Annotated in this window: 52 protein-coding genes, 1 other RNA gene and 16 pseudogenes (1 of these 69 running past the window's edge); 50 read left to right on the top strand and 19 right to left on the bottom strand. The window is 36.8% G+C overall.

All coding sequences use genetic code 11. From position 1 onward, the window contains the following. Positions 1-250: 250 nt before the first annotated feature. The 13 genes and pseudogenes from P3G65_RS08025 to P3G65_RS07965 form a co-directional block, all read left to right on the top strand. Positions 251-421 (top strand): hypothetical protein, encoded by a 171-nt coding sequence (locus P3G65_RS08025; protein ID WP_000713595.1) that lies wholly within the window; start codon positions 251-253, stop codon positions 419-421. A gap of 13 nt (positions 422-434) precedes the next feature. Beyond that, entirely contained in the window at positions 435-1,052 is a 618-nt protein-coding gene (locus P3G65_RS08020; RefSeq protein WP_284071151.1) for a recombinase family protein, read from the top strand. Beyond that, positions 1,052-3,196 (top strand): type IA DNA topoisomerase, encoded by a 2,145-nt coding sequence (locus P3G65_RS08015; protein ID WP_002343776.1) that lies wholly within the window; start codon positions 1,052-1,054, stop codon positions 3,194-3,196. Before P3G65_RS08020 ends, P3G65_RS08015 begins: the two co-directional genes overlap by 1 nt. A gap of 125 nt (positions 3,197-3,321) precedes the next feature. Next, positions 3,322-3,585 carry a peptide-binding protein gene (locus P3G65_RS08010; protein WP_002311901.1) on the top strand — a complete coding sequence of 88 codons (264 nt, stop codon included), beginning with the start codon at positions 3,322-3,324 and terminating at the stop codon, positions 3,583-3,585. Between the two features lie 20 nt (positions 3,586-3,605). Beyond that, positions 3,606-3,689, top strand: coding sequence for a 23S rRNA methyltransferase attenuator leader peptide ErmL (locus tag P3G65_RS08005; protein WP_032501549.1), 84 nt, complete (start codon positions 3,606-3,608; stop codon positions 3,687-3,689). A 124-nt stretch (positions 3,690-3,813) separates the two neighbouring features. After that, positions 3,814-4,551, top strand: coding sequence for a 23S rRNA (adenine(2058)-N(6))-methyltransferase Erm(B) (erm(B), locus tag P3G65_RS08000; RefSeq protein WP_001038790.1), 738 nt, complete (start codon positions 3,814-3,816; stop codon positions 4,549-4,551). Between the two features lie 169 nt (positions 4,552-4,720). Then, positions 4,721-4,837 (top strand): annotated as a pseudogene (locus P3G65_RS07995) (topoisomerase DNA-binding C4 zinc finger domain-containing protein); the annotation flags it as partial. A gap of 18 nt (positions 4,838-4,855) precedes the next feature. After that, on the top strand, positions 4,856-5,719 hold the full coding sequence (locus P3G65_RS07990) for an aminoglycoside nucleotidyltransferase ANT(6)-Ia (RefSeq protein WP_002294505.1): 864 nt from the start codon (positions 4,856-4,858) through the stop codon (positions 5,717-5,719). Between the two features lie 43 nt (positions 5,720-5,762). Beyond that, a pseudogene (locus P3G65_RS07985) lies at positions 5,763-5,873 on the top strand (adenine phosphoribosyltransferase); the annotation flags it as partial. A 112-nt stretch (positions 5,874-5,985) separates the two neighbouring features. Beyond that, positions 5,986-6,216 (top strand): annotated as a pseudogene (locus P3G65_RS07980) (GNAT family N-acetyltransferase); the annotation flags it as partial. Then, positions 6,217-7,656 carry an aminoglycoside O-phosphotransferase APH(2'')-Ia gene (gene aph(2'')-Ia / locus P3G65_RS07975; protein ID WP_001028144.1) on the top strand — a complete coding sequence of 480 codons (1,440 nt, stop codon included), beginning with the start codon at positions 6,217-6,219 and terminating at the stop codon, positions 7,654-7,656. Positions 7,657-7,729: 73 nt separating this feature from the next. Beyond that, positions 7,730-7,903: pseudogene (locus tag P3G65_RS07970) on the top strand (transposase); the annotation flags it as partial. 151 nt (positions 7,904-8,054) lie between these two features. Further along, positions 8,055-9,065, top strand: a pseudogene (locus P3G65_RS07965) (DNA topoisomerase); the annotation flags it as partial. Here P3G65_RS07965 and P3G65_RS07960 read toward each other — a convergent pair. From P3G65_RS07960 to P3G65_RS07945, 5 genes and pseudogenes are all read right to left on the bottom strand, one after another. Further along, positions 9,064-9,597 (bottom strand): annotated as a pseudogene (locus P3G65_RS07960) (protein rep); the annotation flags it as partial. The pseudogenes P3G65_RS07965 and P3G65_RS07960 overlap by 2 nt on opposite strands. Before the next feature lie 244 nt (positions 9,598-9,841). Next, positions 9,842-11,104 carry a MobV family relaxase gene (mobV, locus tag P3G65_RS07955; RefSeq protein WP_000119405.1) on the bottom strand — a complete coding sequence of 421 codons (1,263 nt, stop codon included), beginning with the start codon at positions 11,102-11,104 and terminating at the stop codon, positions 9,842-9,844. A 563-nt stretch (positions 11,105-11,667) separates the two neighbouring features. Continuing rightward, positions 11,668-13,044: a tetracycline efflux MFS transporter Tet(L) gene (gene tet(L) / locus P3G65_RS07950; RefSeq protein WP_002294500.1), complete on the bottom strand. Its 1,377-nt coding sequence runs from the start codon at positions 13,042-13,044 to the stop codon at positions 11,668-11,670. A 32-nt stretch (positions 13,045-13,076) separates the two neighbouring features. Beyond that, a pseudogene (locus tag P3G65_RS11880) lies at positions 13,077-13,124 on the bottom strand (tetracycline resistance efflux system leader peptide); the annotation flags it as partial. A gap of 118 nt (positions 13,125-13,242) precedes the next feature. Continuing rightward, positions 13,243-13,644: a protein rep gene (locus P3G65_RS07945; protein ID WP_160160814.1), complete on the bottom strand. Its 402-nt coding sequence runs from the start codon at positions 13,642-13,644 to the stop codon at positions 13,243-13,245. A gap of 47 nt (positions 13,645-13,691) precedes the next feature. Between P3G65_RS07945 and P3G65_RS07940 the strand changes: the two are divergent. The 9 genes and pseudogenes from P3G65_RS07940 to P3G65_RS07900 form a co-directional block, all read left to right on the top strand. Beyond that, positions 13,692-14,210, top strand: a pseudogene (locus P3G65_RS07940) (topoisomerase DNA-binding C4 zinc finger domain-containing protein); the annotation flags it as partial. Positions 14,211-14,354: 144 nt separating this feature from the next. Further along, positions 14,355-15,251: a ParA family protein gene (locus tag P3G65_RS07935; RefSeq protein WP_002387620.1), complete on the top strand. Its 897-nt coding sequence runs from the start codon at positions 14,355-14,357 to the stop codon at positions 15,249-15,251. A 105-nt stretch (positions 15,252-15,356) separates the two neighbouring features. Then, positions 15,357-15,572 carry a peptide-binding protein gene (locus tag P3G65_RS07930; RefSeq protein ID WP_002295735.1) on the top strand — a complete coding sequence of 72 codons (216 nt, stop codon included), beginning with the start codon at positions 15,357-15,359 and terminating at the stop codon, positions 15,570-15,572. A gap of 16 nt (positions 15,573-15,588) precedes the next feature. Then, complete coding sequence (locus P3G65_RS07925; protein ID WP_000301765.1) at positions 15,589-15,861, top strand: antitoxin; 273 nt, start codon at positions 15,589-15,591, stop codon at positions 15,859-15,861. A gap of 1 nt (position 15,862) precedes the next feature. Continuing rightward, a pseudogene (locus tag P3G65_RS07920) lies at positions 15,863-16,081 on the top strand (zeta toxin family protein); the annotation flags it as partial. A 74-nt stretch (positions 16,082-16,155) separates the two neighbouring features. Next, positions 16,156-16,836 carry an IS6-like element IS1216 family transposase gene (locus P3G65_RS07915; protein WP_001015311.1) on the top strand — a complete coding sequence of 227 codons (681 nt, stop codon included), beginning with the start codon at positions 16,156-16,158 and terminating at the stop codon, positions 16,834-16,836. Positions 16,837-16,885: 49 nt separating this feature from the next. Next, positions 16,886-17,143, top strand: a pseudogene (locus P3G65_RS07910) (GNAT family N-acetyltransferase); the annotation flags it as partial. Positions 17,144-17,467: 324 nt separating this feature from the next. Continuing rightward, positions 17,468-18,202: a hypothetical protein gene (locus P3G65_RS07905; RefSeq protein ID WP_019291864.1), complete on the top strand. Its 735-nt coding sequence runs from the start codon at positions 17,468-17,470 to the stop codon at positions 18,200-18,202. A 7-nt stretch (positions 18,203-18,209) separates the two neighbouring features. After that, on the top strand, positions 18,210-18,431 hold the full coding sequence (locus tag P3G65_RS07900; protein WP_019291863.1) for a hypothetical protein: 222 nt from the start codon (positions 18,210-18,212) through the stop codon (positions 18,429-18,431). 224 nt (positions 18,432-18,655) lie between these two features. Here P3G65_RS07900 and P3G65_RS07895 read toward each other — a convergent pair whose 3' ends face one another. From P3G65_RS07895 to P3G65_RS07885, 3 genes are read right to left on the bottom strand one after another with little or no spacing between them, the layout of a single operon-like run. Beyond that, positions 18,656-19,339 carry an LUD domain-containing protein gene (locus P3G65_RS07895; RefSeq protein WP_019291861.1) on the bottom strand — a complete coding sequence of 228 codons (684 nt, stop codon included), beginning with the start codon at positions 19,337-19,339 and terminating at the stop codon, positions 18,656-18,658. A gap of 2 nt (positions 19,340-19,341) precedes the next feature. Continuing rightward, positions 19,342-20,814, bottom strand: coding sequence for a LutB/LldF family L-lactate oxidation iron-sulfur protein (locus P3G65_RS07890; RefSeq protein WP_019291860.1), 1,473 nt, complete (start codon positions 20,812-20,814; stop codon positions 19,342-19,344). Positions 20,815-20,827: 13 nt separating this feature from the next. Then, complete coding sequence (locus P3G65_RS07885) at positions 20,828-21,595, bottom strand: (Fe-S)-binding protein (RefSeq protein ID WP_019291859.1); 768 nt, start codon at positions 21,593-21,595, stop codon at positions 20,828-20,830. Between the two features lie 236 nt (positions 21,596-21,831). Between P3G65_RS07885 and P3G65_RS07880 the strand changes: the two genes are divergently transcribed. The 9 genes and pseudogenes from P3G65_RS07880 to rhaM all read left to right on the top strand — a co-directional run bounded on the left by P3G65_RS07880 (position 21,832) and on the right by rhaM (position 28,384). Then, positions 21,832-22,503 carry a YoaK family protein gene (locus P3G65_RS07880; RefSeq protein WP_019291858.1) on the top strand — a complete coding sequence of 224 codons (672 nt, stop codon included), beginning with the start codon at positions 21,832-21,834 and terminating at the stop codon, positions 22,501-22,503. After that, the gene (locus P3G65_RS07875; protein ID WP_019291857.1) at positions 22,500-23,234 is read left to right on the top strand and encodes an MBL fold metallo-hydrolase; all 735 of its coding nucleotides are present in this window, start codon (positions 22,500-22,502) and stop codon (positions 23,232-23,234) included. The genes P3G65_RS07880 and P3G65_RS07875 overlap by 4 nt, the downstream gene beginning before the upstream one ends. Continuing rightward, positions 23,234-23,725 carry a tRNA adenosine(34) deaminase TadA gene (gene tadA / locus P3G65_RS07870; RefSeq protein ID WP_019291856.1) on the top strand — a complete coding sequence of 164 codons (492 nt, stop codon included), beginning with the start codon at positions 23,234-23,236 and terminating at the stop codon, positions 23,723-23,725. The genes P3G65_RS07875 and tadA overlap by 1 nt, the downstream gene beginning before the upstream one ends. A 78-nt stretch (positions 23,726-23,803) precedes the next feature. Then, complete coding sequence (locus tag P3G65_RS07865; RefSeq protein ID WP_019291855.1) at positions 23,804-24,265, top strand: hypothetical protein; 462 nt, start codon at positions 23,804-23,806, stop codon at positions 24,263-24,265. A gap of 53 nt (positions 24,266-24,318) precedes the next feature. Beyond that, positions 24,319-24,416: signal recognition particle sRNA small type (ffs, locus tag P3G65_RS07860), an RNA gene on the top strand. Between the two features lie 429 nt (positions 24,417-24,845). Next, complete coding sequence (locus tag P3G65_RS07855; RefSeq protein WP_019291854.1) at positions 24,846-26,822, top strand: VWA domain-containing protein; 1,977 nt, start codon at positions 24,846-24,848, stop codon at positions 26,820-26,822. A gap of 188 nt (positions 26,823-27,010) precedes the next feature. Beyond that, positions 27,011-27,220, top strand: a pseudogene (locus tag P3G65_RS07850) (L-rhamnose isomerase); the annotation flags it as partial. A gap of 12 nt (positions 27,221-27,232) precedes the next feature. After that, the gene (gene rhaD, locus P3G65_RS07845; protein ID WP_019291852.1) at positions 27,233-28,057 is read left to right on the top strand and encodes a rhamnulose-1-phosphate aldolase; all 825 of its coding nucleotides are present in this window, start codon (positions 27,233-27,235) and stop codon (positions 28,055-28,057) included. A gap of 30 nt (positions 28,058-28,087) precedes the next feature. Beyond that, positions 28,088-28,384, top strand: a complete 297-nt coding sequence (rhaM, locus tag P3G65_RS07840) for an L-rhamnose mutarotase (protein ID WP_019291851.1) — start codon at positions 28,088-28,090, stop codon at positions 28,382-28,384. Positions 28,385-28,807: 423 nt separating this feature from the next. On the opposite strand, the gene P3G65_RS07835 is transcribed toward rhaM, so the two are convergent. From P3G65_RS07835 to P3G65_RS07800, 8 genes are read right to left on the bottom strand one after another with little or no spacing between them, the layout of a single operon-like run. Then, the gene (locus P3G65_RS07835) at positions 28,808-29,458 is read right to left on the bottom strand and encodes a GNAT family N-acetyltransferase (protein WP_019291850.1); all 651 of its coding nucleotides are present in this window, start codon (positions 29,456-29,458) and stop codon (positions 28,808-28,810) included. Continuing rightward, positions 29,451-29,828: a PaaI family thioesterase gene (locus P3G65_RS07830; protein ID WP_019291849.1), complete on the bottom strand. Its 378-nt coding sequence runs from the start codon at positions 29,826-29,828 to the stop codon at positions 29,451-29,453. The genes P3G65_RS07835 and P3G65_RS07830 overlap by 8 nt, the downstream gene beginning before the upstream one ends. Next, positions 29,825-30,928, bottom strand: coding sequence for an o-succinylbenzoate synthase (gene menC / locus P3G65_RS07825; RefSeq protein ID WP_019291848.1), 1,104 nt, complete (start codon positions 30,926-30,928; stop codon positions 29,825-29,827). The genes P3G65_RS07830 and menC overlap by 4 nt, the downstream gene beginning before the upstream one ends. Then, positions 30,918-32,270: an o-succinylbenzoate--CoA ligase gene (menE, locus tag P3G65_RS07820; protein ID WP_019291847.1), complete on the bottom strand. Its 1,353-nt coding sequence runs from the start codon at positions 32,268-32,270 to the stop codon at positions 30,918-30,920. The genes menC and menE overlap by 11 nt, the downstream gene beginning before the upstream one ends. Positions 32,271-32,273: 3 nt before the next feature. Then, a complete protein-coding gene (gene menB, locus P3G65_RS07815; protein WP_019291846.1) occupies positions 32,274-33,116 on the bottom strand; it encodes a 1,4-dihydroxy-2-naphthoyl-CoA synthase in 843 nt (280 codons plus the stop codon). A gap of 31 nt (positions 33,117-33,147) precedes the next feature. Beyond that, complete coding sequence (gene menH / locus P3G65_RS07810; RefSeq protein WP_019291845.1) at positions 33,148-33,975, bottom strand: 2-succinyl-6-hydroxy-2,4-cyclohexadiene-1-carboxylate synthase; 828 nt, start codon at positions 33,973-33,975, stop codon at positions 33,148-33,150. Then, positions 33,965-35,611, bottom strand: coding sequence for a 2-succinyl-5-enolpyruvyl-6-hydroxy-3-cyclohexene-1-carboxylic-acid synthase (gene menD, locus P3G65_RS07805; RefSeq protein ID WP_019291844.1), 1,647 nt, complete (start codon positions 35,609-35,611; stop codon positions 33,965-33,967). The genes menH and menD overlap by 11 nt, the downstream gene beginning before the upstream one ends. A gap of 2 nt (positions 35,612-35,613) precedes the next feature. Continuing rightward, the gene (locus P3G65_RS07800) at positions 35,614-36,750 is read right to left on the bottom strand and encodes an isochorismate synthase (RefSeq protein WP_019291843.1); all 1,137 of its coding nucleotides are present in this window, start codon (positions 36,748-36,750) and stop codon (positions 35,614-35,616) included. A gap of 80 nt (positions 36,751-36,830) precedes the next feature. Here P3G65_RS07800 and P3G65_RS07795 point away from each other — a divergent pair, with 80 nt between their 5' ends. The 5 genes and pseudogenes from P3G65_RS07795 to P3G65_RS07775 form a co-directional block, all read left to right on the top strand. Further along, complete coding sequence (locus P3G65_RS07795; RefSeq protein WP_284071150.1) at positions 36,831-37,400, top strand: GNAT family N-acetyltransferase; 570 nt, start codon at positions 36,831-36,833, stop codon at positions 37,398-37,400. Beyond that, complete coding sequence (locus P3G65_RS07790; protein WP_019291841.1) at positions 37,393-38,673, top strand: DRTGG domain-containing protein; 1,281 nt, start codon at positions 37,393-37,395, stop codon at positions 38,671-38,673. Before P3G65_RS07795 ends, P3G65_RS07790 begins: the two co-directional genes overlap by 8 nt. Before the next feature lie 10 nt (positions 38,674-38,683). Then, positions 38,684-39,613: a bifunctional oligoribonuclease/PAP phosphatase NrnA gene (locus P3G65_RS07785; RefSeq protein ID WP_019291840.1), complete on the top strand. Its 930-nt coding sequence runs from the start codon at positions 38,684-38,686 to the stop codon at positions 39,611-39,613. 104 nt (positions 39,614-39,717) lie between these two features. Beyond that, positions 39,718-40,670, top strand: a pseudogene (locus P3G65_RS07780) (IS30 family transposase). A gap of 59 nt (positions 40,671-40,729) precedes the next feature. Further along, a pseudogene (locus P3G65_RS07775) lies at positions 40,730-40,960 on the top strand (transposase); the annotation flags it as partial. 236 nt (positions 40,961-41,196) lie between these two features. Here the strand turns inward: P3G65_RS07775 and P3G65_RS07770 are convergent. Continuing rightward, positions 41,197-42,399, bottom strand: a complete 1,203-nt coding sequence (locus P3G65_RS07770) for an IS110 family transposase (RefSeq protein WP_019291837.1) — start codon at positions 42,397-42,399, stop codon at positions 41,197-41,199. 298 nt (positions 42,400-42,697) lie between these two features. Here P3G65_RS07770 and P3G65_RS07765 point away from each other — a divergent pair. Next, positions 42,698-44,053: pseudogene (locus P3G65_RS07765) on the top strand (DEAD/DEAH box helicase family protein); the annotation flags it as partial. 393 nt (positions 44,054-44,446) lie between these two features. Here P3G65_RS07765 and P3G65_RS07760 read toward each other — a convergent pair. Continuing rightward, a pseudogene (locus P3G65_RS07760) lies at positions 44,447-45,010 on the bottom strand (restriction endonuclease subunit S); the annotation flags it as partial. A gap of 23 nt (positions 45,011-45,033) precedes the next feature. Here P3G65_RS07760 and P3G65_RS07755 point away from each other — a divergent pair. Further along, a pseudogene (locus P3G65_RS07755) lies at positions 45,034-45,750 on the top strand (ZinT/AdcA family metal-binding protein); the annotation flags it as partial. Positions 45,751-45,819: 69 nt separating this feature from the next. Here the strand turns inward: P3G65_RS07755 and P3G65_RS07750 are convergent. Further along, positions 45,820-46,785 carry an asparaginase gene (locus P3G65_RS07750; RefSeq protein WP_107106083.1) on the bottom strand — a complete coding sequence of 322 codons (966 nt, stop codon included), beginning with the start codon at positions 46,783-46,785 and terminating at the stop codon, positions 45,820-45,822. A gap of 261 nt (positions 46,786-47,046) precedes the next feature. Here P3G65_RS07750 and P3G65_RS07745 point away from each other — a divergent pair, with 261 nt between their 5' ends. From P3G65_RS07745 to P3G65_RS07690, 12 genes are all read left to right on the top strand, one after another. Then, entirely contained in the window at positions 47,047-48,453 is a 1,407-nt protein-coding gene (locus tag P3G65_RS07745; RefSeq protein ID WP_029346131.1) for a Cof-type HAD-IIB family hydrolase, read from the top strand. Positions 48,454-48,570: 117 nt separating this feature from the next. Then, positions 48,571-49,230 (top strand): HAD family phosphatase, encoded by a 660-nt coding sequence (locus tag P3G65_RS07740; RefSeq protein ID WP_019291832.1) that lies wholly within the window; start codon positions 48,571-48,573, stop codon positions 49,228-49,230. A 61-nt stretch (positions 49,231-49,291) separates the two neighbouring features. Continuing rightward, complete coding sequence (locus P3G65_RS07735) at positions 49,292-51,259, top strand: DHH family phosphoesterase (RefSeq protein ID WP_019291831.1); 1,968 nt, start codon at positions 49,292-49,294, stop codon at positions 51,257-51,259. Further along, positions 51,256-51,708, top strand: a complete 453-nt coding sequence (gene rplI, locus P3G65_RS07730) for a 50S ribosomal protein L9 (RefSeq protein WP_014024508.1) — start codon at positions 51,256-51,258, stop codon at positions 51,706-51,708. Before P3G65_RS07735 ends, rplI begins: the two co-directional genes overlap by 4 nt. Before the next feature lies 1 nt (position 51,709). Then, on the top strand, positions 51,710-53,086 hold the full coding sequence (dnaB, locus tag P3G65_RS07725) for a replicative DNA helicase (RefSeq protein ID WP_003134122.1): 1,377 nt from the start codon (positions 51,710-51,712) through the stop codon (positions 53,084-53,086). Positions 53,087-53,194: 108 nt separating this feature from the next. Then, positions 53,195-53,458: a Veg family protein gene (locus tag P3G65_RS07720; protein ID WP_003134126.1), complete on the top strand. Its 264-nt coding sequence runs from the start codon at positions 53,195-53,197 to the stop codon at positions 53,456-53,458. Between the two features lie 165 nt (positions 53,459-53,623). After that, positions 53,624-54,403 (top strand): phosphotransferase family protein, encoded by a 780-nt coding sequence (locus P3G65_RS07715; RefSeq protein ID WP_019291830.1) that lies wholly within the window; start codon positions 53,624-53,626, stop codon positions 54,401-54,403. A gap of 60 nt (positions 54,404-54,463) precedes the next feature. Further along, the gene (gene trmB / locus P3G65_RS07710; RefSeq protein ID WP_003134130.1) at positions 54,464-55,117 is read left to right on the top strand and encodes a tRNA (guanosine(46)-N7)-methyltransferase TrmB; all 654 of its coding nucleotides are present in this window, start codon (positions 54,464-54,466) and stop codon (positions 55,115-55,117) included. 3 nt (positions 55,118-55,120) lie between these two features. Beyond that, on the top strand, positions 55,121-55,570 hold the full coding sequence (gene nrdR, locus P3G65_RS07705; protein ID WP_003134132.1) for a transcriptional regulator NrdR: 450 nt from the start codon (positions 55,121-55,123) through the stop codon (positions 55,568-55,570). Between the two features lie 37 nt (positions 55,571-55,607). Then, entirely contained in the window at positions 55,608-56,771 is a 1,164-nt protein-coding gene (locus tag P3G65_RS07700) for a DnaD domain protein (protein WP_019291829.1), read from the top strand. A 2-nt stretch (positions 56,772-56,773) separates the two neighbouring features. Then, on the top strand, positions 56,774-57,658 hold the full coding sequence (gene dnaI, locus P3G65_RS07695) for a primosomal protein DnaI (RefSeq protein ID WP_003134135.1): 885 nt from the start codon (positions 56,774-56,776) through the stop codon (positions 57,656-57,658). Further along, positions 57,651-57,671 carry the start of a nitroreductase family protein gene (locus P3G65_RS07690; RefSeq protein ID WP_003134136.1) on the top strand. Its footprint extends 696 nt past the window's final position, so only the first 21 of its 717 coding nucleotides appear in the window; it begins with the start codon at positions 57,651-57,653; its stop codon lies beyond the right edge, outside the window. The genes dnaI and P3G65_RS07690 overlap by 8 nt, the downstream gene beginning before the upstream one ends.

The raw sequence follows: 57,671 nt of genomic DNA, 5'->3' as shown, positions 1-57,671 counted from the left end.
AGATTTTAATTAATTATTAGGGGGAGAAGGAGAGAGTAGCCCGAAAACTTTTAGTTGGCTTGGACTGAACGAAGTGAGGGAAAGGCTACTAAAACGTCGAGGGGCAGTGAGAGCGAAGCGAACACTTGATTTTTTAAGTTGCTATCATTTATAGGTCAATAGAGTATACTTATTTGTCCTAATATGGTTTTAGCAGTATAATTGACTTGGTGAATAGGTCATTTAAGTTGGGCATAATAGGAGGAGTAAAATGAAAAAATTTATTTATCGAGTTTTAGAAAATGACGAAGTGGTGGCTATTTTTAATGAGCAACAATATGCGCAAGATTTTATCGCTTACGAAAAGACAATTTCTGATAAGCAATTTGAAATTGAAAAAGTAGATATAGCTGATTGGTTATTGCAACCGAGAGAATTTTAGAGGTTGGTTGAAAATGGCTAAAATTGGTTATGCACGTGTCAGTAGCAAAGAACAGAACTTAGATAGACAACTGAAAGCGTTAGAGGGCGTTTCTAAGGTCTTTTCAGACAAATTAAGCGGTCAATCGGTCGAACGCCCACAATTACAAGCTATGCTTAACTATATTCGTGAAGGGGATATAGTTGTTGTTACTGAATTAGATCGATTAGGACGAAATAATAAAGAATTAACAGAATTGATGAATCAAATTCAAATTAAGGGGGCAACCCTGGAAGTCTTAAATTTACCCTCAATGAATGGTATTGAAGATGAAAATTTAAGACGGCTGATTAATAATTTAGTGATTGAATTGTATAAGTACCAAGCAGAATCAGAACGAAAAAAAATTAAGGAACGTCAGGCACAAGGAATCGAAATTGCTAAGAAAAAAGGCAAATTCAAAGGTCGTCAGCATAAATTTAAAGAAAATGATCCACGTTTAAAGCATGCTTTCGATTTGTTTTTGAATGGTTTATCCGATAAAGAAGTTGAAGAACAAACTGGAATCAATCGCCGAACGTTTAGAAGGTATCGAGCAAGATATAACGTGACAGTCGATCAAAGAAAAAACAATGAAAAGAGGGATAGTTAATGAGTACGGTTATTTTAGCTGAAAAACCAAGCCAGGCATTAGCCTACGCAAGTGCTTTAAAACAAAGCACCAAAAAAGACGGTTATTTTGAGATCAAAGACCCACTATTTACAGATGAAACGTTTATCACCTTTGGTTTTGGGCATTTAGTGGAATTAGCAGAACCAGGTCATTATGACGAAAAGTGGCAAAATTGGAAACTTGAATCTTTGCCGATTTTTCCTGATCGATACGATTTTGAAGTTGCAAAAGATAAGGGAAAGCAGTTTAAAATTGTTGCAGAACTTCTCAAAAAGGCAAATACAATTATTGTTGCAACAGATAGCGACAGAGAAGGTGAAAATATCGCCTGGTCGATTATCCATAAAGCAAATGCCTTTTCAAAAGATAAAACATTTAAAAGACTATGGATCAATAGCTTAGAAAAAGATGTAATCCGAAGCGGTTTTCAAAATTTGCAACCTGGAATGAATTACTATCCCTTTTATCAAGAAGCGCAAACACGCCAAATTGCCGATTGGTTGATCGGCATGAACGCAAGCCCTTTGTATACGTTAAATTTACAACAGAAGGGCGTACAAGGTACATTTTCACTAGGACGTGTTCAAACGCCCACCTTATACCTTATTTTTCAGCGCCAGGAAGCCATAGAGAATTTTAAAAAAGAACCTTTTTTCGAGGTGGAAGCTAGTATAAAAGTAAACCAAGGGTCGTTTAAGGGCGTTCTAAGCCCCACACAGCGTTTTAAAACCCAAGAGGAGCTTTTAGCTTTTGTTTCTTCTAAACAAGCTAAAATAGGCAATCAAGAGGGGATAATTGCTGATGTTCAAACCAAAGAGAAGAAAACGAATAGTCCGAGTTTGTTTTCTTTAAGTAGTTTGCAATCAAAAGTCAATCAGCTTTATAAAGCGACAGCGAGCCAAACTTTAAAAGCTATGCAAGGACTGTATGAAGCAAAATTATTGAGTTATCCAAGAACAGATACACCATTTATTACAGAGAACGAATTTGCTTATTTAAAAGCGAATTTTGGCAAATATAGCGGTTTTTTAGGACTTGATCTTGAAATGGTTCAAACAGAGCCTAGAAAGCGTTATGTGGACGGTAGTAAGGTACAGGAACACCACGCCATTATCCCAACAAAACAAGTACCTAACGAATCTGTATTAGCGAAAATGGACGATTTACAACGAAAAATATATGCTTTAGTCGTTAAAACGACCGTTGCCATGTTTTTACCTGATTACTTGTATGAAGAAACCAAGATACAAACGAAAGTAGCTGATTTGCTGTTTCAATCGATCGGAAAGACACCAAAGCAAGAAGGGTGGAAAATTCTTTTCAAACAACAAACCAAAGAAGAAAAAGAGGACGTTCAAACGTTACCACTCGTTATCATTGGCGAACGTGCCGAAGTTGGTGTTAAGAGTGTTGAAAAAGAAACGCAACCGCCAAAAGCTTTTACAGAGGGTACATTATTAACTGCTATGAAAACGGCGAATAAAACGGTTGATGATGAAGAAGCAATCAAGATTTTACAAGAAGTTGAGGGGATTGGAACAGAAGCGACAAGAGCAAGTATTATTGAAGCGTTAAAACAAAAAGAATATATCCAAGTGATTAAGAATAAGCTTGTTGTAACTGAAAAAGGAAAATTATTGTGCCAGGCAGTTGAAAGTCAGCACCTTTTAACGAGTGCTGAAATGACGGCTAAATGGGAAACGTATTTAAAAAAAATCGGTAAAAGAGAAGGCAATCAAGAGAACTTTATTACGAATATCAAAAAATTCATTGTTCATTTACTGGAAGCTGTACCTAACGATATAGAAAAACTAAATTTTTCTGATTACCAGGAACAGAAAGAAAAAGAAGCAGAAAAAAGTATTGTAGGAAAATGTCCTAAGTGTGGCAACAATATTGTATTAAAAAAATCGTTTTATGGTTGTTCAAATTATCCTGAATGTAAGTTTACTTTAGCTGAACATTTTAGAAAGAAAAAACTAACCAAAACGAATGTAAAAGAATTACTGGAGGGAAAAGAAACCCTGGTAAAAGGAATCAAAAACAAAGAGAAAAAGCCCTACAATGCCGTTGTAAAAATTGGGGAAAAGGGATATATTGATTTTATCTCTTTTTCAAAATAAACATAAAAGCCCTTTAAAGAGGGCTTTTATATATTAATCACAAATCACTTATCACAAATCACAAGTGATTTGTGATTGTTGATGATAAAATAAGAATAAGAAGAAATAGAAAGAAGTGAGTGATTGTGGGAAATTTAGGCGCACAAAAAGAAAAACGAAATGATACACCAATCAGTGCAAAAAAAGATATAATGGGAGATAAGACGGTTCGTGTTCGTGCTGACTTGCACCATATCATAAAAATCGAAACAGCAAAGAATGGCGGAAACGTAAAAGAAGTTATGGAAATAAGACTTAGAAGCAAACTTAAGAGTGTGTTGATAGTGCAGTATCTTAAAATTTTGTGTATAATAGGAATTGAAGTTAAATTAGATGCTAAAAATTTGTAATTAAGAAGGAGGGATTCGTCATGTTGGTATTCCAAATGCGTAATGTAGATAAAACATCTACTGTTTTGAAACAGACTAAAAACAGTGATTACGTAGATAAATAAATACGTTAGATTAATTCCTACCAGTGACTAATCTTATGACTTTTTAAACAGATAACTAAAATTACAAACAAATCGTTTAACTTCTGTATTTATTTATAGATGTAATCACTTCAGGAGTGATTACATGAACAAAAATATAAAATATTCTCAAAACTTTTTAACGAGTGAAAAAGTACTCAACCAAATAATAAAACAATTGAATTTAAAAGAAACCGATACCGTTTACGAAATTGGAACAGGTAAAGGGCATTTAACGACGAAACTGGCTAAAATAAGTAAACAGGTAACGTCTATTGAATTAGACAGTCATCTATTCAACTTATCGTCAGAAAAATTAAAACTGAACATTCGTGTCACTTTAATTCACCAAGATATTCTACAGTTTCAATTCCCTAACAAACAGAGGTATAAAATTGTTGGGAATATTCCTTACCATTTAAGCACACAAATTATTAAAAAAGTGGTTTTTGAAAGCCATGCGTCTGACATCTATCTGATTGTTGAAGAAGGATTCTACAAGCGTACCTTGGATATTCACCGAACACTAGGGTTGCTCTTGCACACTCAAGTCTCGATTCAGCAATTGCTTAAGCTGCCAGCGGAATGCTTTCATCCTAAACCAAAAGTAAACAGTGTCTTAATAAAACTTACCCGCCATACCACAGATGTTCCAGATAAATATTGGAAGCTATATACGTACTTTGTTTCAAAATGGGTCAATCGAGAATATCGTCAACTGTTTACTAAAAATCAGTTTCATCAAGCAATGAAACACGCCAAAGTAAACAATTTAAGTACCGTTACTTATGAGCAAGTATTGTCTATTTTTAATAGTTATCTATTATTTAACGGGAGGAAATAATTCTATGAGTCGCTTTTGTAAATTTGGAAAGTTACACGTTACTAAAGGGAATGGAGATAAATTATTAGGTATACTACTGACAGCTTCCAAGGAGCTAAAGAGGTCCCTAGCGCCTACGGGGAATTTGTATCGATAAGGGGTACAAATTCCCACTAAGCGCTCGGGACCCCTTGTAGGAAAATGTCCTAAGTGTGGCAACAATATTGTATTAAAAAAATCGTTTTATGGTTGTTCAAATTATCCTGAATGTAAGTTTACTTTAGCTGAACATTTTAGAAAGAAAAAATAAACGAGGAGTATGTAAATGAGATCAGAAAAAGAAATGATGGATTTAGTACTTTCTTTAGCAGAACAGGATGAACGTATTCGAATTGTGACCCTTGAGGGGTCACGCGCAAATATTAATATACCTAAAGATGAATTTCAGGATTATGATATTACATATTTTGTAAGTGATATAGAACCGTTTATATCTAATGATGACTGGCTTAATCAATTTGGGAATATAATAATGATGCAAAAGCCGGAGGATATGGAATTATTCCCACCTGAAGAAAAGGGATTTTCCTATCTTATGCTATTTGATGATTACAATAAAATTGATCTTACCTTATTGCCCTTGGAAGAGTTAGATAATTACCTAAAGGGCGATAAATTAATAAAGGTTCTAATTGATAAAGATTGTAGAATTAAAAGGGACATAGTTCCGACTGATATAGATTATCATGTAAGAAAGCCAAGCGCAAGGGAGTATGATGATTGCTGCAATGAATTTTGGAATGTAACACCTTATGTTATTAAAGGATTGTGCCGCAAAGAGATACTGTTTGCAATCGATCATCTGAACCAGATTCTACGGTTTGAACTACTTAGGATGATGTCGTGGAAGGTTGGGATAAAGACAGAATTTTCATTAAGTGTTGGGAAAAATTATAAGTATATTAACAAATACATTGATGAAGATCTATGGAATAGATTATTATCTACATATCGCATGGATTCCTATGAAAATATTTGGAAGTCATTATTTATATGCCACCAATTGTTCAGGGAAGTGTCCAAAGAGGTAGCAGAACTACTGGGGTTTGATTATCCAGAGTATGGTAAGAACATAACAAGATATACCGAGGACATGTATAAAAAATATGTTGAAAATGACTATTTTTAAAGATTAGCAAAGATTATTAACCATAAGCAAGGGGTGTAAATGTATGGAAAGTACTGATGTTATAAATGAAATTAGAGGTATATTACCTCGTAACTCAATTGGAAAATATGATTTACTAACTATTTTTACACATAAAACCGTTTTTGATAAAATTGGATAAAGTCCGTATAATTGTGTAAAAGTAAAAAGGCCATATAACAGTCCTTTTACGGTACAATGTTTTTAACGACAAAAACATACCCAGGAGGACTTTTACATGACCCAAGTACATTTTACACTCAATAGGAATGTTACCTAACTATCAAGACAAAGGTTATGGTTCAAAATTATTATCTTTTATTAAGGAATATTCTAAAGAGATTGGTTGTTCTGAAATGTTTTTAATAACTGATAAAGGTAATCCTAGAGCTTGCCATGTATATGAAAAATTAGGTGGTAAAAATGATTATAAAGATGAAATAGTATATGTATATGATTATGAAAAAGGTGATAAATAAATGAATATAGTTGAAAATGAAATATGTATAAGAACTTTAATAGATGATGATTTTCCTTTGATGTTAAAATGGTTAACTGATGAAAGAGTATTAGAATTTTATGGTGGTAGAGATAAAAAATATACATTAGAATCATTAAAAAAACATTATACAGAGCCTTGGGAAGATGAAGTTTTTAGAGTAATTATTGAATATAACAATGTTCCTATTGGATATGGACAAATATATAAAATGTATGATGAGTTATATACTGATTATCATTATCCAAAAACTGATGAGATAGTCTATGGTATGGATCAATTTATAGGAGAGCCAAATTATTGGAGTAAAGGAATTGGTACAAGATATATTAAATTGATTTTTGAATTTTTGAAAAAAGAAAGAAATGCTAATGCAGTTATTTTAGACCCTCATAAAAATAATCCAAGAGCAATAAGGGCATACCAAAAATCTGGTTTTAGAATTATTGAAGATTTGCCAGAACATGAATTACACGAGGGCAAAAAAGAAGATTGTTATTTAATGGAATATAGATATGATGATAATGCCACAAATGTTAAGGCAATGAAATATTTAATTGAGCATTACTTTGATAATTTCAAAGTAGATAGTATTGAAATAATCGGTAGTGGTTATGATAGTGTGGCATATTTAGTTAATAATGAATACATTTTTAAAACAAAATTTAGTACTAATAAGAAAAAAGGTTATGCAAAAGAAAAAGCAATATATAATTTTTTAAATACAAATTTAGAAACTAATGTAAAAATTCCTAATATTGAATATTCGTATATTAGTGATGAATTATCTATACTAGGTTATAAAGAAATTAAAGGAACTTTTTTAACACCAGAAATTTATTCTACTATGTCAGAAGAAGAACAAAATTTGTTAAAACGAGATATTGCCAGTTTTTTAAGACAAATGCACGGTTTAGATTATACAGATATTAGTGAATGTACTATTGATAATAAACAAAATGTATTAGAAGAGTATATATTGTTGCGTGAAACTATTTATAATGATTTAACTGATATAGAAAAAGATTATATAGAAAGTTTTATGGAAAGACTAAATGCAACAACAGTTTTTGAGGGTAAAAAGTGTTTATGCCATAATGATTTTAGTTGTAATCATCTATTGTTAGATGGCAATAATAGATTAACTGGAATAATTGATTTTGGAGATTCTGGAATTATAGATGAATATTGTGATTTTATATACTTACTTGAAGATAGTGAAGAAGAAATAGGAACAAATTTTGGAGAAGATATATTAAGAATGTATGGAAATATAGATATTGAGAAAGCAAAAGAATATCAAGATATAGTTGAAGAATATTATCCTATTGAAACTATTGTTTATGGAATTAAAAATATTAAACAGGAATTTATCGAAAATGGTAGAAAAGAAATTTATAAAAGGACTTATAAAGATTGATTATATAATATATGAAAAGCTATTATAAAAGACATTAGTATTAAATAGTTTAAAAAAATGAAAAATAATAAAGGAAGTGAACCAGGGCATGACGATTCATTCCATCCGGCTGATATTGCTTAAAGTAGCCGGTAAACTTGTTCAGACTGGGAGACAGGTCTATCTCAAACTGTCAAGTTATCATGTGTATCAAACTGAATTTTATAAGGTTTTTGAACGCCTGCGGCGATCCAAACAATGGATTTAGACTAGTTATCACACAAATTTTTTAACCGATTCTTTTTCAAGGGATTCGTCTGCCCTTAAATAGACAAATAATTTTTATTATGATCTTCTTCCGTAGGCATCCTGTTCGAAAACACATTATTTTGGAAGAAAGTATCTGCCTAATTTAAAAATTGGCAATTTGTTCAAAAAAACAGGTTAAATTTAGAGCTATGAATTATTCAGGTTTTTTCGAGGTGGAAGCTAGTATAAAAGTAAACCAAGGGTCGTTTAAGGGCGTTCTAAGCCCCACACAGCGTTTTAAGAGCCAAGAGGAACTTTTATCCTTTGTTTCTTCTAAACAAGCTAAAATAGGCAATCAAGAGGGGATAATTGCTGATGTTCAAACCAAAGAGAAGAAAACGAATAGTCCGAGTTTGTTTTCTTTAAGTAGTTTACAATCAAAAGTCAATCAGCTTTATAAAGCGACAGCAAGCCAAACTTTAAAAGCTATGCAAGGACTGTATGAAGCAAAATTATTGAGTTATCCAAGAACAGATACACCATTTATTACAGAGAACGAATTTGCTTATTTAAAAGCAAATTTTGGCAAATATAGCGGTTTTTTAGGACTTGATCTCGAAATGGTTCAAACAGAGCCTAGAAAGCGTTATGTGGACGGTAGTAAGGTACAGGAACACCACGCCATTATCCCAACAAAACAAGTACCTACCGAATCTGCATTAGCAAAAATGGACGATTTACAACGAAAAATATATGCTTTAGTCGTTAAAACGACCGTTGCCATGTTTTTACCTGATTACTTGTATGAAGAAACCAAGATACAAACGAAAGTAGCTGATTTGCTGTTTCAATCGATCGGAAAGACACCAAAACAAGAAGGTTGGAAAATTCTTTTCAAACAACAAACCAAAGAAGAAAAAGAGGACGTTCAAACGTTACCCTTGGTTATCATTGGAGAACATGCCGAGGTTGACGTTAAGAGTGCCGAAAAAGAAACACAACCACCGAAAGCTTTTACAGAGGGTACATTATTAACTGCTATGAAAACCGCTAATAAAACGGTTGATGATGAAGAAGCAATCAAGATTTTACAAGAAGTCGAGGGGATCGGAACAGAAGCGACAAGAGCAAGTATTATTGAAGCGTTAAAACAAAAAGAATATATCCAAGTGATTAAGAATGCATGTGCTGATTATAAGAATTATCTTTATTATTTATTGTCACTTCCGTTGCACGCATAAAACCAACAAGATTTTTATTAATTTTTTTATATTGCATCATTCGGCGAAATCCTTGAGCCATATCTGACAAACTCTTATTTAATTCTTCGCCATCATAAACATTTTTAACTGTTAATGTGAGAAACAACCAACGAACTGTTGGCTTTTGTTTAATAACTTCAGCAACAACCTTTTGTGACTGAATGCCATGTTTCATTGCTCTCCTCCAGTTGCACATTGGACAAAGCCTGGATTTACAAAACCACACTCGATACAACTTTCTTTCGCCTGTTTCACGATTTTGTTTATACTCTAATATTTCAGCACAATCTTTTACTCTTTCAGCCTTTTTAAATTCAAGAATATGCAGAAGTTCAAAGTAATCAACATTAGCGATTTTCTTTTCTCTCCATGGTCTCACTTTTCCACTTTTTGTCTTGTCCACTAAAACCCTTGATTTTTCATCTGAATAAATGCTACTATTAGGACACATAATATTAAAAGAAACCCCCATCTATTTAGTTATTTGTTTGGTCACTTATAACTTTAACAGATGGGGTTTTTCTGTGCAACCAATTTTAAGGGTTTTCAATACTTTAAAACACATACATACCAACACTTCAACGCACCTTTCAGCAACTAAAATAAAAATGACGTTATTTCTATATGTATCAAGATAAGAAAGAACAAGTTCAAAACCATCAAAAAAAGACACCTTTTCAGGTGCTTTTTTTATTTTATAAACTCATTCCCTGATCTCGACTTCGTTCTTTTTTTACCTCTCGGTTATGAGTTAGTTCAAATTCGTTCTTTTTAGGTTCTAAATCGTGTTTTTCTTGGAATTGTGCTGTTTTATCCTTTACCTTGTCTACAAACCCCTTAAAAACGTTTTTAAAGGCTTTTAAGCCGTCTGTACGTTCCTTAAGGAATTCCTTAGTGCTTTCATAGATTAAACTCACATCACGCTTTAAATCGCTTATTTTAGACTTTAAAGACTTGTTTTCTTCAAGCAACTCATTATAATCATTTACATTTTCATTAAATCGCTCTACAAGACCACTATATTTTTCTTTAACTTGCCCATGTTCTTTACTTAATTTTTTATATTCTCTCGCCATATCAGTACTCATGAGATTTCTAACATGCTGTTTTAACCTATCGTTATCTCTCGCAGCAGTCACTAAGTTTTTATAATCACGCTCCGATATAACAACATTTTTGGTTGGTTTCTTTTCTGTTTTCATTATTTCTTTTCCCAAACCAAACATGGACTTTTCACCCGTTGGCACTTCAACACTTTTCATGTGTCGTTTCGCTGGTACTTCTAAATCTGATTTAACTTTATCGCTATAAGCAGTCCATTCATCTTTTTTAACTGCTAAATTTTTTTCTAGAAAATCAATCTCTTTTTCCAAAGTTTGTTTTTTAAATTTAGCTGTCTCAATATGTTTACGGTCAGAGCCACGTTCACCACGCTTCAACTCAAAACCCTGTTTTTTCATATGCTCGGGGAATTTATCTTGTAGCCATAACAGTTCTTGACGATTAAACACATTTTTTCCTTGCAGTTTTCCATCACGCATAGGCACAACACCTAAATGCATGTGAGGGGTTTGCTCATCATTATGAACTGTTGCATAAGCAATATTTTGCTTGCCATATCGTTCGGAAAATAATTTATAACTTTCCTCAAAAAATCGTTTTTGTTCTCCTGGATCCAGTTGCTCAAAAAAATCTCGGTCAGATGTTACTAGCAACTCATTTACAAGAACAGCATCTTTCCTCGTTTTTCTTGTACCTGTTTTTTGTGATTCAATAATTTCTTTGACACGTTCGTTGTAATCAATATTTTTATCATTTTTCAAATCATAATTTTCACGTGTTCGCTCATGGTCAATATCATCATTCGTTCTACTTTTTCGCTCTCTTTGATTATGAAATTGCATGCCTTTTAGTCCAGCTGATTTCACTTTTTGCATTCTACAAACTGCATAACTCATATGTAAATCGCTCCTTTTTAGGTGGCACAAATGTGAGGCATTTTCGCTCTTTCCGGCAACCACTTCCAAGTAAAGTATAACACACTATACTTTATATTCATAAAGTGTGTGCTCTGCGAGGCTGTCGGCAGTGCCGACCAAAACCATAAAACCTTTAAGACCTTTCTTTTTTTTACGAGAAAAAAGAAACAAAAAAACCTGCCCTCTGCCACCTCAGCAAAGGGGGGTTTTGCTCTCGTGCTCGTTTAAAAATCAGCAAGGGACAGGTAGTATTTTTTGAGAAGATCACTCAAAAAATCTCCACCTTTAAACCCTTGCCAATTTTTATTTTGTCCGTTTTGTCTAGCTTACCGAAAGCCAGACTCAGCAAGAATAAAATTTTTATTGTCTTTCGGTTTTCTAGTGTAACGGACAAAACCACTCAAAATAAAAAAGATACAAGAGAGGTCTCTCGTATCTTTTATTCAGCAATCGCGCCCTTTAATGGAACAAAAAGATTTGAATTCCTGTTATAAAAAAAGGATCAATTTTGAACTCTCTCCCAAAGTTGATCCCTTAACGATTTAGAAATCCCTTTGAGAATGTTTATATACATTCAAGGTAACCAGCCAACTAATGACAATGATTCCTGAAAAAAGTAATAACAAATTACTATACAGATAAGTTGACTGATCAACTTCCATAGGTAACAACCTTTGATCAAGTAAGGGTATGGATAATAAACCACCTACAATTGCAATACCTGTTCCCTCTGATAAAAAGCTGGTAAAGTTAAGCAAACTCATTCCAGCACCAGCTTCCTGCTGTTTCAAGCTACTTGAAACAATTGTTGATATAACTGTTTTGGTGAACGAAAGCCCACCTAAAACAAATACGATTATAATTGTCATGAACCATGATGTTGTTTCTAAAAGAAAGGAAGCAGTTAAAAAGCTAACAGAAAGAAATGTAACTCCGATGTTTAACACGTATAAAGGACCTCTTCTATCAACAAGTATCCCACCAATGTAGCCGAAAATAATGACACTCATTGTTCCAGGGAAAATAATTACACTTCCGATTTCGGCAGTACTTAGCTGGTGAACATCTTTCATCATATAAGGAACCATAGAGACAAACCCTGCTACTGTTCCAAATATAATTCCCCCACAAAGAACTCCAATCATAAAAGGTATATTTTTCCCTAATCCGGGATCAACAAAAGGATCTGTTACTTTCCTGATATGTTTTACAAATATCAGGAATGACAGCACGCTAACGATAAGAAAAGAAATGCTATATGATGTTGTAAACAACATAAAAAATACAATGCCTACAGACATTAGTATAATTCCTTTGATATCAAAATGACCTTTTATCCTTACTTCTTTCTTTAATAATTTCATAAGAAACGGAACAGTGATAATTGTTATCATAGGAATGAGTAGAAGATAGGACCAATGAATATAATGGGCTATCATTCCACCAATCGCTGGACCGACTCCTTCTCCCATGGCTACTATCGATCCAATAAGACCAAATGCTTTACCCCTATTTTCCTTTGGAATATAGCGCGCAACTACAACCATTACGAGTGCTGGAAATGCAGCTGCACCAGCCCCTTGAATAAAACGAGCCATAATAAGTAAGGAAAAGAAAGAATGGCCAACAAACCCAATTAACGACCCGAAACAATTTATTATAATTCCAAATAGGAGTAACCTTTTGATGCCTAATTGATCAGATAGCTTTCCATATACAGCTGTTCCAATGGAAAAGGTTAACATAAAGGCTGTGTTCACCCAGTTTGTACTCGCAGGTGGTTTATTAAAATCATTTGCAATATCAGGTAATGAGACGTTCAAAACCATTTCATTTAATACGCTAAAAAAAGATAAAATGCAAAGCCAAATTAAAATTTGGTTGTGTCGTAAATTCGATTGTGAATAGGATGTATTCACATTTCACCTCCAATAATGAGGGCAGACGTAGTTTATAGGGTTAATGATACGCTTCCCTCTTTTAATTGAACCCTGTTACATTAATTACACTTCATAATTAATTCCTCCTAAACTTGATTAAAACATTTTACCACATATAAACTAAGTTTTCAAGTCAGTATTTCATCACTTATACAACAATATGGCCCGTTTGTTGAACTACTCTTTAATAAAATAATTTTTCCGTTCCCAATTCCACATTGCAATAATAGAAAATCCATCTTCATCGGCTTTTTCGTCATCATCTGTATGAATCAAATCGCCTTCTTCTGTGTCATCAAGGTTTAATTTTTTATGTATTTCTTTTAACAAACCACCATAGGAGATTAACCTTTTACGGTGTAAACCTTCCTCCAAATCAGACAAACGTTTCAAATTCTTTTCTTCATCATCGGTCATAAAATCCGTATCCTTTACAGGATATTTTGCAGTTTCGTCAATTGCCGATTGTATATCCGATTTATATTTATTTTTCGGTCGAATCATTTGAACTTTTACATTTGGATCATAGTCTAATTTCATTGCCTTTTTCCAAAATTGAATCCATTGTTTTTGATTCACGTAGTTTTCTGTATTCTTAAAATAAGTTGGTTCCACACATACCAATACATAAGCTTGTTGTAACTGAAAAAGGAAAATTATTGTGCCAGGCAGTTGAAAGTCAGCACCTTTTAACGAGTGCTGAAATGACGGCTAAATGGGAAACGTATTTAAAAAAAATCGGTAAAAGAGAAGGCAATCAAGAAAACTTTATTAATAATATCAAGAAGTTTATCGTTCATTTACTGGAAGCTGTACCTAACGATATAGAAAAACTAAATTTTTCTGATTACCAGGTACAGAAAGAAAAAGAAGCTGAAAAAAGTATTGTAGGAAAATGTCCTAAGTGTGGTAACAATATTGTATTAAAAAAATCGTTTTATGGTTGTTCAAATTATCCTGAATGTAAGTTTACTTTAGCTGAACATTTTAGAAAGAAAAAACTAACCAAAACGAATGTAAAAGAATTACTGGAGGGAAAAGAAACCCTGGTAAAAGGAATCAAAAACAAAGAGAAAAAGCCCTACAATGCCGTTGTAAAAATCGGAGAAAAGGGATATATTGATTTTATCTCTTTCTCAAAATAAACATAAAAGCCCTTTAAACAGGGCTTTTATATATTAATCACAAATCACTTATCACAAATCACAAGTGATTAATCACAAATCACAAGTGATTAATCACAAATCACAAGTGATTAATCACAAATCACTTGTGATTTGTGATTCCTAATGATACAATATTACTATACAAAAAAAGAATGGGGCGTAGTTATGGAGAAGGAAGAACTAAAAATACTTGAAGAATTAAGACGTATTTTAAACAGTAAAAATGAAGCAATTGTTATCTTAAACAATTATTTTAAAGGTGGTGTTGGAAAGTCAAAATTATCGACTATGTTTGCTTACTTGACAGACAAATTTAATTTAAAAGTTTTAATGATCGATAAGGACTTACAAGCAACATTGACAAAAGACTTAGCAAAAACATTTAAGGTAGAATTGCCACGTGTCAATTTTTATGAAGGACTGAAAAATGGAAACTTGGCTTCTTCTATTATTCATTTGACTGATAATTTAGACTTGATTCCTGGCACGTTTGATTTGATGTTACTGCCAAAATTAACTCGCTCATGGACGTTTGAAAACGAAAGTAGATTGCTTGCTACTCTTTTAGCACCTTTAAAAAGTGACTATGATCTCATTATTATTGATACTGTACCAACGCCAAGCGTTTATACAAATAATGCAATCGTGGCAAGTGATTACGTTATGATCCCTTTACAAGCAGAAGAAGAAAGTACAAACAACATTCAAAACTATATTTCCTATTTGATTGATTTACAAGAACAATTTAACCCTGGACTAGATATGATCGGTTTTGTTCCTTATTTAGTTGATACGGACAGCGCAACGATAAAATCAAACCTGGAAGAACTGTACAAGCAACATAAAGAAGATAACTTGGTTTTCCAAAATATTATCAAGCGAAGTAATAAAGTAAGTACCTGGTCTAAAAACGGAATTACAGAACACAAAGGCTATGACAAAAAAGTTTTATCCATGTATGAGAACGTATTTTTTGAAATGCTTGAGCGAATTATTCAATTAGAAAACGAAAAAGAATAGAATCACAAATCACAAGTGATTAATCACAAATCACAAATCACAAATCACTTGTGATTTATGATTGTTGATGATAAAATAAGAATAAGAAGAAATAGAAAGAAGTGAGTGATTGTGGGAAATTTAGGCGCACAAAAAGCAAAACGAAATGATACACCAATCAGTGCAAAAAAAGATATAATGGGAGATAAGACGGTTCGTGTTCGTGCTGACTTGCACCATATCATAAAAATCGAAACAGCAAAGAATGGCGGAAACGTAAAAGAAGTTATGGATAAAGCCTTAGAAGAATATATTCGGAAATATTTACCTGACAAACTTTAAAAGGAGTGAAAATGAAATGGCAGTTACATATGAAAAAACATTTGAAATTGAAATCATTAATGAGTTATCGGCAAGTGTTTATAATCGAGTATTAAACTATGTTTTGAACCATGAATTAAATAAAAATGACTCTCAATTATTGGAAGTCAATTTATTAAACCAATTAAAGCTTGCAAAACGTGTAAATCTTTTTGATTATTCTTTAGAAGAATTACAAGCCGTTCATGAGTATTGGCGGTCAATGAATCGTTACTCAAAACAAGTTTTGAATAAAGAGAAAGTGGCTTAATATGGCAAATATAGTCAATTTTACTGACAAACAATTTGAGAATCGCTTAAATGATAATTTAGAAGAATTGATTCAAGGAAAAAAAGCGGTTGAATCGCCAACCGCTTTTTTACTTGGTGGGCAACCAGGGTCAGGGAAAACCAGTTTGCGATCAGCAATTCTTGAAGAAACACAAGGGAATGTTATTGTCATTGATAATGATACCTTTAAACAACAGCACGGTTCTGTTGCAAAGTTTTAAATCTACTATCAAATAAGGTAGAATAATAGAAAAAGATAGCAGGAGGAATGACGATGAATCATTTTAAAGGAAAGCAATTTCAGCAGGATGTGATTATTGTAGCCGTGGGCTACTATCTTCGTTATAACCTTAGCTATCGTGAAGTTCAAGAAATCTTATATGATCGTGGCATTAACGTTTCTCATACGACGATTTATCGTTGGGTGCAAGAATATGGCAAACTACTCTATCAAATTTGGAAAAAGAAAAATAAAAAATCCTTTTATTCATGGAAAATGGATGAAACGTACATCAAAATTAAAGGAAAATGGCATTATTTGTATCGAGCCATCGATGCAGATGGTTTAACCTTGGATATTTGGTTACGTAAAAAACGGGACACACAAGCAGCCTATGCTTTTCTTAAGCGGTTAGTGAAGCAGTTTGATGAACCGAAGGTTGTAGTCACAGATAAAGCCCCCTCTATTACAAGTGCCTTTAAGAAACTAAAAGAATACGGCTTTTATCAAGGGACAGAACATCGTACCATTAAATACCTGAATAATTTGATTGAACAAGACCATCGTCCAGTAAAGAGACGCAATAAATTCTATCGAAGTTTACGCACTGCCTCTACCACGATTAAAGGTATGGAAGCCATCCGAGGATTATATAAGAAAACCCGAAAAGAAGGCACTCTCTTCGGGTTTTCGGTCTGTACTGAAATCAAGGTATTATTGGGAATCCCAGCTTAAATCATAGATACCGTAAGGGATTTTATTCTTTATTTAAAACTTTGCAACAGAACCGTTAGTAGGACTTATTAGAGTTGTTGGAGACGGATTAACGATTATGTATATACAAGATATACTTATTTTGAATGCTTATCAGAATAAGGGTATTGCAAGTGAATTATTGCAACAAATGTTAATTAAATATAATAATGTTCGACAAAAAGTTCTTTTAACTGAAGAAGCATCTGATGTTAGACATTTTTATGAAAAGAATGGATTTGAATCCTGTGACCAGGGGTCGTTAGTTGCGTTTGCTAAAATGAACTGAATTATAATTTTGAGAGTGGCATATGCCACTCTCTTTTTTGGTTTTACTGAACGAAAAAATGATAAATTTTTAAGTGAATTATCGCCCACTTTTTGGACTAATGTCAAATTGGACCACTATCAAATAATTAGATATAAAATGAGCTATATTTTTTCAATATTTGAGTGTCCATAAAATGGTCATTTTCTGAACACTAGAAAAAATATAATCTTGCATAAGATAATAATTGACATAATAGTCAGAATATAATACAATTTAAAAAAATAAGTTTATTTTAAGGAAGAGGTATTAAGTGAAAAAAAGTATAAGTTTCTCAGTATAACTTTGTTATCAATACTAATATTTGAAGCAACTGCGCCAAGCATTATTCACCAGAAAAATTTTGCCGTACAATATTTAACTAAAGTAACTACTTCAGTAAGCGCAGATGATTTAAATGATGATTCATCAATTGATGATGAAAATCTTCAAAAACTAATTGATAATCCTGAAGAAATTATTAATACCCAACAGATGACTCCAGAAGAGTTGAAAAATTTTGAGGAAGCAGCACAACAAGAAGCAGAAAAAGCTGACCTCCCTACTCAAGAGGATAGAGAAGCTTATAAAAAGACATTGATGGATTTGTATGATCCTAATTCTTCTGTTTATCAAGATTTACAAGGAGCAACAGATCGACTTATTGAAGAAATTAATGAAAACCACCAAAGTGTATTAGATAAAGTTACATCTGAACATGTATTAGCAGCTAAACATGGTACAATTTCTGTAAAAGTATTAGCAGGTGCTATTAATGTAGGACTGGTTGCTGTGACAGGTGGGGCTGCAGGAGCAGGTGTAAAAGCACTAGTCTTAAAAGTGGGAGCAAAAAAAGCAGCAAATACAATCAGTAAAAAAGTTGTTGCTACTCTTTTTACTTTCGGTATCAAAAAAGTGTCAGGAATTGACACTGTTATCTCTAGTATAGTAAAAAATATACTTGATCCAGGAACAACTGTGGCAAAATGGCTAGATAGTAGAGATAAAATAAAAAATAATGGCTGGCTGGAATGGTGGTAATTTATAAATGATTGAAGTTTGGATTGTAACTCTATTACTCATCGCCTTCTTTATTGGTGTAGCATGGATTTGGATGCGTGTATGGATTATTGATATATTTAAGGTTATCAATGATTCAAGAAATAGCAAATATAGTCGAAAACAATGGACCTTTATTTGGTTATTTGCTTCTTTTATTTTGTTATTAGTAATCCTTGTTTTTATAAAATGGAATATTAACTTATTTTGATTTTTAAATTAACAAAACAAATAATTCTAGTCGTTTGTATCCTTTTCGTATTATATGATTTAGTTCAGGGGATATACAGTGCTCTACCCGGAATAATAATAGCAATCATTATAGTTCCTGAGGAGTATCTCGCATATAAAAACAGAGAAAATAAAAAGAAATAAAAAAGCTCACTAACTGGTGTCATAGTCAGTCAGTAAGCTTTTTTGTATTTTTATCAACTCTTATAAATCTTTAACTATAACGTAATTAATTTCCAAAGGACCGTGAAGCCCGACTACAAGCTGCATTTCAATATCACCAGAGTTTGATGGTCCAGAAATAAAATGCAGCGTTGAACCTGGCTTTTTATTTTCATCCAACCAAGTTGCAGCTTGTGTAGAGCGTGGAACCATGCGGCTAAGGGGAATCACAGAAATATAATGAGTGGGTAAAAAGTGCAAAGAACGCCCTTGACCAGCTTCTGATTCAACTACAATTGTGGCTGATTCGGCAAGGAAAAATTTAGGAACGGCTACAACAACATTCGAATTTTGAGCAGCATTAATATTTTCTTCACGTTTTTCTTTACCAATTTTCCATTTGACCAGTTGGTCCGAAATAATATTAACACCTAGCTTTTCCAGCTCATCTGTTGAAGGAATCATGACCTGCCCACCACCAGATTTTTCAATTAAACCGTAAATTATCTCATTCATTTCTGAAGAAGTTGTTTCCACTAGATTCGCTGAAACGCGACGTGCTTGTTCCTTGGCAAGTTTGAGTAATTCGTTACTACTTAAATCTGCCCAATGTGTTTGAGGCAGGTCTGAAATGAGAGTATAAGGTTCAAATGGTAGTTCTACACCACCACGTTTTTTTAACAATGTGTCTAAAAATTGAGTTCGATTTTCAATAGTTCCTGCCATTTTTATTTACCTGCCTTATGTTTTTTATACCAGCGACGAAACTGTTCTTTATGTGGAGGAGCTATAGGTAAGTCGCGAACAACCGTCCAACCTTTGGCTAGAGCAGGTGCTTTGCTAACTGCACCGTACTTAAACAAAGAACCTCCAACGCTTACTTCCTTATTTTTGGGTAACATATTGAGACCAGTATGGGCCATCTTCATTGCCATTCCAAATATTGCGGGACTACTTGTGCCTTTTCCAATCGCATTCATTTCAAAATTGACAAAAGAACCGTCGTGATGCATTGACAAATCGTCTTCCATGACTTTACGATGTTCAATTAAAAGTTCATGCAAAGGGATTTTTACGGGACAGGTTTCTGTACAAGCTCCGCATAAGGTAGAAGCATATGGTAAATCTCCATATTGTTCATAACCTCCTAGAACAGGAGAGAGAACGGAGCCTATCGGACCAGGGTAAATAGAGCCGTAAGCATGACCTCCAATTTGACGATAGACAGGGCAAACATTTAAGCAAGCACCGCAGCGGATACACTGTAAGACAGCTTCAAAAGCAGTTCCAATCGCATTTGAACGGCCGTTATCAATAATCACAACATGAAAATCCTCCGGCCCATCAGATTCGTCCTCGGCTTTTTGACCAGCAAAAGTGACATAAGTTGTTAATTTTTGCCCAACAGCTGAACGCGCAAGCATATTATCCAAGATTTCAGCTTCTTTAATAGAGGGAACGATTCGTTCCATTCCCATTAACACAATCTGTGTTTTAGGAATAGAAATCGTTAAATCAGCATTTCCTTCATTGGTCGATAAATTAATGTCGCCAGTATTGGCGATGGCAAAGTTACACCCAGTGATGCCTACTTCCGACTTCAAGAAAAGTTTACGCATAGTATCACGCGCACATCGTGCAAGATTAACAGGATCATTGTCTCCCTTATATCCAAGTTTTTGAGCAAAAATTTCACGAATCTGATCACGATTTTTGTGCAAAGCTGGAAAAACAATATGCGAAGGCTCATCCCAGTCAGCAACTTGTAATATAAATTCGGCCAAGTCCGTCTCTAAAATTTCCATATCATCAGCAAGGGAGACGAGCATTGGATCAATGTCTACTTCAGTGGATACCATTGATTTTGATTTGACAATCTTTTTAGCATTTTTTTCAAGAATAATACGTTTCACATAATCATTAGCTTCTTTAGCATCAGCCGCAAAGAAGACATGTCCGCCACGAGCGACTACATTATCCGAAAATTCAGTTAAATAGTGTGGTAAATATTTTAAAGTATGTTGACGGATTGATTCAGCAATATCACGCCATTCTTGCCAATTTACTAGTTCATCACGTGCTGCTTCTCGTTTGTCCCATTGAGCATCTTGTGCTTGTGCAACCGCAGCTTTTGCAAACTGGTCTTTTTTACTCTCTTCTAAACGTTCAGCGAAAGTTTTTGTACTTGTTGAAAGGCCCATTTTCTCCTCCTATTTATTTTATAAATGCTGGATTTTTGATTGCATCGATTCTTTCTAAATCAACATTTGTGTTTAAAATTTCGGCAATGTGCATGACTCTAACCTTTTTGCCATCACGATTCAATTTTCCACCGATATTCATTAAGCAACCTAAATCAGCAGAAATTAAGATTTCGGCACCCGTTGATAAGATATCTCTTGTTTTTTCAGCAACCATCATTTCGGAGATTTCAGGAGCTTTAACGGAGAACGTTCCACCAAAACCGCAACAATTTTCTAAATGAGGCAGCGGAAGAAGCTCAAGTCCCTTGACTTTTTCTAATAGGACAAAAGGAGCTTCTCGTTCACCTAATATGCGGGTCATGTGACAAGAACGATGGTAAGTTGCCTTCTCGCCATTAAAGGTAGCACCAAGATCTTCAATCCCTAACACTCGATAAAGAAATTGAGTGAATTCATAGGATTTATCTGCTAAATCAATTGCTTTCTCTTTATAAGGATCGCCTTCATCGAACATATGTGGATACTCAGTGAACATCCCTGAACAAGATCCGGCTATACCAACCACATAATCAGAAGATGCAAAAGCATCAATCTGGTTTTTGATGGTAGGCATGGATTCTTGAGCTAACCCTGAGTTATAAGTAGGTTGTCCACAGCAAATTTGTTGTTCAGGTAGGTCTGTTTCAATTCCCAAACGTTCGAGTACTTCAACCATTGCAATTCCAACTTGTGGAAACATAAGGTCCATCACACAAGTGGAAAATATTGAAACTTTCATAAGCTCTCCCTAATTTGTTTAATTTTCATTAAAAATTCGATATCTTTAGATATGTATGCACTTTCATTATAAGCCGATTTTTTTATATTTTCAAAAAAAGGAGGTGTTAAAAGAATTTGACAGTGCATTTTGTTTATATATTATTTTTGATACAGGTCAAAGGGACAAAAGTAGCCCATAGAAGATCAACGAAACACAATTGTGCCAAAAGGTTTTAAGAATGCTATAATAAGAATATGAACACTGAAATGAGAGAAAAACTAAGAGTAGCCTCGCTCTTAGCGATGAACGCTGGATTTATGGATGCTTTTTCCTTTTTCCACTTTGATGGGCGCTTTATTGGGATGCAAACGGGGAACATGATACAGGCAGCGGTTTATTTAGCCAAAGGAAATTTTGTACGTGTAGCAGATTTTATCATTCCTGTTCTTTTCTTTTCTTGTGGAGTAATTTTTAAAAATATATATTCTTATTACTTAAGGAAGAAGAATAAGCCGGATACGATTTATTTGCTCTTATTGCAGTGGACAGGCGTGACCGTATTTACCTTACTTTATGCCACGGTTTTAAAATTACCTGTTTCCATTTTTGTTGGCTTTTTATCATTCTTCATGGCCATTCAGCACGATACTTTCAGTAAAACAAGAGGACTTCCTTACGGAAGTATCATGATGACCGGAAATTTGAAATCAACCATGGTCAACTTAACGAATTACGCGTTGACACATGAACAACGCTACTTACAAAACTTCCGTGTCTTTGCTAGTCTGGTCGGTGCCTTCTTCCTAGGGACTATCTTGGGTACTTATAGTGCCGATATCTTTGGCAACTGGACCTTACTGGTATCTAGCACATTTTTAATTATCGTTTACTTTATGTTAAGGTTTGAAAGAGAGGAGACAATATGAAATTAACAGCACTTGGTGTATGGGGCGGATATCCCACACGTGATGCAGGCACAACTTCTTATTTATTACAAAGTGAAGAAGGATTTAACCTTTTATTGGATGCTGGATCACGTGCCGTGACGGAACTTGAGCATGAGCTTTCACCCAATGATTTGGATGCAATCATCTTGAGCCACTACCACGAAGACCACATAGCAGACTTAGGCGCTTTGCGTCAATATCGTCAGCTGCAAACAGTGAAACCACAAATTTTGCCAATTTATGGCCATCAGGAAAATGAATACGAATTTTCAAAATTATCTTTGGAAAATGTCAGTGAGGGAATTGCTTATGATGTCGAAAACGGCACATCTGTTGGACCCTTTGATATTCAGTTCTTAAAAACAGTGCATCCTGTTATTTGCTACGCGATGCGTATTGTTGAGAGAGCGACAGGACAGGTTTTAATTTATACAGGAGATACGGGATATTTTGCAGAACTTGTTGATTTTTCCAAAGATGCGGATATCTTGCTGGCTGACGTTTATTTCTTCAAGGATAAGGTCAAAATGCCGAACCACTTGTCCAGTGTAGAAGCAGGAGAAATTGCAGCACAAGCCAATGTGAAAAAACTAGTCCTCACACATCTGCCACAAGTTGGTGATTTACAAGTATTACGTGAGGAAGCGCAAGAAGCAGCAGGAAATATACCAGTTGACTTGGCTCAACCCCATATGAAATGGACGGTATAATGGAGTTTAGTCAGCAAGAAAAAGAGTATTTCATGCAGCAAGCACTGCTTGAAGCCCAAAAGGCAGCAGAAAATGAAGAAGTCCCCATCGGCGTGGTCATTGTACACGATGGTGAAGTAATTGGCCGCGGTTTTAACCGCCGAGAACTTGATGGCCGTGCTACGCACCATGCAGAAATTTGCGCCATTGAAGCTGCTAATGAAGCTGTGGGGAACTGGCGTTTATTAGACTGTGCTTTATTTGTTACTATTGAACCTTGTGTTATGTGTGCTGGAGCCATTGGTTTAGCTCGCATTCCACAAGTATACTTTGGTGCAACAAATCCCAAGTTTGGAGCAGCGGTAAGTTTGTATCAAATCTTAGAAGATAAACGGCTCAATCATCGTGTCACTTTAGAAAGTGGCATTTTAGAAGCTGAGTGCGCCGACATCATGAAAGATTTTTTCCAACATCGGAGAAAGAGAAATAAAGAAAAAAAAGAGCAGCTGTAACTGTTCTTTTTTATAGGAAATTTCTGTAAGTTTTTGTTACCATAGACAAAGGATAAAATAGAAAAACGAGGATAACTCATGGACGCCGAAAAAACTCCCAAGCAGCGCTACAAAGAAGAAACAGCACCTTACCGCGCCTGGCTCAATAGTATCAGTATTCCTATTGGATTGATTGTACTTTTTATCGCTGTCTTCCTTGGATTTACGATCAATGCAGCAGGAGTAATTCTTGTTGTGTTTGCTATTATTACCCATATTGGTTATGTACGGATTCACGCACCTAAAATCTGTCATGTAGCACCCATTCTTTATTATTTGTACAACGTACTGTCAATTTTTTATGTGATGACGCTCATTGCGCAACCCCAAGATAGTATGCTTGTAGCTATTCTTTCTTTGATTAATTTCCTTGTATTGATTTTGGTGATTGTCTTTTATTTTATTGGAGCAAATGCTATCAAGAAACAGTTTCCAACCATGAAAGAAGATTATGAACGTGCTGTGGAAGTTTATAAGGAGCGGAAATCTTTAAGTAAATGATAAAATTTTTTTGATAAAGTCAAAGCTTGTCAAAACAAGAAGAAGTATGTTATAATAAATTTCGGAGCAATAAGTTTCTTACGAAGCGTGTCAGGACCTGACGGTAGCAGCACTAAGTATGGAGCTTATGTGCTCTTTTTTTTTACCATTTTTTTATATTAGTTACTCCAGAAATATAGTATAGAAATATAAATAAAGATTGATAAAGCAAGTGTTTTTCCGGGAATATAATAATGTAAGTAGTGTAATTATAATAGCAAGATTCAACTAAAAAAATATAAAGGAGAAGTTGTCATAGCTTTTTTTTATACAAAATATAAAAAAATAGTTGGAAATAATTTTCTTCTGTTAAGTAAATGACTCATAGAGCCTTGAATAACAGGATTTCACATGATTGTCAGAAAAATTACAATTTATTAGAAAGAAAAGATAATGCTATTGAATAGAGTATGATTTAATTTTGCTTAATACTTAATATGATATTAGCGCATCAGTGTAAATATTATTGCTATAAAGTGAAAAATTTAAATTTGTTAGTCAACTATTATATTTACTAAATAAACGGATTGGAAAACAAAAAGTGAAAAAGATATTTAAATTATTTTTACTATTTTTGATTTTAATTTTTGTTGGAGGAGAAGCAGTTTTGGCTAAGGCTGAGACAATAGATTTCCCTTATATGAACGACCAACAAGGAAAATATATTAAAGATGGTGTTACAAATGGTAATACACATAATTATGATTATGGTAATGTAGCAGGCGTTTCTTTTGATAGTGAAGGTTATGTTAATTACGATAATAAAGCTTACGTTAAAAAAAGCGTAAAGGAAAATGCTGAAAAACAAGGTTTATTTGATGTCACCCTTGATGTGAAGGGAAATGATATTAATCCGCCACGTGATATAGACTTGGTTTTCGTTATCGACTTTTCATCTACAATGTCTGGCGAAAAACTCCAAAATACACAAAATGCAGTGCATCAATTTTTAACCAGTATTGCTGAAGTTTTGCAAGAAGGACATGTTCGTGTAGGATTGGTTTGTTATAATCGAAATCTTTACTCCACACAAACATTCTCCACAGATGCCAACTATTTAGATGATTTCTTGGTTAATGGAGCAAAGAGTCAATCTGGAACCTTTACTCAAAAAGGGCTTATTGAAGCAGAACGTATGTTTACGGAAGATGGGCGTGGAGATGCGGAGCATATGTTGGTTCATATCGGGGATGGAAGTGCTAACCGCAGTTATATTCCTGCTCCAGATGCTGTTGAGTATCCTAATAATGGAGAACTTATCGACTATAATGGCTACCATACCTCAACATATCATGAAGATTTTCAGACGGACTCACCTTTATACCACACCACAAGTGCTGGTTCAGATACAAATGGGATTGTAGTGAATAAAAATGTTATTAATGATGACACTTTGGGAAGTGTGATGAAGCTTAAAAAGAGTGGGGTAATTTGTTATTCAGTCGGCGTAGCACCTTCTGGAAGAGGAGAGTATATAGCGAAAAATATTTCCTCTAATCCTTCAGGATATTATACAATTGATGAAAATCTAGAAGGATTAGCAGAGGTCTTTAAGAACTTGCAAAATAATATTTTAAAAACTATCCCTAATGGAACGATTACAGATCCGATGGGGGAAGGTATCCTCCTACAGGGTTCAGGAAATTTCACAGAACAAAATTACAAACTACAAGGCTGGCGTAAAGATAGTAGCGGTGTATGGCAAGAAGCACCAGATTTGGTTCAGGATATAAAAGTTACAGAAGCAAATCAAACAATTTCAGTTTCTTCAATTGCACTTGGAAGCGATGAACGTATTACTTTGAGCTATCAGGTACGTATTGATACCGAAAATTCTGATTTTAAGGGAGATAGCTGGTATCTGTGTAACGGGAGAACGACTTTAGATCCTAACAAATCAGGCGAGGAATTAGATTTTCCGATACCATCAATAAAAGCACCAAAGATTTCTTTAGATGTTGAAAAAGTTTGGGAAAATATAGATAAAAATCAAACACCTGATTCTATAGAATTTATTGTTACACGTCAACAGGTAACTTCTGAGACATGGACATCAAGTGATATCATTAAACTCACAAAGGAAGAAGGCTTTAAGCAAGAATATAAAACTTTAGAGGTTAATGCTCAAAATGTTGACTTACCGTTGTATAATAATAACGGTGATGACTTTACTTACCAAGTTGAAGAAATAAAAGTACCAGATGAGTTTCAAAGTACAGTTACTCAAAATGGAAATAAATTCACAATAAAGAATACATTTATTGGAACAACCACAGAACCTCCAACAACCACAGAACCCCCAACGACAGAGTCCTCAACTACAACAGGATCTTCATCAGAGATAACAAACTCAACTTCAAATGAAGATACGAAGAGAGATTCGAAGCATTTGCCAAATGCTGGAGAAAAAGTTACAAAGACAGCTCTAGTTGGTTTGTTTTTCATTATCCTCGCATTGATTTTCGTATTTGTAAGAAAATTTATGTTAAAAAATAAGGAAAAAAGTAATATAAAATAAAAAGACATCAGAAATTTCTGATGCTTTTTTATTTGAAGGTAGGTTAGGGAGTTATATAAATTAAGGAAGAGGGCACCAATTAACGAAAATCACTCCACAACAATTTGTTTAGTACTCCCCGCACTGCCCGAAAAGTCAATGCTTAGAGTGTTTGTAGCTTCATCAAAACTTACGCCGTCACTCATCGAAAGGATATGCTTGAACCCATTCAAGATTTGAAAGAGATGGAGCTTGAATTTGATTTTACTAAACGTATGGCCTACACAGAAGAGTTGAAAGATTTTCCTTATGCCGATGTCTGGAATTACTTCTGTGAGCAAAATGGTGTACCTGTTGGTTTAGACTGGTTAGAAGAGGTTCGCAATTACGAAGAAGAAGTCTTGATGGAACGTAAATAATAGGAGAGAAAAGTGAAAAAGTTAGACATTTTAACAGCACCTTTTGTGCAAGAAGTAATGAAAACAAGTGCGAATCTTTATCGATTAGGTTGGGATGAACGTAATGGTGGGAATATTTCTTACTTGCTAGATGAGGATTGGATTACCCCTTTTCTAGACGTAGCACAAGTGATACGTGAAATTCCGATAAAGTTTGATGCTAGCAAATTAGCGGGTCGTTATTTTGCCGTGACAGGATCTGGAAAATATTTTAAAAATATTCAAGACTTTCCTGCAGAAAATATGGGAATTATCCGTATATCTGACTCAGGTAATACAGTAGAATTACTCTGGGGACTCGAGAATGATGCTCTTCCTACAAGCGAGTTACCTAGCCATTTCATGAGTCATATTGCACGGCTAGAAGTTGACCCTGAAAACCGGATTATCATGCACAATCATGCGACGCATCTTTTGGCAATGACATTTACACATGAACTGAATGAACGTACTTTTACAAGAACTTTATGGCAGATGTGTACAGAATGTCTAGTTGTTTTTCCTGAAGGGCTATCCATTATCCCATGGCTTATCCCAGGATCAAATGAAATTGGTGAAGCAACAGCAAGTAAAATGAAAGAAACACGTCTAGTAGTCTGGCCACAACACGGTATCTATGGAGCAGGCCGTGATATGGATGAGACATTTGGCTTGATTGAAACGGCAGAAAAGGCTGCACAAGTCTACACCTATGTTCAAGCACAGGGAGGAGTTAGACAGACTCTAGAAGATGAAAATCTTCAACGTCTTGCAGATGCTTTTGGTGTAACCCCACATGAAGGGTATTTAGATATTTAAGAGGAATAGAATGATAAAAAAGCAGTAAAGATGCAACTTTTAAAAGGATGTGAAAAAGAATATCAAAAGAGGCATGATGAAATTTGGCCGGAGATGGTCGAGATGTTAAAAGTTCACGGCGTAATTTCTTATTCAATTTTTCTTGACCCCTTTACTTGTGCATTATATGCTTATTTAGAAATTGAGGATGAAGAGAGATGGTTGAAAACTTCAAAAACAGTAGTAAATCAAAAATGGTGGGATTTTATGTCTGATATTATGGATACAAACTATGATAATAGCCCTTCATCTGTTGAGCTACTAAAAATTTTTGAGTTAGAACATTGAAAATAAAGTTTAATTCTCTCTATAATTGTATCTCAAAATATTCTATAGACCGTAAACGAATCAAAATTTTGACAACTTATGAAATGATTTTTATTAATTTTTTGAAAAAAGTACATTAAAACTCATATAATATTATATGAGTTTTAATGTATCTTAGAATGAGTCTCTTTCTGTTTTATAATATTATAATAGAGAAATTATATTATTTAATATCAACGCTTGAAATAAAATACGGTACTCTTTAGTTTATCCAAATATTAAATTAGAAGTGCTATTTTCAAGTCAATATGATGCACATTGATACAGTGAAACAATTTGACTCAAAATATAATTTCTTATCTTGACTAATACAACGTACTAGAATACCTAAAACTTAAGAAGAATATATTATTATAACTTTTACTAATAAGATTATCAAACGGATCAACTCACTCGCCCCGCATAAACATAATATTCCTCAACATCCTCCTCGGAAACTTCCGCATTATTACTCCAGGAGAAGCGCCGTGATGCGATTCTTTTTAAGCCTTTTTTCTCGTAAAAAGGATAATTTGAATAGCTGTCTGTCAGGAGGAAGAAGGTTTTTGCCTTATTTTCCTTCAAGTAATCAAGGAAAAGTTGATAGAGCTTGCTGCCAAGACCTAAGCCTTTATAGTGCTCATTTAAGATTAAAAGGTTTAAGGCAGCATCAAATGTTTGCTTGTTTTGCTGTATGAGTTCCTCATTGAGCTTCATGGTTTCCAAGTAAAAGTCAAAAACGGTTTCGGGTTTCCCTTGGTTGATGATTAAACTCAGAGCTTCAAGTTGGCGGTACCTTATCCGACTTTTAGGAAGCAGATCAGGAGTGAGAGCAGCAGCGACGATACCGATAATTTTTCCTTTATCTTTAGCGACAAAAACCTTTGTGGAGGTCAAGAGGATTGTTTCAAGAAAAAAGTCAGCCATAGGCAAGACATGTTCTTGTTTATTCCACTCTTGATAAGCCCAAGTGTCAATAATCAATTGATTGATATCCGCAAGTTCGGCTTCATTTATATCCACCAATTCTGTAAATACTAAGTTGTCTTTATCCATATCTTTTTTCCACAATAGCGTTCGTTACGGTGACTTGTGCCACTAAAATCTCTTGCGCATCTGTAAACTTCATCTCCCAAACATGGGTGCGCCCACCTTTGTGCAGAAGAAGTCCCTGCGCAAAGAGCATTCCAGCTGCTTTAGTTGGGTTCAGATGATTGCCATTAACCGCTTGGCCGACAGCAAAATGTTTATCGTCAAGCAAGAGATTACTTGCCATACCAGCCGCAACCTCAGCAAAGGCCAGCGTTGCGCCACCATTTAAGAAACCTTGAGGTTGCGCGTGAAAGGCTTCTAAAGGCATTTGAGCAGTAAAACCTGTTGGGGTTAAAGTTAGCTGTTGAATACCCAGTTGTTCAATCAAAGTCATGTAAAAATCTCCTTTTTCACAGTGTAATGCTCAAGTGCTGTCTGATTGATAGCCACACCCAAGCCCTTGCCACGTGGTCTCTTCATCTTGCCTTCAATAAATTTAATTTCTGGTACAATCAAATCTTCATGAAAATAATAGGACGAATCTGATAAATCCCCGGGCATGGCATTGTCGCTTAAAGTGGCCAGTTGTGTATGCAATATCTTGGAAATACCACTTTCGACCATGCTGCCAGTCCAGAAAGAGATGTTATTTTTCCGGCAAAAGGCGATGGCTTCTTTTGTTTGATAAAGTCCACCTAAGCGGCCAATTTTGATATTGAGCATGGTCTTTCCCTTAAGTTGAGAAAGGGCCTGTAAATCACTCCAACTTTGGACATTTTCGTCAAAACAGAGAGGTGTTGAAAGCTGCGGAAGAATGTTTTTATAGTCTTCAAGATTATCGGTAGCAAAAGGTTCCTCAATGCAGACAAGTCCAAATTGATCGAGCTTTGTCAATGCTTCAATATTTTCAAGCGTATAAGAACGGTTGGCATCAACAACCCATTGGAGGTGAGGATAATGCTTCACGGCGTATTGGACGCGCTCAAAACCATCTGCGGGTTTAATTTTTAGCTTTATTCTTTCCACACCTTGAGCGACTAATTCATCGATTTTTCTAGGAAGCTGTTCAAAAGGAACATCTCCCAAGACGGCACCACGGGATAAAGTGTCTGTTAAGGGCTCAGGAAAAAGGGCAGCGATTGTATTTTCATCCTTGGATTTGTAATAAAGGTCCACCAAGGCATTTTCCAAACCTGCCATTGCCATCGGCAAGGGCTGCTCAAAAAATTGGTGAATGTCAAAGGGATGTGTAAAGTGTGTTGTCATTACTTTTGGAATGTAAGTCTGCACTAAGGAGTCCCATGAGCTTTCAAAAGTTTCTTGCGTGTAGAAAGGTGTAGTAAAGCTTACGCATTCGCCATATCCACGCTGGCCGTTTTCGTCTTCAGCAATGATAATGATGGTGTCACGCAGTTTCAGCTCACCTTTGGCTGTCTTGAAGTTAAACTTCATCGGGAGTTGGACGTGATTCAAACTGATCGATTTAAGCTTCATTTTTTAAATTTTTCCTAAGAATTTTGCCTGAGGCATTTTTGGGGAGGGCGTTCATTTTGATAATCTGGCGCGGAAGTTTATACTTGGCCAGACGCTGGCTCAAAAAGTTTGTAATTTCTTGGGCATCAGGCCTACCTGCGTAGAAAAGAAGTGGCACTTGCCCCCAAGTTTCATCTTCTTGTGGGACAAGCGCACATTCGACAACACCCTCTAAGCTATAGAGTAAGTCCTCAATCTCTTTGGGATAAATATTTTCCCCGCCTGAGATGATGATGTCTTTACGGCGATTGAGAATGTAAAGGAAGTTGTCTTCATCAAGATAGCCAATATCACCTGTGTTGAAAAGTTGAACATCCTCTTGATTAAGATAGCCTTTCATGAGCATTGGCGATTTTAGATGTATTTCGCCCGCCTGAGTGGCATCAGGATTTAAAATTTCAATCTCTACGCCAGGAAGTGCTTGACCGACAGAAGTTAGCTTGTCCGGATGTTCCAAAATGTTGAAGGTGACAGATTGGGAAAAAGTTTCAGTCATCCCGTAAGTCTTGTATACAGGTAAGCCTTGTGCAAAACATGCCTGTATCAAAGGTTGCGGAATAAATTCGCCCCCTAATAAGAGGACACGTAAACTTTCGGCAGCAATTTTATCATGAACACGTTTAAGCATGGTCGGTACCATGGAAACCATATTTACCGAGCTGTTATTCATCAGTTTGATCAACTCTTCCTCATCGAAAGAAGCACGTATGGTGGCCTGAGTGGCATTGTAGAGACTGCGCATGATAATGGAGAGACCACTGACATGAAACATGGGGAGGACCACAAGCCAGTTGTCCTCGGGAAGGACGCCCATGGTTGCTGCAGAAGCAGCCACATGTGCCCCAAGCATTTTCCATGTGATAGGCACAGATTTGAACTTTCCAGTTGTTGCACTGGTGTTCATAATCACAGCAATTTTCTCTGGCGCTGGCTGCCAATTGAGCACAGCTGTACGGGTTTCTAAAGAATGGATGTCAGAAAAAGACAAGTCTGCTGGGTAGGTTTGCTGATCCGAAGCAATCAGCAGTTCCACATCGAGTTCAGTCAGTTGCTCTTGGATTTCATTGGCTGTAAGATGCGTATTGAGCAGGAGGACTTCCTTGTCCAAAGCCAATAGCGCAAAGAGCACAATGGCCATTTCTGGCGAATTTTCTGAAAGAAGAGCTAGGCGGTTGTGCCTAGCTGTTTCTTTGTTTAAATGTTGGGCTGTCTGAACAGTTTTATCGTAGACTTCTTTAAAAGTCAGCTGATTTAAGAAAAGTTTATTTGGCGATTTTTCAGCCTGTTCTTTTAACCATTTCATGGCTTATGGGAATTTAGGGAATTGGTCAAAGTCAGGTTTGCGTTTTTCTTTGAAAGCATCGCGCCCTTCCTTGGCTTCGTCACTGAGGTAGTACATGAGCGTTGCATCACCAGCAAATTGTTGCAAGCCAGCAAGTCCATCAGTTGCCGCATTCATTGAGCCTTTAAGCATACGAAGTGCCATTGGTGACAAGGCAAGCATTTCTTCGGCCCATTTAACTGTTTCCTCTTCAAGTTGATCAAAAGGTACCACAGTGTTTACCATGCCCATATCCATTGCTTCTTGCGCAGTGTATTGACGGCAGAGGAACCAGATTTCACGTGCTTTCTTTTGGCCAACCATAGCAGCCAAGAGGCCTGCACCATAACCGGCATCAAAAGAACCCACACGTGGTCCTGTTTGACCAAACTTAGCATTTTCAGAAGCAATCGTTAAATCACAAACGATGTGGAGAACGTGTCCACCACCGATAGCAAAACCGTTGACCATCGCAATAACAGGTTTTGGTGTGATACGGATCAGATGTTGCAAGTCTAAAACGTTAAGACGAGGAATTTGATCTTCACCAACATAACCACCGTCTCCACGTACTTTTTGGTCGCCGCCAGAACAGAAAGCTTCCTTATCTTCACCTTGGCCGTGATTAGCACCTGTCAAAACAATGACACCAATCGAAGTGTCGTCACGCGCTACAGTAAAGGCATCAATAAGTTCCACCACTGTTTTAGGGCGAAATGCATTACGTACTTCAGGACGATTGATCGTAATTTTTGCAATACCGTTATAAGTTTCGTAAATGACATCTTCGTACTTGCGGTCTAAAGCAAGCCAGTTATATTTTGACATAGTTTGTCTCCTTTTTTTGTTTATTTATTCATTATAGCATGGCTGAGTCATGCAAATGTGTCTTTAAGATTAAATTAAAATGCTGCGGCAGTTCAAGATGCACATTATGCCCTGCGTCTTCCACAATCAGGCTTTGCGATTTTGAATAAGTACCGATTTGTTCAGCAATTTGTTTATATTTTTGATCCAGAGCACCGGTGATATAAAGGAGTGGCAGCTTTAAATCTTGGAGTTTCTCTGAGATGTCTGGAAGCTTTCCTTGCCCTGTAGCACGTAAAGTTTGGGCCAGAGCATGAGGCGCATTTTGTGCGCGGCTGGACCAGATTTTATGTTGCTCTTCCTGAGGAAGGTTTTGCTGACTTTGGAAGATTGGGAGTGCCCCCCAATAATTGGCGAACCAGACAGCACCATTTTCCTCGATGTGTTCAGCCAAGCGAAGATCAGCTTGTAGACGTTTTTCACGTTGTTTAATGTCAGCTATGCCAGGGGCAGCGGATTCGATAATGAGTTGTTCAATGAGCTGCTCAGGAAAGTTGAGTGCAAATTGCAGTGCAATCCGACCGCCCATGGAATAACCCAGTAAGCTATAGCTTTTTTCTTGAAAGAGGCTTTGTACGATTTGCCTAAGCTGTTCACAAATGCTTTCCAAAGTGTAAGGCTCAAGTTGTTCCGGTTTGCTAGACTTTCCATGTCCCACAAGGTCTAAAGCAAAGATTTGGTAGCCAGGTATATCTAAATTTTCCCAAGTCACAGCAGACTGACTAAAACCATGTAAGGCTAAAAGTGGCTCGCCTTGACCATGTATCCTGACATGAAAGTGAAGTGAATCAATCTGGATATATTTATCTTCAAATAGCATAAGTCGTATATTTTTTGTGCAAGTCTAAGCTCACGTCCTTGTCCGTTTTAATTTCCAACAGATGAATACCTTTTTGAGCAAAGCTTTGACTGAATTGTTTTTCAAAGTCTTGATAATCTTCCACGAGATGATAATCCAAGCCCACCAACTGCGATAAACCACCAAAATCCAAACCGTGTGGCGTTGAGAACAGATAGTCAAAATGCGGTTGCCCCTTTTGTGCCAGATGGTGGAAAATTCCGCCACCATCATTGTTGAAAAGGACGATGGTTAAGTTGAGCTGATGCGTTTTACCTACGATTAAGCCATTGATATCGTGAAGCATGGAGAGATCACCGGTCAAGAGGACCGTTGGCTGTCCGCCTGTAGCTATACCTAAGGCAGTTGATTCTTGTCCGTCAATACCATTCGTGCCACGATTCCCTAAAAGACGAACATTGGCTTGGCGACTGCGCCAAAAGTAATCCACATCGCGTATGGCCATTGAGTTAGAAATAAGAAGTTGTGCATGCTCAGGGAGCATGTTTTGCAGACTTTGAACATAACGCCCTTCAAAAGGTGCAGTTTCATCTTTAACTGTATCGAGTTTTTGGCGCATGATATGCTGATAGTTTTGCCACTGCTTGAGTGCTGTTTTACCAGCAGTTGAAGGTTGAACTGCTGCGCAAAAAAGTGCCACATCAGCTTGGATAACCTGTGTCGTAGTTTGACTCGGGTTGCGGTATTCAAGCGCCGGATCGACTTGGATATACTCTGCCTGAGAATTGTGAGCAATTAATTGTAAAACGCGTTTCGATACAGGGATTTGACCAAACTGAAGGAAACAGTCAACTTTAAGTGTGCTGAGGATTTCTGGCTGTGTGAGAAAAGCGTCATAAGCATCAATAATATTGGGATGACTAAAATTACGCAAATTAGACAAAGGATCCGCTAAAATAGGTGCCTGAATCTTTTCTGAAAGGTCTAAAAGTGCTTTTTGATAATCCGAGTTACTATCGGGTCCTGCGAGAATGAGCACATTGCCACTTAATCCAGGAACAAACTGCGGCTGCATTTTCCCTTGACTGAGAGAGAAAGGCGCGCGGCTTTTTTGGTAATGTTCTGGGTTCAGTTCTGGAATCAAAGGCTCACTGATAGGCACATTGATTTGCACGGCAGCAGCAGGAGTATGAGTAGATGCCATATAGGCACGTTGTGCGACCTTACGGGGATAAGTCCAGAAATTATGAGCATTGGGATGACTTAACTCTTCATAATGGTTAACAAATTTACCAAAGTAATCCGCCTGATTCACGGTTTGTGCAGCGCCCACAAATTGCAAGTCATTGGGCCGATCCGCGGTCAAAATAATGAGAGGGACACGACTGTGTTTCGCTTCAGTAATGGCGGGGAGATAGTGAGCAGCAGCAGAACCAGAAGTACAGATAAGAACCACTGGACGTTGGTGAGCTTTCGCTATACCAAGGGCAAAAAAGGCAGCTGAGCGTTCATCAATGTTGACATAAGTGTCATATTTGCCGTACTCTTCAAAAAGCATGGCAAGAGCAGTTGAACGTGACCCCGGGCTAAATACAGCTTCACGTACGCCTAGATTGAAAAATTCATCAACAAGTGGTGCTAAATATTCATTGTTCATTTTTAAAGTGCCTCGAGTATTGTTTTTAATTTTATCTTTGTTTCATCAAATTCGTCTTGACAGTCTGAAGCGGCAACAATGCCGCAACCGGCATAAGCGTAGCAGGTTTTACCATCAAATAGTGCGGAACGAATAGCAACAATGAGGGTTCCATCTCCCTGCGCATCGATCAACCCTAAAGGTGCCGCATAAAGTCCGCGTTCGTGTTTTTCATTGACACGGAGGAAATCCAGTGCCGCTTTACTAGGCTGTCCACCCAGTGCGGGTGTAGGATGAAGGTGCTTGGCCCAGTCGATTAGAGAATTGGAGGTGTCAATCGTCGATAAGAGTGTTCGAAGATGATACACATTCTTCAGAGCTATTATCCCCGTTTCTCCTATCTGAACTTGGGGTGATTTCTCCAACATCTTGTTCTTAATCTTTTGGACAACAATCTGGTGTTCATGAAGATTTTTAGGGTCTTTAAGTAAGCGGGTATCGCCCTGAGCGAGAGACCGTGGAAAGGTTCCAGCTAAAGCATAGCTCAGAATATGATTACCTTCTTTCTGGACCAAAATTTCAGGTGAAGCACCAAGAAATGTTTTACCAGCTTTATGATAAGCAAAAATAAAAGCTGAAGGGTTATTTTCTATCAACCGCTCAAGGATAGGCTCAATCTTAAAAGTCTGCTCACTCGTAAATTTAATTTGACGAGAAGCTACGATTTTGATTGTTTTGCCCTGCGCAATATTTTCCTGTAACTTTTGGTAAAGGCTTTGCCATTCTTGATAATCCGAAGCTTCTTCTGTATAGCTGTTGGACAGTTTACTTCCCTTTTCGTCCGTAATTTCTGGGAGAGAATCACAGGACAAAACATAAGACTCTGTAGGTGTTTGTACAAAGTAATGCTTAAAAGCGACAATCTCGTTTCCGAAATCTTGCCAAAGCTCATCATTTACTTCATCAAAAAAACTCTGGCTGTAAAAAACGTAAGGATAGTTTCCGATATCTTGTTCTTGCACAGCTTGCAAGCGTTGACTGGCAATAATCAACGCTTGCTTTTGGCTATCGTACCAAAAAAAACGCTCACTAGGGTCAGGGAAAGCAGACCAAAAGGCAAGCGGGTGCTCTAATTTGAGATTTATCCGTCTATAGTTCATAGTAATGAAATTATATCACAGATAGCAGAAGTAACGTGATATAATAGGCTTATTAAAAAAAAGAATCTGGAACAGTGATAATGAATATCAATGTAAAACTTGCGGAACACCAAAAGATTGAAACCAACAGGCTGTGGCTTCGCCCTTTTGTCATGTCTGATGCAGCCGATATGTTTGAATATAGCTCTGATTCAAGCAATCTTCGATTTGTCTTTAATCCTCATCCAAATCTTGCACATACCAGCTTTGTCATAGCCAATTATTTCATGAAAGAGCCCTTAGGTAAATGGGCAATCGAACTAAAATCAGAGCAAAAAATGATTGGTTTGATCCAGTTTTCAAAGCTGGTTGAGCAAAAAGGTACAGCAGAGTTGTCCTATGTGCTTCACAAAAAATATTGGAATCAAGGTCTGATGACTGAAGCGCTCGCTTCTGTAACCCAAGTTTGTCTTAAAGAGATTGGGTTGAAGCAACTTGTGCTCAATTGTGATCGGGAAAATCTCAGCTCGATACAGGTGGCTCAAAAAGTAGGCTATAAGCGAATTGGCCGTTTTAAAGGTAGCACACAATACAATAAAGGATGCATCTCTGAATTCGAGGAGTTTGCTATTAAAAAAGGAAATCAAGTCTTAGGAGTATCTCATGTCTAAACACGAAGAAATTCTTAATTATATAGAAAAACTTGACATTGGTAAGCAAGTCAGTGTCCGTAGTATCGCTAATCGTTTAAAAGTGGCAGATGGCACAGCTTATCGTGCCATTAAAGAAGCAGAAAATCGTGGTTTAGTTGCTGTAAATGACCGCTCAGGTACTGTTCGAGTATCGGTGAAAGGACAAAAACGTAACCATAAGTTGACTTTCGGAAAAATTGCTGAAATTGCCAGTGCTGAAATCTTGGGTGGACATGCTGGACTTGAGGTTGAATTTAGTCGTTTTTCCATCGGTGCCATGCAGCCGGAAAGTGTGAAAAAGTTTTTGATGAAAAACAGTTTGATGATTGTCGGTGACCGTAAAGACATTCAGAGTATGGCTCTGCATGGTCAAAGTGCTGTGCTTGTTACAGGTGGTTTCGATGTTGAACAGGATGTTATTGATTATGCAAATGAGATGGGGATTCCGCTTATGCGCGCGACTTACGACACCTTTACAGTTGCAAATCGTATCAGTCATGCTTTAGCAAATGAATTAATAAAAAAAGATATCATCACAGTAGCTGAAATTTCCCACGATCATCGCCCTGCATTACGTGAAGAAGATACGGTAAAAGACTTTATGGAGTTGATGAAACGGACCAATTTAAGCCGTTTTGTGGTAGTTAATCCTTATCGTGTAGTTGTTGGCGTTGTCAGTATGCGCGATATTGCTCATAAAAGTCTAGATACGCAAATTAACAAGCTGATGAACTATCCCGCTGTTGCCAAGCAAAAAATGACGGTGGCGAGCATTTCACAAAAGATGATTCATGAAGGTTATGACATCATGCCAATCGTTAATAAGGATTACACCTATGCTGGTGTGGTGACCAAGTCTGAAGTGCTAGAAAGTCTTCAAAGAAGCCAAGAAGAAAGCCAAGTGACACATACCTTTAGTGAAGACATGTCCAGTAAGATCAGTGAAAAAGGCTCTGCATATACTGTGATGGTTGAACCGCTCATGGTCAATAATGTCGGAAATATTTCAAGTGCTGCTCTGAGTGAGATTGTCGCAATCGTCGTTCAAAGAACACTTGACAAAAGACGACGCAGAAATGTTATCCTAGAGTCAATGAATCTCAACGTGATGGGCACGGTCGCGATTGATAATCTATTGGAAATTTATCCCAAAGTCATCAACGAGACCCGTTTAGGCGCGGTTATAGATATTGAAATTTATTATGTCAACAATATCATCGCCAAAGCAGTTGTGAATCTACAAATTACATAAGGAAAAAATAATGAAAGAAATACTTACAAAAATCAAAGAATACGACACGATTCTCATTCATCGTCATAAAAATCCAGATCCAGATGCGCTAGGCTCTCAGTGCGGTTTGCGTGCTATTTTAAGAGCAAATTTCCCAGAAAAGAAAATTTATGCTGTGGGTTATGATGAACCAACACTTACTTATTTGGCCGAGATGGATCAGGTGGAGCTGGAGTCGGGGATAAGATACCTTAGTATCGTCTGTGATACAGCAAATACACCACGGATTGATGATGACAGATGGATGCAAGCAGACTATGTCATTAAAATAGACCACCATCCAAATGATGATGCTTACGGAGATTTACGTCTGGTTGAGCCAGATCGCAGTTCGGCTTCCGAGATTATTACAGATTTTGCATTGAACCATGATTTAGCTTTGAATGAAGAAGCAGCGCGCCTTCTTTATGGGGGAATTGTTGGTGATACTGGACGTTTCCTATATCCAGCAACCTCAGCTCAAACCCTTTATTTAGCAAGTAAGCTTGCAGAGTTTGACTTTGACCGTCCAGCATTAGGGCGAGAAATGACTTCATTTGATATGAAAGTCGCGCGTTTGCAAGGATATGTTTACGAAAATCTTGAAATTTCCGAAAATGGTGCAGGACGTGTGCTTTTAAGTAAAGAGGTTTTGGAAAAATTCAATTTACGGGATGCCGAAACATCAAGTATCGTTGGCACCCCAGGAAGTATCCGCGATGTACAATCATGGGCGATTTTTGTGGAACAAGCAGACGGACACTATCGTGTACGGATGCGTTCAAAAACCGTACCCATCAACGAAATTGCTAAAAAGCACGATGGAGGTGGACATGCTTTAGCTTCCGGCGCTAACTCATATTCTTTGGAAGAAAATGAGCAAATTTGGCAGGAGTTGCAAGATAATTTGGAGAAGAAATAGTAGAAGTAATTTGTTCTTGAATTTATAATTTAAGTGCAACAGAAAAAAGATTATCCATAAAAACCAGTATAATAAGTTTGTCAAGAACATCATTAGACTGGAGAATTATGAATAATCCCTATACTCATCTTACAATATTCGAGAGAGAAAATATATTTTTATGGTCTTCTCAGAATGTTTCTCTTCGAGAGATTGCACGTCGACTGAATCGTAGTGCCTCAACTATCTCAAGAGAACTTCGTAGAAATAGTAAAGATAAGACTTATTCCCCTATTATTGCGCAATCAAAGTATCAAAAACGAAAGAGTCAATGTGGTCGAAAATCAATCTTCTCTCATCTTCAAGCCTGGAAAACTGTTCGCCATCTCTTCGTTGATTTACAATGGTCGCCAGAACAAATATCTGCACGCTTAAAACATGAAAAATCGGAAATAAAAGTCAGCTCCACGACCATTTATAGAACAATTTATAATGGCGTATTTGAGCTTGAAAGATTAAATCATGGCAAGCGTGGGTTAATTCGTTCCCTGCGTCATAAAGGCAAAACAAGGCATTCTAAAGGGTACCAGGAAAAGAGAGAAAAAATTCCTATTTCCCATACAATTCATGAACGTCCCGAAAGCGCAAATCAACGCCTAGAAATTGGACGTTGGGAAGCGGATACGGTACTGGAAAATCTGGAGGATCCTGTTTAGTCACTCTTACGGATCGAAAGTCTCGTTATTTACTTGCTGGGAAAATTGATAAAAAATTATCAGAACTCGTTTAAAATAAAATAATTGAACTTTTCCAAACGATTGAAGAAACTAGAGTGAAGACAATTACTCCAGATAGAGGTAAGGAATTTTCTAAGCATTCAGAAGTGACTGAGCAACTCCATATTCCATTTTATTTTCCAGATCCTCATGCACCATGGCAGAGAGGGACAAATGAAAATACCAATGGATTAATTAGAGAATATTTACCTAAAACGCAATCAATGGATGAAATTCCTATAGAAATCATTCATAAATATATTGAGAAACTTAATCTAAGACCTAAAAAAGTCTTAGGCTAGAAGACACCTTATGAAATCTTTTTCGATGAGGGGGTGCACTTAACTTGACAATTCAAGCTTTTTATCCGTTTCCCTACCAAATTTGGCATAGCATTTATTCGACAAACCTCATTGAGTCTCTTAACAAAAAAATTAAACGTCAAACGAAAAAGAAGGTTCTTTTCCCTAATGAGGAGGCTACGGAACGTTATTTAGTTACTCTGTTTGAAGATTATAATTTCAAGCAAAGTCAACGAATTCGTAATGGGTTTGGCCAATGTTCTGACACACTTGAAAGCTTATTTGATTAAAACTCCGTAACTCTACTAGAGTGTTTACACAAAATTATTGACAGTATCGAAGTTCTTTCTTTGAGGGCTTTTTCTACCATTTGTCAAGTATAGTGTGTGTTTAGAGTAAAAACACTTTAAAGATTATTCATTTTGATGGGAAGTGAATATTTGTTTTTTGAAAAAACTGTACAACAAAATAACCTTATCTCCCCATTATTTAAAATAAGGTGTTAAAATAATGTTGCGCAATGGAGTTATTGACTTTGGGCTAAAGTGTAATCGTAACTCTTATTGTGTACAACGAGGTAATGCATGGTTCTAATGAGCCTATGCATGGAAGCAATTGTGTAAGGCTTGGTAGAAGCGTTAGGCGATTGCTTTTTTCTTTTCAGGTAAAAATCCGCAATATGACAGGGTTTAAATCGACTAACAGAGAAAATATTATGAACAGTTTTGAAAAGTATCTTTCTTGCATAAGGATTTCCTCGCTTTGTGATGTGCTCTTGCGCCAGATAATTCCCTGATTCATAATGTCTGAGATCGATACCGATAAAAGCATTAATTTGATTAGGCGTTCGAAAGCGACGAAGATCTCCCAATTCACCAATAATCGAAGTCGCAGTAGTTTCTGCGATACCTGGTATAGAAAGGAGAATTTCATACTCGGGTAAAATCTTAGCTTTCTCAACCATAGTATCTAAAACTTCCTTTCTTACTTGTGAAAGACGAAGAAGTTCTTTGGCATAGTACGTTGCTTGCTCTACGATTGACGAGTTTTCGTTTACCGCTGGATAAGAACTCTCCGCAAGATGTATAAGTTTATTCGCTAAAGCTTCTACTCGCTTCTGTGAAATACGTTTAGAAGTTGATTGGCGAATATCCTCTTCCAGCTTGTCTCTTGACTTTTCAAGAATAAATAGAGGGTGAGGAAATAAAATGACAAAGTTCCAATATTGTTCGCCTGTTGGTGAAGAGAGAGCCATCTCTATCCCAGGAAAAGTTACTTGGAGAACTCTATGAAGCCTGTTTTTGCTTTTTACAATATCTTCAGTTAAATTTTGATAAAAACGGCTCAAATCACGAAGCTGCTCATGGACTTCTTCCTGAATATAAGTTGCTTTTCGGTTGAGTACAAATTGTGTCCGAGCTAAATTCTCAGCGTCCATTTTGTCCGTCTTTCTATGCCTTAAACTGTCCAGTTGTTTCTTTGCTTCAAGTGGGTTGAGACGTGTGTAGGCGAAATTATTGTTTTTAAGAAAGGCTTCTAGCCTTCTTGAATAAATTCCAGTTGCTTCAAAAATAATTTCAGGCTGGACCACTTGCTTAAGATCATGAAAGAGTCTAGAAAATCCTAGAGCATCATTAAGTATAGTATAATCGTGAACTTTCTCACCGTTAACCAAAATAGCTACATCAGAACGAGCCTTACTCACATCAATTCCAAATACTGTACGCATACAAATTACCTCACTTTATCTTGTGTAACACTATTATTTTAGTATTCTCATTTTCAATACTCGACATCTGGTGTCCCACATACTTTGAACAGATTCTACTAAAATAAGTGTCTTGCCAGTTTATTATACGACGTCTAGCGTCAAAAAGCCCTACGACTTAACAAGACACTTCTACTTTAACATACAGAAAAAGTAGGTAAACAAAATTCCGTCGAATCTTGTTTACCTACTAATCTTAGTATGTTTATTTGTGCTTTTTGTTATAATTAAGGAAGTGATAAACAAGTAGGAGTAACTTATGACTGCAGAAAAAGAAATTGAAAATCAGTTTATACATATTTTGAGTGAGGCAGAAAATCAGTGGCGATATCGTGAAGATATTCGTACAGAATCTGCATTATGGCAAAATCTTAGAAAGCATCTCAATCGTATAAATCAGGCACAACTTGCTGGTACTCCATTAACGGATGTGGAGTTTGAACGGATAAAAGTAGAATTTGGCCGTTTAACTGCAACACCTTTTCAAGCTTCACAATGGTTACGAGGAGAAAATGGTGTTGCTCAAATTTCTTTAGAGCGTGAAGATACCTCTAAAATTGTTATAGAATTTTTTAGAAATAAAGATGTAGCTGGAGGTATTTCTTCTTACGAGGTTGTAAATCAAATTGTCCCAGCGACAGATAAAGTAACTCGAGGAGATGTTACTTTGTTAATCAATGGCTTGCCAATTATTCATGTTGAGCTAAAAAATGAGTCTGCAAAAGATGGCTATATGCAAGCTTATCGTCAAATAGAACGCTATGCCTTAGATGGCTTTTTTGATGGTATCTATGCGACAACACAGATTTTTATTGTTTCAAATAAAGTACAAACAAAGTATTTTGCTCGACCAAGTGGAAATACAGTCCAAGCATACAGACGTATGGAAAAATTTCTGTTTAACTGGAGGACGGCAGAGAATGTGGCAGTAGATAATCTTTTTGATTTTACGCGTCAAGTACTAAGAATACCTGCTGCCCATGAACTTATTAGCCAGTATACTGTTTTGGTTGATGACCAAAAGAGTCAGAAATTTTTGATGGTTTTACGACCTTACCAAATTCATGCGATAAAAGAAATCCGAAAAAAAGCAGCTGAACATAAAGGAGGCTTTATTTGGCATGCGACTGGTTCGGGGAAAACCATAACAAGCTTTGTAGCAACTAAACTATTGGCACAGAATGCAACAGGTGTAGATCGTACGATTATGATCGTTGACCGGACAGATCTGGATGCACAGACACAAGATGAATTCACAAAATTTGCTTCTGAATTCCATACAGGGCAGACAAGTGGAACAGCAAAGTCTAATACTTTAATTGTCGGGATTAAAAATCAGCATCAGCTTACCAGAAGTCTGTTATCGAAGAAAAATAACAATACCATTCTTGTTACGACCATACAAAAACTCTCTGCAGCTATGCGTGCAGCAAAATATGAAACAGAAAAGAAAGGTACAGAGCGTTTTGCTAAATTAAGAAGTGAACACATAGTCTTCATTGTTGACGAAGCACATCGAGCAGTCAGTGATGAAGAAATGAAAAAGATAAAAAAACTTTTTCCAAATTCTACTTGGTTTGGGCTTACAGGTACGCCAATTTTTGAAGACAACAAGTAATATTTTTTTAGTTGAAAATGATACATATAATGGAGAAACTACAGATGTATCATCACCAATAGGTTTATAAGCAATCGATCCTACATTAATACGGGATGGATTGTAAGCGAATTGCTGTTCTGTAATTACATAATAATTAGATAAATCTGCACTTGCAACGGAATATTCATCAAATTGTTCTGTTTGTTTTGTAAATCCTGTTCGATTTGATATACTTTCTACATTTTTTATAGTTAGATCTTTATTTTTTTTACTATTCTTGATTAATAGAGTCCTCAATTTACGCTCTTCCCATTCACCCTCAAAGTTCGCAAAACGAATTTTTGGCACCGTCTCTCCTGGTTTAGGAAATAATTGCTGCAAATACCCTTGTTTCAACTGTTTAAGTTTATCTAACTTACGCTGATGAAGAGTGATAGTATCGTCTATTTTAGTAAAAAATAAATCTATTTGATTTTGCTCAGAAATTGAAGGAGTTAAAACATTCAAAGAATTTAAAATTTCTTGGCTAACATTAAATCGAGTACTACCGCCAGCTCTTCGTTTAATTTCTTTTCTATTAGCATAATTTAGAGTTAATTCAATAAAATACGCATTATAAGAACTGATTCGTTTTCCTCTAATAGCAAAACCACTATACAAAGCGTAGTGATCTTCTTTATAAGCTTTTGCCCATCCAACTTCTTCAACAATCTCTGAAGAACGAACAAATATTAAATCCCCTTTTTCAACTTTGTTTTTATCTTCGATTTTTTTATCAACGGCTACAGAATTTAATATATTATCATACTTCATAGGTAAAGGATTTAGTATATCCATGACACTAATCATTTTAGTTCCTGTTCCATAATTTTCTTTAGGAGCATTAATTCCATTTGAAAAAGTCATTAAATCGGACAACTTACGCTGTTCCCAATCATAAAAAAACAAATAAAAATTATTTGAACAAAGCACTATAATTCATTAAAATAAAAAAGAAAACCGCAAAAACTTTAGCGAGTGAAGCCAAAGTAAAAATGGCTGTTCTAACAGCAAAACAAATTGAAGAGGGAGAAAACTATATCTCTATAATGGAGGAGAATTTGGAATCTCTTAAGAAAACCACTTCTGTTAAAGGCAAGGAAATAAAAGCAGGGCTCTCCTCTGAAAGTGAAAAAAATGTAGAAAATGGATATTTTTCGGATACTGATGTTAAGGATAGGTCGTTGACTGACTACGCTGGAAATTGGCAGTCGGTGTATCCTTTGCTACAAAATGGAACTTTAGATCAAGTGTTTGATTATAAATCAAAAATTAAGGGAGACAAGTCGCCTTCTGGATATAAGAAATACTATGAACAGGGATATAAGAGTGATGTGAGTAATATTTTGATTGATAGCCATACAATGACCTTTACTAAAAATAATGTAAAACATAAATATCACTATAAGTACAAGGGATATAAAATTTTAACTTACGAAAAAGGTAATCGGGGAGTGCGGTATCTTTTTGAAACAGAGGATAATAATGCAGGTGAGTTCAAATATGTTCAGTTTAGTGACCATGCGATTGCACCAATGAAGGCAGCACATTTCCATATTTTTTATGGTTCAGAGAGTCAGGAAAAAGTACTTGAGAAGCTCGAGAATTGGCCAACATTTTATCCAAGTGACTTATCACCACAAGAAATAGCACAAGAAATGATTGCTCATTAACCCAAATATTTTGGAACTTGGAATAATAAAAAACAGACGGGGCTTTGTCTCGTCTGTTTTTTTTTTTTTTTAATTTTCGACAAACTTCTTAAGTCTATCACCTTCCAAGCCACCATTCAGGCCAATCAACAGTTTGATACGTGCTTTTTGAGAATTTACTTCAGGTGCAAACATCACCCCAGCCTCTGCCAGCTTAGAGCCACCACCTTCATAAGCGTAGACTGGTTCCGCTATACCATTGAAACAGCGGGAAACGAGTACTACAGGAATGCCAAGCTTGATGATATTCATTAATTTTTGTGCGGCTGTAGGGGGAAGATTGCCTGCCCCCAGCGCTTCAATAACAAGGCCATCTAAACTACTTAAGTCAAATAAGTCAAAGACTTCACCTGTCATTCCAGCATAAGCTTTAACAATCGGAACTTTTCCTTTAACAGAAGAAATATCAAGATGTTGATTTTCACCATCGGTATGGAAATAGAAGAGTTTGTGCTTTGTGGCTAAGCCAACTGGTCCATGTGTTGGTGTTTGGAAAGTAGAAACGTTGGTCGTATGTGTTTTTGTTACATATCGTGCGGAATGAATTTCATCATTCATCACTACAAGGACACCGCGATCACGAGAAGCATCATCGGCAGCAACACGAAGTGCGCTGAGGAAATTATAGATACCATCTGTCCCTAATTCGTTACTAGAGCGCATGGCGCCTGTCAGGACAATGGGCATGCCACGCGGAATTGTTGAATCCAAAAAGAAGGCCGTTTCTTCCAGTGTATCCGTGCCGTGAGTAATGACAACACCGTCAAATTCTTCTTGATCGAAGGCTCTGTTGATGCGTTTTTTAATCAAGAGCATTTCCTTTGGGGTGATGTGCGGGCTAGGGAGGTTAAAAATATCTTCAGCGACCATGTGAATCGAATCAAGGTGCATATCTACCGAATTCATAGGGTTGACCGCATTTGGCGCTACGCGACCACTGGCGTCTTCCGTCATAGAAATGGTCCCCCCAGTATGCAACACTAAAATCTTTTTCATTAGTCAATTTCCTTTCAAACGTCAATAAAGTAAATTTATTATAGCATATTATAGGAGTGAATAAACAGCGACAAAGCGAAGTGCTCAACCCATTATAAAATAATTAAAGAGAGAGGGATTTTAATTTTTTGGAACAGCCATTATTCGTGGAATTTTGAAAAAAAACCTGTATAATTAATAGGATAAGGAAGCTTAACGACGGTTTAAATTTAGTCGATAAGCAATAGATACATGAAGAATTTAAGAGTATAAGGCATGGAAATGGATATAAAAGCGGTATTTTTCGATTTAGACGGCACTCTTTTTACAGGGACAAGATCAGTTGCTCCGAGCACGCGCGTTGCTATCGATGAATTAAAACGTAAAGATATATTAGTCGGGATCGCCACAGGACGAGGCCCTGCTTTTGCTTTGCCTTTGATGGAGGAGCTTCATTTAGATTTTGCAGTAACTTATAATGGACAATACATCTTTACGCCCAAAGCTGTCTTGCATGCGGAAGAGATCGATAAAAGGACCTTACGCAAAATCGTTCGTTTTGCCAAAGACAACCACCGAGACATCTCTTTAGGAGCAGCTCATGGTGTCAATGGCTCGAAACTTTTGAAGTTTGGTGAAACACGGATGGCAGGGATTATTTCCGGTATTTTACCTTCAGGGACATCGGATATTGCGCGAAACAGTTTTAAGCATGTCGTACGTCGTGTGGTTCCACAGTCCAATTTTCTAAATATCTTGCGTGAGCCCATTTATCAAGTCATGATGGTCGCGACTCAAGCAGAAACGAAAATGCTTGAAAAAGAATTCCCTAATTTGATGATTACACGCAGCAATCCCTACTCTGTGGATATGATTCCATGTGATTCTGGCAAGCTTCGTGGTATCAAGATGATTGGCGAGCGTTATGGCTTCAATGAACACCAAGTTATGGCCTTTGGTGATTCGGAAAATGATTTAGAAATGTTGACACATGTCGAATATGGTATCGCGATGGGCAATGCCTCTGATCTTGTTAAAGAAAAAGCGACACATGTCACAACGAGTAACAATCATGACGGAATTGCTAAGGCACTTGCACATTATGGACTTATTGATTTTTCAAGCAGTAATAATTTTATTTCACGTGATCAAAACTTTAATAAAGTAAAAGAATTCCATAAAATGATGGACGGTCGAAGTCAAGAAATTCCACGTGCTTTTCCTCCGATGGAGGCGGGCTATCGCGCAGGCTTTAAGGTCGAAGAAATTGTGGAGTTCCTCTATGCTTCCGCAAATGGGGATTGTGATAAGTTTGACGAACTCGCAGCAAATCTGCATGCAGATGTGGATAAGGCCGTCCTAAAGGTTAAACGCAAGGCAAAAGACGAAGCGCCGTTGATTGGAGAAGTCGATGCCTTGATTGACTTGCTTTACTTTACCTATGGAAGTTTGGTGCTTGCTGGGGTTGACCCTTATGATATTTTCAACTTTGTACATGCAGCAAATATGGGAAAAATTTTCCCGGATGGACAACCGCATTTTGATCCAGAAACACATAAAATTTTGAAACCTGATGATTGGGAAGAAAAATATGCCCCAGAAGGAAAAATAGAGCGTGAGCTTGAAAGACAAAAGAGAATTGCCTTGAGAAAAGCACGTGTCCGTGAAGAAGACAAGAAGAAAAAATAAAAAAGAAATCGCTGTAAGGCGGTTTTTATGCTTGTTACCTCCGGGTCACAAACTCCGTCCAAAAATATGTTATAATATAGCAGATATAAGCAGACAATTAGGGAGTTTTAGGTGAAAATGAACAAGTTTAAAGCGGTAATTTTTGACATGGACGGTGTCCTCGTTGACACGGAACAATTCTATGCTCAAAGACGTGAAGAATTCTTTAGCAATCATAATATTTCAATCCAACACATGAAATACTCTGATTTTATCGGAGGGAATATGCGAGAAATCTGGCCGCAAATCTTAGGTGTAGATTTTGACCAAGACGAAGTAGCAAAGCTGCACGCAGCATATTTAAAATTAAAAGACAATAATCCACTTCCTTATAAAGATTTGCTTTTCCCAGATGTTAAGACCGTTTTAGAAGCCTTAGAAAATGATAACTTTAAAATCGGTTTAGCTTCCAGCTCGGCCATGCAAGATATTGACGAAATGCTTAATATACATGGCTTACGTCCTTACTTCAAGTCAATCCTTTCCGGCAATGATTTGAAGGCAACCAAACCACACCCAGAAATTTATCAGCTAAGCATGAAGACGCTCAATGTAAAGCCGGAAGAAACCTTAATCATTGAGGATTCCGAAAAAGGAATTGCGGCAGGTAAGGCAGCTGGAGCTACAGTCTGGGCGATTGAAGATACGCGTTTTGGAATGAATCAGTCCGCAGCAGATGCATGGTTTTCCAATCTCACGGCTGTTAAAGAAAAACTAGAAAGCTTTTCAGCAAACTGACAGCTTTGCGCATTTAAAAAATATAGCCAATGTGTAAATAGACGCATAAAAGGAGAAGGAAATGAAAAGTGTACAGAGGTTTTCACCAATAACAATTGTGTTAGTCATGGTTATCGTGCAAGCCCTGGAAAGTTTTTTGCTTATCTTTTCGGGCTCACGAATGATGGCTGTGTTCTATCTTTTTTTGATGAACATCCTTATCACAGTCGGCATCTTACTTCAAGCTCGAAATTATCGTTTAAGAAGAGTTGAATTTATCAGAAAAATAAATGATGAAGCAGAAAACTCACTCAATGCAACCTTAGACAATATGCCTATCGGTGTCATCCGCTACAATAAAGAGACCTATGAGCCGGAATGGTTCAACCCCTTTATCGATTTGATTTATCATGGGGATGATCGTGTCCTTGATAAAGAAGAAGTTAAGGCAATTATTCAAAAGTATCATGAAGAAAGAAATCAATTTTTCACGATTGAGAAGAAAAAATATTTTATAACCTTAGATGACGAAAAAAATCTTATTTATTTAGCTGATGCCACTTCTGAAGCTAACAGTCGTGAGAGCTTGCAGGAAAGCCGTGCTGTTATTGGAAGCATTTCGGTTGATAACTATGATGATGTCACAGATTTGATTGCGGACAGTGAACGGACCAAGGTTAATAGTTTGATTGCCAGCAATTTGGAAAGTTTTGCAAGCAAATACGGTGTATATTTGCGCCGTGTCTCAAGCAGCCGTTACTATTTCTTTTGTGATTACGGCATTTTGAACCGAATGATTGAGGATAAGTTTTCTTTACTGAAAGATTTCCGGAAAAATTCAGCTGAAAGCAAGATTCCCCTCACATTATCTGTGGGTGTATCCTATGGCTGGAATGATTTCCCAAGTATCGGGAAAACCTCCCTTAACAACCTTGAGTTAGCTTTAGTGCGTGGTGGGGACCAAGCAGTTCTTCGGGAGAATACGCCGCAAGCCAAAACAATTTATTTCGGTGGTAATTCTGAAAGCCGTACTCAAAAATCAAGAACGCGTGCGCGTGCTATTTCAACAGCATTGCAAACGATCATCAGTGAAAGTGAAGATGTCTTTATCGTAGGTCATCGTTTCCCAGATATGGATGCCCTAGGGGCGGCAATTACGATGAAAAATTTTGTCAACATGTCGGGAAAAGAAGCCTATGTGGTCTATGATCCTGAACAATTGATGCCAGAGGTGAGCCGGGCCATTGATCTAGTAAATGAAACTGAAGAAGGTTTCGCACATATTATTAAACTTGAAACAGCTTTTGATATGAAAACGGAAAATTCCTTACTGATCATGGTTGACCACTCGAAGACGACACAAACACTCAGTCTTGATTTCTATAAGTCCTTTAGTAAACTGGTTGTTATTGATCATCATCGTCGAGATGATGATTTCCCTGAGCATGCCTTGCTTTCTTATATTGAATCAAGCGCAAGTTCAGCCAGTGAGTTAGCAGTCGAACTTTTACAATTCCATGAATATAACTCGAAAATGACGGTAACTGATGCGAGTATTGCGCTAGCTGGGATTGAGCTGGATACGAAGCATTTCACCAAAGCAACAACTTCCCGTACGTTTGAAGTGGCTGCTTATCTTCGCTCGCAAGGTGCTGACAATAACCTGATTAAAGGAATATTGGCCACTAAGTTTGAAAAATATAAAAAAATTAATGAAATTATTCTTAACTCTGAATATGTTGCGCCAGGAGTTGTGGTTGCCTTAGGTAAACCTGACCAAAAATATGATAATGTTGCGACTGCCAAAGCCGCAGACACTTTGCTTGATATGGCAGATGTTCAAGCGGCATTCTCGATTACAAATCACCAAAATGGTTATATTTCTATCTCGGCGCGTTCATTCAAAGATTATAACGTCCAAACGATTATGGAAGCCATGGGAGGGGGCGGACACTTTAATGCCGCTGCCACACAAATTTACGAACGAAATATCGATGAAGTCAAACATGATCTCATCGCATTAATTAAGGAAAGAGAGAACGAACAATGAAAGTAGTATTTTTAGCAGATGTAAAAGGACAAGGAAAAAAAGGCGAAATCAAAGAAGTACCCACAGGTTATGCAAATAACTTTCTCCTTAAGAAAAATTTAGCAAAAGTTGCAACAAGTGCTGCTGTGGCAGAACTTCAAGGTAAAACAAAAGCTAAAGAAAAAGAAGAAGCTGAGGAGCTCGCAGCAGCTAAAGCATTGAAAGAACGTCTTGAGCAAGATGATGTAATGGTTGAAATCAAGATGAAAGTGGGAACAACAGGTCACACCTTCGGTGCCGTGGATAAAGCAGATATCGCGAAAGCACTTCAAAGTCAATTGGATGTCAAAGTGGACAAACGTAAAATTCAATTGATCAATAAGATTCAAGCGCTTGGAATTAAAGATGTTCCAATCAAATTGCACCGTGATGTTACTGCTACAGTCAAGGTCAAAGTAAGCGAGAGATAACATGCCTGATATTGATATTATCAAAGCACCACCACAAGATTTAGCCGCCGAACAAGCCGTTTTGGGGGCTATTTTCCTTGATAGTGACCGCTTGATTGAAGTAAAAGAATTTCTTTCTACGGATGACTTTTACAAAAACGCACACAAAATTATTTTCCGTGCTATGGAGCACTTGTCGGACAATCGTGAAGCGATTGATGTGTTAACTGTCCGCTCGCTTTTGGAAAACCAAAATGACTTAGAGACTATCGGGGGCATCGCTTATATTGCTGAGCTTGCCACTGCAACCCCAACGGCAGCTAATGCTTCTTATTATGCGAAAATCGTTGCCGAAAAATCTTTGCTCCGTCAGCTGATTAATAAGTTAACACAGAGTGTAGAAAAAGCTTACAGTCAGGAAGATCCCGCCGAGGATGTTCTTGCAGAAGCTGAAAAGTCATTGATTGATGTGCAACAAGGACGTAATACATCAAGCTTTCGTCGGATTTCAGACGTCTTGTCAATGAATCTCGACGATCTGGAAGAACGAGCTAAACAAAAATCAACGATTACCGGCATCGCGACTGGCTATCCGGCCTTGGATGCTATGACAACAGGTCTCCATGAGGAGGAACTTATTATTCTTGCTGCACGTCCAGCCGTGGGTAAGACAGCCTTTGCTTTAAATATTGCGCAGAATATTGGGACCAAACAAGATAAAACTGTCGCTATCTTTTCATTGGAAATGGGTGCGGAAAGCCTTGTTAACCGGATGCTTGCAGCGGAAGGAACAATTGAATCCCATAACTTACGTACTGGTCAGCTTAATGACGAAGAGTGGAACCAATATTTTATTGCTATGGGGACACTTTCGAAAGCAAGTATCTACATTGATGATACTCCAGGGATTAAGATTACAGAGATACGGGCACGTTCTCGTAAACTCGCACAGGAAACAGGCAATCTTGGTCTTATCGTGATTGACTATTTGCAGTTGATTTCGGGCACAGGACGAGAAAACCGCCAACAAGAAGTCTCCGAAATTTCACGTCAGTTGAAGATCCTGGCTAAAGAGTTAAAGGTTCCTGTCATTGCTTTGAGTCAGCTTTCACGTGGAGTAGAACAACGTCAGGATAAACGACCTGTCTTGTCAGACATTCGTGAATCTGGGTCAATCGAGCAAGATGCGGATATTGTCGCCTTCCTTTATCGGGATGATTATTATGACCGTGCCGGGGCTGACGATGATGATGAGGGCTTTAACGATGTCCCAGAAGTAGACAATAAAGTAGAAGTTATTATTGAAAAAAACCGTTCAGGAAGTCGGGGAACTGTCGAGTTACTCTTCCTGAAAGAATACAACAAATTTGCTAGTATTGATAACAGATATGAAGACTAGCATTTCTAGGGGTATTCGTGTTATAATGGATAAGATTTAAAATTTATAATGGTAAGCTAGGCGGAAAACGCCTGTCTTTGCATTTCTAGAGAAAAATTGGAGAGTAAAATGGATAACCAAAATCAAAGCCAAGAAGTAGGAAAAATTGTAGATATCAGAAAACAAGTTGAAGAACATGTTGGTCAAACCATTGAAATTACATCACAATTTGGACGTAAACGTGAAAATCGTCATAAAGTCAACTTGATTGAGACTTATGCCACACACTTTGTAATTGAAAATATTCCAGCACGTGGCCCAAAAACAACAGAGTCTTATCAATATGCTGACATTTTGACTCAAACAATTTTGATTCACTATCCAAATAAATAATTTGTTTATTGATGTAATCTATTTGTGAAGTTTTCTATAGCACGATTTGATGCGTAAAACTCTAGACAAAAGCTTCTGGGTGGCGTTGCTGTTCGTGGCACGAATCTTCACTGGAAAAACTTTTCAAAGCAAAAAAATATAAAAAATCCAAAGAAAGGAGTAAATATGACATCTTCAAGCCTATCAATGATGCCTGTCAAAGGTGGTTCAGGGAATGCTTTTGTTGGCGAAAGCGACAATAAGCGTGTTTTCATTAAAAAAAATTGTAGCCCCTTTTTGACAAGTGTGTATCTTGAAGGTATTACGCCACAAGTCTTATGGACGAAGCGTACAGCAGAAGGTGACATGTTAGCTGCTCAACCTTGGATTAATGGCCATACGTTGAAACCTTATGAAATGAATGATTCCCGTATTGGCGAAATTTTGCGGCATTTGCATCAAAGCGAAAAGCTTATTGAAGCCTGTAAAAAGTTAGATAACGAAGTCATGCTTCCAGCTGATCTTTTGAAACAAGTACTGAGTAAAAGTTCAATCTTTGAAACCAATGGCTTTCTCTCAAATGTCGTTGTGGAACTCTCAGAAAATCTTCCGGAGTTAAAAGAGGAGGAGATTACAGTTGTTCATGGTGATGTGAATCATAAAAACTGGTTGGTTGATGACGAAAGTGACAAAGTCTATCTCGTCGATTGGGATACGGTCCTTTTAAGCAGTCCTTTAGTGGATATAGCACATGTTCTAACACACTATATAAAACCAGAAAACTGGGAAGAGTGGCTCCATCAAGCAGGCTATAAAACAGCTAAAAATAAAAATATAGAACATGAATTAATCTGGTATGGAAAACTTTCTTTTCTACGTCAGATTTCAGAATATATGGCAAGAGAGCAGATTAAGGAAACAGAACAAGAAATTGCGCGTTTTCAGAATTTTTGCCGTTTATTTTAAAACTTAGAAAATAAAAATAGGAGGCTTGCCTTCTTATTTTTTCAATAAATAGGAGAAAAAATGCGCGTAAGAAATCGTAAAGGCGCTGCGGAACACTTAGAAAGTAACGCACATGTAGTTGTTGAAAATCCAGCAGACTTTAAAGGACGTTGGGCAGAGCGTTTTGGAAATGATCATCCCATACATATTGAAGTGGGTTGTGGAAAAGGCGGCTTTATCACAGGTATGGCTGCTCAAAACCCAGAGATTAATTATATTGCGATTGATATGCAACTATCCGTTTTATCTCACGCTTTAGACAAAGCTTTGGAAGCAAATCTACCTAATGTGCAAATGATGCTGGTTGATGGCGCAGCTTTAACAGAATATTTCGAGGATGCTGAAGTTTCACGTGTTTATCTGAACTTTAGCGATCCGTGGCCAAAAACCCGTCATGAAAAACGCCGTTTAACTTATAAGTCATTCTTAGAAACTTATGAACAAATCTTGCCACCAGAAGGCCAAGTCCACTTTAAAACAGATAACCGCGGTCTATTTGAATATTCATTGGCAAGCATGAGTCAATATGGTATGATTTTAGAAAAAGTCTGGTTAGACTTGCACGCAGATGAAGAATTTGCCAAAGTCAATGTAATGACAGAGTATGAAGCAAAATTCTCAAGCAAGGGGCAAGTGATTTACCGTTTAGAAGCAAAATTCCCAAAGAGAGGTTAAGCTATGAGATGCCCAAAATGTCAATCTGAATCGTCACGCGTAGTAGATTCACGTCAAGCTGATAATATGATTCGCCGTCGCCGTGAATGTGAAAATTGTGGAAATCGTTTCACGACTTTTGAACGGATTGAAGAAATGCCACTTTTGGTCATAAAACGTGACGAAACCCGTGAAGTTTTCAATCGTGATAAAATTATCACAGGAATAGTGCGCAGTGCTCGTAAGCGACCGGTGACGAGTGAATCCATTGAAAAATTGGTTGATCGTGTCGAACAAAGAGTACGCCGCTTAGAGAAAAATGAAGTACGTACCGAAGTTATTGGCGAATTTGTTATGGAAGAATTAATGGATTTGGATGATATTACCTATGTTCGTTTTGCAAGTGTGTACCGTTCCTTCAAAGATGTGAGTGAAATCGAAGATTTGCTTAAAAAGATAACGAAAAAAGACTAACGGTTCTAAAAAAAAAAGAGAAATAAAAGGATGAACTATGAGACCAGGCGATTCATTTTCTATTCTAAATCGAGGAAAAATCAGCTTTGATGCCGATACTTTTTCGCTACTTTATTTGCCTATTATTGGGCGAGATGCTTTTGGACTTTATCAACTCTTGCGCGTTTTTTCGACGGGCAAGATTTCTCATTTTTTAGAGTATCTTGATTTTGGACTCCATCCTTTTATTGAAGCTTTAGAAAAACTTTCAGGGATTGGGCTCGTGCGGGTATTTGACCAACAACCGGGTTATCTTATGGAGATAAAAAGTCCTTTAACTTTTGAAGAATTTTTAGCAGACGAATTTTATAAGCAGTTATTGGTTTCACGCATTGGTGAAAATAAAGTTAAAGCTTTGGCAAAAAAACATGAACCTGATGCTTTAGAAATTACGAAAAAGTTCCATGAAGTTTATTCTGTTAAGTTTGAGCCGACACATACAGTCGTTCAAACAGAAAAATTTGATTTGAACTCTTTTAAGAGTATTATGGAAAACCAGCATCTGACTTTTGCAAATGAAAATCAGGATATCTTGACCCTGTATGGCTTGGCTGAAAAGTTTGATCTCAACTGGTATGAATTATTTAAAGCAGCCGAACAAACTGCCAATGCTGACAAGACTTTGAATACAGCCAACTTAACAAGAATGCTTGCCGGCAAATCTGAGCCTTTGCCTGCCTTATCGGAATTTCCTAAAGGCTTTCAGGATTTGATTGTCATCAGTAAAGAAGTGTCCCCGCGTGATTTTTTAAACAAGCTTAAACAACAAGCTGGTGGTTTTGCTTCGCAAGAAGAACTTAAGATTTTGAATAATTTAGACAAGCAAAATATTACAGATCAAGTACAAAATATTTTGATACACTATGTCTTGATTCAACAAGGGAATGCGAGTCTCAATGCTCGATTTGTTAATACTCTGGCAAATGATTGGCTGCGCCATAAAGTATATAATGCTGAAACAGCAGTAAAAAGAATACTGGAACGTCAGCAGCAAGCGGAACAAAAGCAAAAAAGCAATAAAAATTCTAAAAACTCAGGCAAGCTGGTCAAAAAAGCACCACAATGGTCCAATGCCAGCTACGTAAATACGACCAGTGCAGAAGATATTGCCAAGTTCGAGCAATATAAAGCTTCCCGTCGTAAGGACAAGAAGGAGAATTGAGCATGGAATCAATTGGAGAACTTTTGAGTAAGCGCCCAGATGTACGTGGAAATTTTGACAAGCTCGTCGCTGAAGTGATGAAAAATGAACAAGTTCAAGCTTTTATTTCTGAAAATCAAATGACTGAAGATGAAGTACAGCGGAGCTATTCAAAGTTTTATGAATTTGTTAAAGAGCGAAAAAAATTCGAAGAACATGAAAAAAGAGCAGCTGATGGCTATGAGCCTGTCTTGATTATGAACCATGGTTACGCAGATGTTTCTTATCAAACGACAGCAGAATTAGCCCGCCGTCAAGAAGTGAGCAATCAATTGCGTCGTGTTCAAATCATTGGTTTACCTAAAGAAATGAAGCACATTGATTTTTATGCGGATGTCTTCACAGACAATCAAAATCAATTTGACTTGTTCCGGAAAGTAGAAAACTTTATCGACAACTTTCCTCAAGAAAAAGGGCTTTATATTTATGGCGATTTTGGCGTAGGAAAATCCTTTATTATGGCCGCTATGGCAAATGAGCTTTCAAAAAAAGGCGTTTCCACTACTTTATTACACTATCCCACCTTTATTTCTGACCTCGATTTTGACAATGCCAAACATTGGGTCAATGAAATTAAAAAAGTTGAAGTATTGGTCTTAGACGATATTGGTGCCGAACTCAATAATGCTTGGGTGCGTGACAGCATTCTTCAAGTTATTTTACAGCATCGTATGCAAGAAAATCTTCCGACATTTTTCACCTCAAACTTGAATATGATAGAGCTTGAGCTACATTTGGCGGAAACTAAAAAAGCGGATGAAATCTGGCCAGCAAAACGCGTGATGGAGCGTGTGAAGTATTTAGCGTCTGAAGTTCGTTTAGAAGGAGTAAATCGTCGACATGAATGAGACAATTGATCTG

Source organism: Lactococcus sp. bn62 (genome assembly GCF_029492705.2).
Taxonomy (GTDB): Bacteria; Bacillota; Bacilli; order Lactobacillales; family Streptococcaceae; genus Lactococcus; species Lactococcus petauri.
This window is presented reverse-complemented; position numbering and strand designations above follow the sequence as displayed.

Excerpts from the sequence above, each read along its gene's own strand:
- P3G65_RS07915 (WP_001015311.1), top strand. The coding sequence starts at position 16,156 with ATGAATCATTTTAAAGGAAAGCAATTTCAGCAGGATGTGATTATTGTA.
- trmB (WP_003134130.1), top strand. The coding sequence starts at position 54,464 with ATGCGCGTAAGAAATCGTAAAGGCGCTGCGGAACACTTAGAAAGTAAC.
- menH (WP_019291845.1), bottom strand. The coding sequence starts at position 33,975 with ATGCTATTTGAAGATAAATATATCCAGATTGATTCACTTCACTTTCAT.
- P3G65_RS07900 (WP_019291863.1), top strand. The coding sequence starts at position 18,210 with ATGATTGAAGTTTGGATTGTAACTCTATTACTCATCGCCTTCTTTATT.
- P3G65_RS08020 (WP_284071151.1), top strand. The coding sequence starts at position 435 with ATGGCTAAAATTGGTTATGCACGTGTCAGTAGCAAAGAACAGAACTTA.
- P3G65_RS07935 (WP_002387620.1), top strand. The coding sequence starts at position 14,355 with ATGATACAATATTACTATACAAAAAAAGAATGGGGCGTAGTTATGGAG.
- P3G65_RS07740 (WP_019291832.1), top strand. The coding sequence starts at position 48,571 with ATGAACAAGTTTAAAGCGGTAATTTTTGACATGGACGGTGTCCTCGTT.
- P3G65_RS07890 (WP_019291860.1), bottom strand. The coding sequence starts at position 20,814 with ATGGGCCTTTCAACAAGTACAAAAACTTTCGCTGAACGTTTAGAAGAG.
- P3G65_RS07875 (WP_019291857.1), top strand. The coding sequence starts at position 22,500 with ATGAAATTAACAGCACTTGGTGTATGGGGCGGATATCCCACACGTGAT.
- dnaI (WP_003134135.1), top strand. The coding sequence starts at position 56,774 with ATGGAATCAATTGGAGAACTTTTGAGTAAGCGCCCAGATGTACGTGGA.
- menD (WP_019291844.1), bottom strand. The coding sequence starts at position 35,611 with ATGAACAATGAATATTTAGCACCACTTGTTGATGAATTTTTCAATCTA.
- P3G65_RS07880 (WP_019291858.1), top strand. The coding sequence starts at position 21,832 with ATGAACACTGAAATGAGAGAAAAACTAAGAGTAGCCTCGCTCTTAGCG.
- P3G65_RS07700 (WP_019291829.1), top strand. The coding sequence starts at position 55,608 with ATGAGACCAGGCGATTCATTTTCTATTCTAAATCGAGGAAAAATCAGC.
- P3G65_RS08015 (WP_002343776.1), top strand. The coding sequence starts at position 1,052 with ATGAGTACGGTTATTTTAGCTGAAAAACCAAGCCAGGCATTAGCCTAC.
- P3G65_RS07800 (WP_019291843.1), bottom strand. The coding sequence starts at position 36,750 with ATGAACTATAGACGGATAAATCTCAAATTAGAGCACCCGCTTGCCTTT.
- P3G65_RS07735 (WP_019291831.1), top strand. The coding sequence starts at position 49,292 with ATGAAAAGTGTACAGAGGTTTTCACCAATAACAATTGTGTTAGTCATG.
- P3G65_RS07895 (WP_019291861.1), bottom strand. The coding sequence starts at position 19,339 with ATGGCAGGAACTATTGAAAATCGAACTCAATTTTTAGACACATTGTTA.
- P3G65_RS07720 (WP_003134126.1), top strand. The coding sequence starts at position 53,195 with ATGGATAACCAAAATCAAAGCCAAGAAGTAGGAAAAATTGTAGATATC.
- mobV (WP_000119405.1), bottom strand. The coding sequence starts at position 11,104 with ATGAGTTATGCAGTTTGTAGAATGCAAAAAGTGAAATCAGCTGGACTA.
- P3G65_RS07865 (WP_019291855.1), top strand. The coding sequence starts at position 23,804 with ATGGACGCCGAAAAAACTCCCAAGCAGCGCTACAAAGAAGAAACAGCA.
- P3G65_RS07770 (WP_019291837.1), bottom strand. The coding sequence starts at position 42,399 with ATGCGTACAGTATTTGGAATTGATGTGAGTAAGGCTCGTTCTGATGTA.
- P3G65_RS08025 (WP_000713595.1), top strand. The coding sequence starts at position 251 with ATGAAAAAATTTATTTATCGAGTTTTAGAAAATGACGAAGTGGTGGCT.
- P3G65_RS07990 (WP_002294505.1), top strand. The coding sequence starts at position 4,856 with ATGAGATCAGAAAAAGAAATGATGGATTTAGTACTTTCTTTAGCAGAA.
- P3G65_RS07750 (WP_107106083.1), bottom strand. The coding sequence starts at position 46,785 with ATGAAAAAGATTTTAGTGTTGCATACTGGGGGGACCATTTCTATGACG.
- P3G65_RS07835 (WP_019291850.1), bottom strand. The coding sequence starts at position 29,458 with ATGGATAAAGACAACTTAGTATTTACAGAATTGGTGGATATAAATGAA.
- P3G65_RS08005 (WP_032501549.1), top strand. The coding sequence starts at position 3,606 with ATGTTGGTATTCCAAATGCGTAATGTAGATAAAACATCTACTGTTTTG.
- P3G65_RS07785 (WP_019291840.1), top strand. The coding sequence starts at position 38,684 with ATGAAAGAAATACTTACAAAAATCAAAGAATACGACACGATTCTCATT.
- rhaM (WP_019291851.1), top strand. The coding sequence starts at position 28,088 with ATGCAACTTTTAAAAGGATGTGAAAAAGAATATCAAAAGAGGCATGAT.
- P3G65_RS07925 (WP_000301765.1), top strand. The coding sequence starts at position 15,589 with ATGGCAGTTACATATGAAAAAACATTTGAAATTGAAATCATTAATGAG.
- tadA (WP_019291856.1), top strand. The coding sequence starts at position 23,234 with ATGGAGTTTAGTCAGCAAGAAAAAGAGTATTTCATGCAGCAAGCACTG.
- P3G65_RS07885 (WP_019291859.1), bottom strand. The coding sequence starts at position 21,595 with ATGAAAGTTTCAATATTTTCCACTTGTGTGATGGACCTTATGTTTCCA.
- P3G65_RS07830 (WP_019291849.1), bottom strand. The coding sequence starts at position 29,828 with ATGACTTTGATTGAACAACTGGGTATTCAACAGCTAACTTTAACCCCA.
- P3G65_RS07745 (WP_029346131.1), top strand. The coding sequence starts at position 47,047 with ATGGATATAAAAGCGGTATTTTTCGATTTAGACGGCACTCTTTTTACA.
- dnaB (WP_003134122.1), top strand. The coding sequence starts at position 51,710 with ATGCCTGATATTGATATTATCAAAGCACCACCACAAGATTTAGCCGCC.
- P3G65_RS07790 (WP_019291841.1), top strand. The coding sequence starts at position 37,393 with ATGTCTAAACACGAAGAAATTCTTAATTATATAGAAAAACTTGACATT.
- nrdR (WP_003134132.1), top strand. The coding sequence starts at position 55,121 with ATGAGATGCCCAAAATGTCAATCTGAATCGTCACGCGTAGTAGATTCA.
- menB (WP_019291846.1), bottom strand. The coding sequence starts at position 33,116 with ATGTCAAAATATAACTGGCTTGCTTTAGACCGCAAGTACGAAGATGTC.
- menC (WP_019291848.1), bottom strand. The coding sequence starts at position 30,928 with ATGAAGCTTAAATCGATCAGTTTGAATCACGTCCAACTCCCGATGAAG.
- rplI (WP_014024508.1), top strand. The coding sequence starts at position 51,256 with ATGAAAGTAGTATTTTTAGCAGATGTAAAAGGACAAGGAAAAAAAGGC.
- P3G65_RS07795 (WP_284071150.1), top strand. The coding sequence starts at position 36,831 with ATGAATATCAATGTAAAACTTGCGGAACACCAAAAGATTGAAACCAAC.
- P3G65_RS07715 (WP_019291830.1), top strand. The coding sequence starts at position 53,624 with ATGACATCTTCAAGCCTATCAATGATGCCTGTCAAAGGTGGTTCAGGG.
- menE (WP_019291847.1), bottom strand. The coding sequence starts at position 32,270 with ATGAAATGGTTAAAAGAACAGGCTGAAAAATCGCCAAATAAACTTTTC.